The sequence below is a fragment of the Ruegeria sp. YTSA064 genome (genome assembly GCF_059610325.1).
Genome location: NZ_JBXWNK010000007.1, coordinates 1 through 56048 on the forward strand (window position 1 = coordinate 1; position 56048 = coordinate 56048).

The window sequence follows — 56048 nt, forward strand, 5'->3', positions numbered from 1 at the left end:
ATCCCCGATCACAGACCCTGCGATGCTCGCAACGACCGCTGCCACTCTGGGATTGAGCTTTGCAATTGGCAAAACGCTCGCAGCGTTCGGATTGGGTGTGTTCGGAGGGGCAGTTGCCAGCTTATTTGCCAAAGCACCTTGGTCATTGTACGCGCTTCGCAACAATGGTTTGGCACGCCAACTCAGCACAGCGCGACGTTGCAATGACCAAACCTTCGACCCATGGGTTTGGAGAACTCAAGCACGTCGGCATTCATTCAGAAAACAATTCTGGGCAACGGCACGGCTTATCTTAATCTGCCTGATTCCTGCCTTTGCGGCCGAATACGCGTTGAATGCTGCACTGACCCCAGGGGTACTTGCGGCTTATGTTGGAGAGGATCAATGGTGGGCTATACCCGCAGCGGTTTTTTTTGGTGCACCAGCCTATATCGATGGTTACGCCGCGCTCCCACTTACGCGTGGGCTAATTGACAACGGCATGTCTAAAGGTGCCGCCATGGCCTTTTTGGTTTCAGGTGGTGTGGTCAGTATCTGGGGCGCCATGGCCATCGCCCCGGTTCTCAAACTGAAGCCATTCTTGCTCTATCTTTTGCTTGCCATTTTGGGATCTCTCTCCGCGGGATACGCTTTTGGGTGGATCGCCTGACCGCGCACGAGAACTTAAGCAGGCATCAGCAAAGCACTATTCCAATCCGTAATTCGGCCATAGAACCGTTGCCGAGGAAAACGAAGGCTTTTGGCTCGTTCGGCTAAATCGAATAGAATGCACGTCACGGCCTTCCGCAGAATTTGGGCTTCAGAAACTGGTTTCCAGTTCCGCAATCTACCACAAGCGCTGACGAACATCGTCCTTCAGATAAGGGTTGAATTTTGCCGCCCAGAATGCACCTATGATTGAGAGATAGCCCTTTAAAGCTGAAGAAGGAGCGCGACAGCTGCCATCAATTGAGAGCGTTTTTCGAACCGCGCAAATTTGTGGGCAAATCGTGCAAGCTTATGCGCAAATACCGCGCAAAATTATGGGCGAACACAGCCGAATTTCCTGAATGTCTTCAATGAAGACAATGCAGCGTTATGAGAACACCTACATCTAGTGTAGGGACGCGCACAAACCTTCACGCACCCCATAAGTTTGCACGATTTGCCCATAAGTTTGCACTGTTTCACGATAATAGTGCGGAGGAGAACAAGTAAATCGCCTTATGCGGGTGCCGAAGGATAGATTTCAGTGTCTCAAGGATTGAACACCTGATCGCGATGCCAGATCAGGTTCTCCTTGTGCCCAGCAGTTAGACCAGAGATCCGCTTGGAATGTCCGGACAACGAGCTCATTGCCGGCGCGGACAGTTTACTCGAAAACCAAGGTGTCCCGTCGTCCTTGAAAGTCACCAACAGATGCCTGGCGTGTTTCTTGATCCATAGCCAGGCAGGGTGCCTGATAAACATCATATAATCAGATTTGGATAGCATCGTATTATTTGCATTCCAGATTTGATGAAATCAGTGAAAGACCATCGCGGCCAGCTATTGAGAGTAACTTTTCTTAGGTGCAGTCGTCGTCACCACTCTACCAAAGACTCATGTAAATCGTACCGATAGCTCGGTGTCCATAACGCCACCAAAACCAGCTGACCATTCTTCTCCCGGGGACACTGGCCATGCGTCTGTCAATGTGCCAGTTGTGACGAGCTCGCCTCCCTGAAGCTGGTCGGCTTCGGAGAGCAGAGACACAAGATGAGCCAGGACTTCGATTGGGCCGCCAAGCGCGTTTTCACCTTTGCCGGACTCGATGGCCTCACCGCCCTTGAACAATGCTAGTGGCACTTCAGCCAAGCCGGTCAAAACATCTTGCGTCGCCGCGATTTTGTCGCCGAGAACAAGGCAGCCGTGCAATCCTTGTGCTGCGATTGAATCTTCGACCGAGAATTTCCAGTCGGGATAAATCGATTGAACAATTTCAAACCCAGGGGCAACCCACTCTACGCAACCTGCCAACTGCTCATTGTTCATTTCAGCTGTTGGTGCATGTTTAAGGCCCACTACAATTTCTGGTTCAATCCTCGGTTCTGAATACCTTGCCAAGTTTACCGGCTGATCAGTCGAAAACAGCCCATCTGCGTAGACCTGTCCCCAAATGGGTTGATCTACACCATAAACAGGCCAAATCGTGCGGTTCGTGAAGCCGACCTTCCGGCCAACTCTCTTTTTGCCCTGAAGCTCTCGGACGCGACTTGCAATCGAATATGCTTCATCCAGCGTTAGCTGTTCGGCCTCTGAAGACAGTTTAGATATCTGCTGGGCAGAGGTCAGGGCATCAGCGATTGTCTTAGCGCTAGCTTCAATATCTCTTGTCATATTCGCATTATACCTGCCGAAGGCTGGATTGCGATGCAATAGAGGTCCATCAGGATTGGCTCAAGATTGGACCACTGGTCGCAGGGGTCGACGTAACCGATTTACTTCTGCGGATCACCTGTTCGGCTCTAGTCATGCACGCTAATCGAAACAGGATGCACAGTGTTGAACAAGGTAGGATATTCGCCTCCGGCATCGAGAATGCGCGCTTTGTTGGCCTTGAGACAGCAAACAATACGATGCCAGAGTATGATCCTGCTTGGCCTAAAGCCCTAGTGGAAATAGAGCATTTTTTGAATTCAATTTGAGCAGTGTACCCAGCTCAGAATGGGCAGCCAAATACGGAATATAGCAATTCAGAAAAATTGTGACTTCCAACCAGCGGCTACTCAATTGCAGTGCGAAATGTTGAGGTAAGTCGTTTGTTCAAACCGTGATGAGGCTCCGCAGAGGAACCGTAGTGCAACTCCGCCAAGGCAGCGATGTCATTGAAAATGACTACGGAGCCGCCCTCTTCATTCGCATAAACCAGTAGTTTTTGGCAAAAGGCATCCAAACCAATTGCCGGAAAGCCCGCCATTGCCACGCCACCGGGTGCTGGTCCGCCGAACAGCAAGAGAACCGTATCCGGCAGCGCCACCCCCTGTTGGGAAGCTTCCGTTGCAAAATCGATTTCCCCAAACCAGACAGTATCGTCCTGCCCCATTACGGCTGTACTGAGACGTTCGACTGCCTCTGGTACGCTGCGCTGAGATCGCAGTTCGATGACCCCATAGTCGGCAAACAATTCGCTGGTTGGCGCTGGTGCTGCATCCAAGCCGTTCAGAACTTCGAGCAGCTTGCTCTCAAATGTATTTAACGCTTGGGTGTCATTCAGACCATGCCGCACTTTGAGAAACTGAGAGTCTGTATAGGCGATCTGCGGGCGATCATCCTGATCGAATGAGAGAACGCGAAAAGGAAGGTCCAGACCTGCTCGTACGTTCTCTTCCAGAATGGGCGTGTTTATCTCTGGATCAGAGAAAATGAGTACACGTGATGCTGGCATTTCTACGCCTTCAGCTTTGGCCAAACGCGCGTGATCTATCGATGCGATTGGAGTAGCTCCCGCTTCGACAACGGCAGTCTCAAGCTCTAAAAAGTTTTTGTCCACCGCAGTCTGAACAGATGACGATTGTGCAAGACCGGAGGTCGAAACCGACGCGGTTGTAATCATCGAGAGAACAAAGAAAAACCTCAGCACTTTAACACTTCCTGTTTCATTGTACTTTTCTCAGGGAAACCGCCGCCAGAGCTGCAAAAGCTATCTCAGCCGCAAGAAAAAATAGAAGTACCCCGTTTGGAACTCCATCGATAAGAATGCTTAGCATGCGTCCAACTGCCAGTCCCGACATAAACAAAAAAAGAACCCAAAGCGCCGGTTGTTGTAAATCTGGTTTCGCCACAGCCGCTAACCAAAACAAAGCGTTTGCCAGATAAAGACCCATAATCGCTCGGAACACGTGGGTTTGGTTCGTCCCTTCCACAGGAAATCCCAGCAAAACTGGGATCGAACTGCCGGGCATCAGACCGTATGATAACGCAATTGGCACGAGGCCGACGGCAGCAAGCAAAAGTACCAATCTAGCACTCATGGAGGAATCCTTCTCGTAGAGGTTTCGCTCTTTTGCGAATTCCCAATCGGTTTTTTGAGGCAACCGATGATTCGAGCCGGATGCCCAAACAGCAATCAGAAAGGCATATTGTATGCCTCATTAACCTTCTGAGAGATGACACCTTCGGTTGATGTCTATTCTTCAACTTAACCTTGGTTGGAAACCAGCTTCCCACTCGGAAGAATTCCTCTAAGGTTTCTAGATGTGCCTTTACCAGACTGGCGCTACTGCTGCTTTCGTTTAACCGAGATAATGCATCCAGAGTGTTTTGGATGCCGTGCAGGGACATCTCGTGCCATAGCGTCCACGTTTCCGAGGTGCCGCAACGCTCCGTTGTTGAGCAATACGCCTCGCCCAGCATCATACCGGCGCTGTCCGAATCCGCTGGCAACACATTCCCAGTTTTCCTTGGCCGCCGCGTTGCGGAATCTCGGTAGGTCGTGCGGGTCATGCCGTCCCGGTGTCGCTGCGACGTGATCGTGTTTCTTTGAGTTGCTTTGGTGACTTAAGTAGTGGGTCACTTGTGTTGAGCCAGGTTGCTGAACAGCACCGGTTGTTGGCCTCGGCCTAGGGCGCATGATTGTCACGACACCTTGTGGATTCTTATGTCCTGGGACGGCTACGTGAGTTGCCATAGGTCTTGGTGTCAACTGTGGAACCTGGCCAGGAACCGCTATGGGAACCTGATTAGGAGTCGCGGTCGGGACGAGCGGTGGCACAGCAGTTTGACCGGAAGGCTGAGGCGGGACCTGACCAGGAACGGCGACTGGTATTTGGTTTGGTGTTGCAGTTGGCACAAGGGGCGGCACATCAGGCTGAGGCGGAACCTGGCCAGGGACAGCTATCGGAATTTGATTGGGAGTCGCAGTCGGAACTTGCGGCGGCACAGCAGTTGGCCCGGTAGCCAATGGCGGAACCTGATTGGGAACGGCTGTCGGAACCCGGTTTGGTGTCGGATTTGGCACCAAGGGTGGAGCTAGGGTTGGTGCTACGATCGGCGTTGGAACTTGACCGGGAACCGCTATTGGCGTTGCGATAGGAACCCGACCGGGAATTGCGTTCGGGACCGCGCCCGGCGCAAGGACAGGCACAACAACGGACGTGGGCGTTTGCGGCGTTCCCCTTGGTGGCAACTGATTTGCCACCGGCTGCGTTGGGCCGGTAATTTGATTGCCTACCCCTTGCCCACCGGCCTGGCCACACCCTTGGCTCGACTGGTGCGGATTCCCCACGCCACGGCACCACCCGAAATGATTTCCCTGCGCGACGACCTGCGTAGCGGCCAGTTCTGCAAACAAACAAGCTGCTGCAAGCAAAGCAATGCGGTTCCGTTTCATAACATCCTCACCAACTTGTTGTCAGAGCAAGATACGCGCCAGGATCGCCAGAGTCGGTCAAAGGGCCGTCTCTCAAAGGGACACCGACATATCCGGACAGGAATAGGTTTCGCTTAAACTCAATGTCCAAACCCAGACCTGTTGAGGCCAGTGTAGCATTATCAACTTCAAAACTCGCAGGGTCGTTGTTCGAGATGTAACCCACGTCGAAAAAGACAAATGGCGTTAAGCGATGAATGCTTTGCGAGCTCGGAAAGTAGGAGTGAGACACTTCGAAAGTCGCGGAAATCCCGGAATCACCGTCCACTTCGTCAAACCGATATCCGCGCAAAGCATAACGATCACCAAGGAAATACTCTTCGACAGATGGCAATCTGTCCGTCGTGTACTGCCCCCATATTTCTGTCCGCCACGCAGTGTTGGGCGATAAGGCTGTTAATGGGCTTTCGTATCCGACGCCGCCTCGAAGATGCCAGAACGAAGAGTCCCCGTCGTCAAAGCTTGCGTCTGTGGTGTCGTTTTCATTATCGCCAAAAGACAGCGTTAACCCTGCTTCCAGAGCTTGTCCTTTTGGATAGTTTTGCCCATAAAGATATGTAAGGCCAACGACACTCGCGTCACTAGACAATGGAACGCCGCCACTGACTGAGTCCGCTTCGGAAAGGCGATAATCCAGCAGCAGATAGCCATAGCGCGCCACATCTCGGATCACGGGGTAACCCAACGCGACGGTGAAGTTCTCGCCATCAATATCTGTTCTTGCAAAATCACCCGAGAGGTCACGTTTTGCGTTTATGTTCCCGTAGAAAATCTCACCATACAGACCATTGCTGTGCAGCGGTGTGCGATAGGTAACAGCGCCCCATAAAGAGTGTTCGTCGTCTTTGTCCCAATTGTAGTTACCTGACCCCTCAAATCGCAGCAAATCCCCGACGGTCAGCATCGAATAAAACTCTTGTACGACATAGAAGCTGAGCGCTTCTCCAAGCTCACGCGGAGGGTTGTCGAGTGTCGCGCTGCCGGCTTGTTTGCGCAGTGGCTCTCCCAATACTCTCAGCCGAGCACCAGCCTGATCCGGGTAGTCAAGTTCGGTCGACAATTCCAAGTCAGGTATGTCCTCGGCCAGCATCACTGCCCGCTCAAATCGTTTCAGCGTTATGGGATAGGAGGTGGTGAGGGGTTGAAAAATCTTCTCTAGTGTTTGGAACGTGCGAGTATCTACCCCTTCAATTTCGATGGTTTGAATGCGCCCTTCATCAACAATTATGCTCTGCCCATCGGGACCGGGCCAGGCCTCAGCCAAGAAATAACCGTCTTCTCGGTAGATCTGAGTGATCGTTGATGCGACCTCCACCGCTGTGATGCGCCCTGACCGATTAAAGGCCAACTGACCGGCAAACGTTAACAGCTCATCAGTATCATACACCGTTACGCCGCTGACAGAGTGCTGTGATGCTATGTCCCAAGTTTGTGCAATGCTGTATTTTGGCACTGAAACAATGGCCACAAAAGTGCAAATGATCGCAATTACAACCGAGTTGGTTACGGGCATTTTCTACAACCTTAGCGTGATTGAGCATGTTAAAACCCAATCCTATTACGAGGTTTGAATGTCTGAGCTTGCCGTTATTCAAATTTGATCACGACTGGTGCTTTCGAGATACACAGCGAACAAACTACAATGCGCCTTCGTCGCCCAGGAACTCGATACCAGCTGTCGCGCCATCACTGTAGGCAATGCAATTCCAAGGAGCACGATCCTCACCAACGCCTACAGTGACCTGTGTTCCCGCCTCGCTAAATGCCGATGAGAGCACCACGACTTGCGAATTGTTCGTGGTGTTGGCTACATCTCGCAAACATGCTTGCTGAGCCGGTGTGAGCTCGGCGGACGCGCTTGATGTACTCGTATCGTCACAGGCCGCAAGCATTGCGAAAAAAGTTGCGCCTGCAATCATCACCATCTTGTTGGTCATTTTCTTCTCCCTCGGGGTCCTTTGAAATTAACGAAATTGGATGCGCTTGTTTGAAGCTCTCGTGTCTGAGCACCCAACAGAACATGCTTCCATCCTGTGAATACCTTTCCCAAAACTTGCTGCGGCGGGCTTAGTCGGCGGAACAACATTTCGTTGACTATCGGGGCCGCCAACAACGTGTGAAGGCCGAATGACGACACTGGCGAAAGCTAAAGCAAACTCTGGAAAGATGGGGAGAGCGTTAGGTTCCAACATCGCGTCCTCCCAACGCTCGACCATTATTAAAGGCCTTCCGACCGCCAGCACTCACTCCAGCAGTCGGAAGGGCCCGACAAGTCGGGCGACAGCGACAACAACGGAGGTAAAATTAAAGTTGTGTCGAATTCGCATGTTTGAATCTATTTTTTCATAAATCAACATTTTTTCCGCGCGTAAAATTCTCTATGCTCTCGTATGATAAGCGTCTGCTTTCAAAAAAAAGGTAAGAGGGAGCACCCTTAGGGGCGAGTGGGTTCTCCTGAACGGCGAAGCGTTTGAGACCGCACAGAAAGTAAGAAAGGAGTGAAATATGGGATTTGGCGAAGCAGTAAAAACGTGTTTCTCAAAATACTTCCAGTTCTCCGGTCGGGCTTTACGCTCAGAATACTGGTGGTTCTTCTTGTTCGTAGTTCTCGCGAGCGCTGCTTTAGCTGTGCTGGATACGATCATATTCGGGACCAACCCCGAAACAGGGCAGGGATCTCGGGTTCTGTCCTCTGTTTTCCAACTGGCTGTTCTCATACCCATGCTGGCCGCCGGTTGGCGGAGGCTGCATGATACAGGACGACCTGGCTGGTATTTGCTGCTGCCGATGGCGCTCAGCATTACAACGCTCTTTGTTATGCTGGGTGGGGTGGCGTTCTTCTCGGTATTGGAGCAAGGAACCGAAAACCCCGATGCATTACGAGGACCCGCGGCAGTACTGGGCGTGACCGGTATTGTTGTTGTCTCAATTCTTCAATTGGTTCTGTCCATTCTGATGATCTGGTGGTTGACGCGCCCTTCGGAAGAAGGCGCAAACGAATACGGCGCACCTGTTTCCTGACCTGGTTGCCGGGGCAATTGGCCGGAATCTCTGGCTGATTGACAGTGCGAACCGTAACACCATGGAGAGAGAAAATGAGTTTCAAAACGATTTCCACTGGGACGCTGATGATGGTTATGGCGACCACAGCATCAGCGGAGTGGTCGTTCAACTCTGGGCCTAATCCCAATGCATTTATTCAGACCGGAAACATGACGCTGGAACTTCAGTGTGACCGTATCCGCTTTGCTCCGGCTGGATACGAGGACAGCCAGGACATTGTACAGAAGCAAGGGCTTTCCATTCGTTTCTTGAAGAATGGCACCACCGAAGTTGGCGCATTTCAGGTTGGCGCAGAAAACGCTGACGTGCAGGTCGTCGACAATTATCCTGTCGAGGTCAGTTTCAATAGTCAGCAGGATTATGGTTTTGTACTGGACCAGCTCGCGGCCAATGCATCCGTTAACCTGTCCATGATTGATCAAGATGTCAGCTACGGAATCTTTGACTTGAAAGGTTCCAGCGCGGCAATTCGGTCCCTTCGTTCCGCCTGCGATTCAGGTGCTAGCCAAGGGGCCTCCTACGAACCCCCAGAAGGCATCGTCTATTGTGGTGGCGGAGCGGTAGAGCGTGTCATCGAACCGGTAATTTTGGACAACCCGGACGGAGAATGGGACGCGCGAGTAACGGTCAACGGCGAGTCGATCAGAGCCATGACGGCCTATAGTTACTTCGGAAACTATGAGCCGCCGGCCGGATTTGTCGTCGCCCTGCTTGGGGAAGACAGGTCCGAGTTTCTGATTTTTAGCGAAGGCTCGTCAAACTGGCTGGAATACGGGGACTACAGGTATGATCAATGCAACTGAAGCCACCTTCCAACCGGCTTCCCAATTGGCAAACTACTTGAAACGTTTGGTATCTGCGATCCTGCTTGGTTCGGGCCTGGTTTGGACCTCACCAGTTGTCGCGGCTGACGTTTCGCAACTTCCAACCGGTTTGCGAGCAAAGGTTGATCTGGCGGCACGAGCATGCGCGGAGTTCAACAACGGTCAGTTTGGCTTAGATTGGGGCGCGGTCGAAAGGGTCGATCTCAACGGAGATCTACAACGCGACTGGGTTTTGAATGAGTCTGGTTTTGCGTGTTCGAGCGCCGCATCTCTTTACTGCGGAACTGGCGGATGCATGTCGCACTTTTGGGTTGGCGAAGAGGTGCACTCCTTGCTCAACCAAGGCTGGACGGTCGTTGATTTTGGGCGTCGACGCGTTGTCGTAGCGGATATTCATGGATCCAATTGCGACGGAATAAATCCAACGCCATGCGTCAGCGCCAGTGTTTGGGATGGCGAAGCCGACACTTGGCGCTCATCTGCTGGCGATTGGGAGTAAGCTGCATTTGGGCACCGCAGATAAGCCTGACGGCCTGTTATTCGATGAGTTCTCTTTAACATGCAATGAGGTCATTGGCCATGGATCTACCGAACCAATCTCTGCTTTGTGAGTGATCAACATCAACGCATTGGACAAAGCCAGCAGTCACTCTGTCCAGTGTTGGAAACTAGTACCGAGCGTGGGCTCTCATTTCGACGATCACGATCCTCTTCGTCTGACACTCCCGCAAAAAGACAAACAGTCCTGATCCTAAGATTAGCGTGACACCAAGCGGGATGGGGAGGTTTTGTATTTCTACCGACCGAAACTCCTTTCTCTGGTCACAATACGGACTGACCATTCCAAAAATTTCCTACCGCCACCTTGAATTTCTGGACCAATCATTCCAAATCATACGCATGAGCAAAAAAACTCTCCCAAATGGCGACATCAAATCATCCGCAGGTCCAGGTAGACCTCGTGCCTTTGACGAAGCTGAGGCGTTGGAAAAAGCCTTGTGCGTATTCTGGCACAAGGGCTACGAGACCGCGTCCGTGGATGATCTGACCAAGGCCATGGGTTTGAGTCGGTCCAGCTTCTATGGAGCGTTCGGCAACAAGCAGGCTCTGTTTCACAAAGCCCTCAGCCACTATTCAAGGCGTGGTTTGAAAGCGCTGCGTGACGTTGCTGACGCGGGAGGAGATGACCCTGCTGGTGCGATAATGGAAGCTTTGGCGAACCCGCAAGGAGGTCGTGATGGCTGCATGCTTATCAACTGCCTGACGGAACTTGCTCCTCATGATGATGAAGTGGCGGCTCTCGGGCGGCAGCATTTGGAGAATATTGACGAGATTATTGCGAGAGCGCTTGAGCCTTCGGATCCGGGACAGGCCCTCGATAAGGCACGCGCCTTTGCGTCCCTTGCAATCGGAACACTAGCCTTGCGCAAGGCGGGCGTTCCCGCTGAGCAGATATCGCAAACCCTGAAACAAGCCCGGTTGGTGATTTCGCCATAAGGCCTCCCGCCACCATAAGGAAATGAAACCTAAAACAAACTCAATCAAAAGACAGTGACCCTAATATTGGACTGATTGGTCCAATAATATCTGAACGAAGTTTACCAAAGAAGGAAGCAGCAATGGCTGATGAAAAACTGTTCTCCGGCATCAAAGCCGGTGCAATCGAGCTGAAAAACCGCATTGTCATGGCGCCATTGACCCGCAACCGGGCAAGAGCCGAGGATGACAGTGTCCATGAATTGCAGGCCAAGTACTACGCCCAGCGGGCGGGTGCAGGTCTGATCATCACGGAGGCTTCGCAAATCTCGCCCCAAGGCAAGGGCTATGCCTGGACGCCCGGCATATATTCCGAAGCGCAGATCGACGGCTGGAAAAAAGTGACTGAGGCCGTCCATGCCAAGGACGGGAAGATTGCAATCCAGCTTTGGCATGTGGGCCGGATTTCGCATTACAGCTTGCAGCAGGATGGTGGCGCCCCTGTTGCACCATCCGCAATTGGAGCCAAGGCCAAGACGTTTGATGGTGAGCAGTTTGTTGAAACATCTGAACCGCGGGCTCTGGCCATCGAAGAAATTGCTGGCATCGTTGCGGACTACCGGAGGGCTGCGGAAAACGCCAAAGAGGCCGGTTTCGACGGTGTCGAGGTCCACGCAGCCAACGGATACCTTATCGATCAATTCCTGCGGGACGAATCCAACAAGCGTGAAGACGAATACGGCGGTCCTGTCGAGAATAGAGCACGGTTCCTGAAAGAGGTCATGGACGTGGTTGTCGATGTCTGGGGCGCCGACCGCGTTGGTGTCCGCCTCAGCCCATTCTCGGACGCCAACAACATCTCCGACAGCGACCCACAGGCGACATTCACCCATGCGGTCAAATTGCTGAATGGCTATGGGCTGGCCTATCTCCATCTCGTGGAGGGACAGACCGGCGGCCCGCGCGATATTCCGGAAGGTGGCGATCTGAAGGCGCTCTATGAATTGTTTGACGGTGCGAAAATGGGCAACAACGCTTATGACCGGGAAATGGCGGTTGAAGCGGTTGAAACCGGAGCCGTCGATCTGGTGGCCTTTGGTCGGCCGTTTATTTCCAACCCGGATCTTGTCAACCGGCTGGAGAAAGACGCCGCGCTGAATGAGCTCGATCCAACCACTCTCTACGGCGGCACTGAAAAAGGGTACACCGATTACCCGGCACTGGAAGAGGAAGCGGTTGCCGCAGAGTGATACATCGCTCTTAACTCCGTAGTGACAAGCAAAACCAAGCAAAGTGAGCGCGTCGGTTTGAACGCGCTCACCTAGCAGTTACGGAAATGCCCATTCTTGAAGCGAGGATCTATCACTAGCCTGCGAATTAACTGCTTCCCTATGATCAGGGTTGAATATTTCCAATCAGAATGCACTCTTGATTGAGAGGCGCCCGGTTTTAGTTGAAGAAAATGTGCGGTGACTACTATCAATTGAGCGCGTTTCTTGAACCGCGCAAACTTATGGGCAAATCGTGCAAACTTGTGCGCAAATGCCGCGCAAAATTATGTGCGAACACAGCCGAATTTCCTGAATGAAATCAATGATACTAATGCATCGTTATGAGAACACCTACAGTTGTTGTAGGTGCGCCCAAAGCTTTGCATTTCGCCTAAAGATTTGCATCTTTGGCCCAAAACCTTGGGCGCACTAGCCACCCATTAAATTTCGAATTCAAAGCTAATTTCGCACAGCGCAAATTTTGGTTGGTCCCATGCCATGGTCGTGGCCCCCGTGAAGCTTGAGGACTGCCGCTTCCAGCGCAAAGCGGACCTTCCAATCCAAGCATGATGACTTCCGAGATGCGGACCAAACCGCTATTCGCTTTCATCCGCGCAATGCCTGCATCCGGTAGCGATATTCTCTGAGGAAAGGCTCAACTATTTGGGAAACAGAAAGGTAGCCACAAGTCTCGCGCCCCAACCGTCGGGCCCACTATCGGGGCCGTCGGCCCAATAGCGTACTCCTCCGCCTACGCTGATAAGTTGATCACCGAGTTGGGTAACTTTGGTGACAACACCGTTGATTGGCGCAGACCATTGATCGTTTTCCCAATCGTAGGTGGACTCAGTGTTTAAAGTGAACGTCCACGCGTTCGAATTTGTGTAGGAAATAAATGGCTGTAAGAACGTCTGGTTAATGTCGGTGTCACCATCAATGTCCCAAATGTGATTTGTCAGGCCACCATATGTCCAAAGACCCTGCTGTTTGAGAGCCACGCCGGTAACTCCGGCACCCCACTCTCCGAGACCTAAGCTGTTATCTGTCGACGTTGGCAGCAGAAAAACGGGTCCAGCCCCCCAAATCCAACCGCCCGCACTTGGTTTTTGGGCGAAAGGAATAAGCTTTGAACAGTATCTCCTAGCCCGGTCTCGGATTCAGAACCCGGTAGGCCACTATCTATGGAGGCAATTGGAAGAATTGTTCGGGATATGAGGTTCCAATCATCCGTAAGATCAAAGGGAACAACCGGTTGTACGTTTAATATCCAACGCGAACCATTTCCGTCGGCACCCGAATTCTGATCATAATTCAGCTGGAATGGTACACTAATGAGAGCGGCCACTGGGTTAGCAAGTTGCTTTGCTAGTTCTTCTTCCTGGGACTCTGCCCACGCAGTACCAGAAAGGGCACTAATCCCGGCAAGTATGGAGCAGCGTTGCAACCTTAGGTTCATAGGCGGTTCCCTTCAGCTGGCCGTTTTCTCATGGGTGGCTTGCACTTGAGATCGCCAGGTTGGCAATGACATCAATGGCGCACTCAAAGTCCGCCGCCGCCGAACTGTATGAAATTGTCCAGCACGGTTGACTTATAGCCAAAATACTTGGTCGAAACTGGCCTTCAGACTGTCTCCATAAGCGTGTCCGAAAGCACATCCTTGGAGAGCGCCCCCGGTGCGCCTATTGCGACAAGCCTTGTTTCGGGTTTGCGGTCCCCCCAAGCACCATCTCGTGCGATGTCCATACGTTTTCCGACCACCTGAACAAGAATGCGATGATCTGGATCCTCCTCACTAAAAACAAAACCCTTAAGACGATAAACGTCGCCGGGAAGCTTCCGAATAGCACTCCGGAGGGAAGATAGGCTTATTGGGCGTTCAGCTTTCATCATAGTTGTTGAGAAGCTGTCTGAGTGATCAGTATGATGACAACCACAATCTGGTCCATGTTCATGGTGATCAGGTATTTCCGTTTCGAGTTGTTCGGCGGCAAAGCGGCCGACAGAAAGAAGTATGTCGAGTGGGACGTCTGCGTTTACAGCTTCGACCAGGCGATATCGACGGAAGTGAGACCCGAGCCAATCATGCACCTTCTGAACTGTGGCCCTGTCGACAAGATCAACCTTTATCAGAATTACCATGTCCGAAAATGTAATTTGACGGAGCTTCAGTTCCATTTGTTCCGGCGCGGCAAATAACTGTTCCGCATCGACAAGACACATGAGGCTGTCTAAGCGGATCATGTCCCGGAACCGATGATCCGTAAACGTCATCGCGATTGATGATGGGTCCGACACGCCGCTTGCTTCAAGGACGATGTATTCCGGTTTCTCAGGCCGAGCGAGAACAGCTTCTACCGTTTCAATCAGATCATCTCGTATCGAGCAGCAAACGCACCCATTAGCCAAGCTCATCACATCATCTTCGAGGCCAACCACCAAGTCGGCGTCTACGTTTATTGATCCAAAGTCATTCACCAGGACTGCCACTCGTAATCCGTGATTACCGGTGAGGATGCGGTTCAGAAGCGTTGTCTTACCGGCTCCTAGAAAGCCGGTAAGGATCGTTACGGGGATCGCAGAAGTCGAACCAAATTCAATCATTGTTCGATCTCCTCTCAGTCTTCATCACGCGAGCCGATTACATCCGAAACTTTGATGGTAAAGTCCTGCGGCCAGTCCCCGCCGGGTGCTCGGAAAACGTCAGTTGGGTAGTATTCGCGTGGATCGATCTCCATATCACGGTACTTCTGGTCTTGCTGATCTGCTCGGGTGAGCCTCGGATTCGGTAATGTGATTTCATCCGGAAGCTCAATACGCCCGGCCTCGGCTGCCGCAGCCAGTTCACGAAATGGTGGCACAGTACCGGATTTTCCGGGCAATGCAGCTTTCCTGTACCAGATTGCATCCTTGGTCACGTTCACAACGGCTACATCGAGACCCCATTGGAACAGACCGTCGTAGTGGGCGCGAATACCAGCCAGCATTTCAGCGTTAATGTCTTCGTCCTGGGTATAGTGTGTCACCATTCCCTAACGCGGCCTTGTGTCAGCAAAGAGCTTATCCACGGCATAGTGGGAGGTGTGATGCGTATCGATAGTGTAATTAAAGAGATCCTGTGGGATACCGTATTTGTAAGTCATCAACTGACCAATATCCTGTCCCGACATTTCGGTTACAAAGACATCAACGCCTTCGCCGTATTTCGGTGAAAGCTCATCCGGGCGTCCATCGCCGGTCCATACAAAGCTCAGACCGTTCCAATCGAGCCGATAACCAACTGCGCCGTCCTTGGCATGACTGCGCGGCCAGGACCGAACAGTCACACCGTCTTGGTCATAAACGATGCCACCTTCTTGGCGGAAATCGAACTCGTTGACCTCGATCTCATAGCCGTCCCCAATCGGGAACACATCAAAGGCCTCCAGATGCCATTTGAGCATCTGTTGCATGCCTTTGACCAATCCAGCTGTGCCAAGTTCGGGCATCCGACCAGAGGGACCATGGATGCGCAATGGTGTATATCCAACATCACGATCAGACATGCCCACTCCGCGCTTATCGAAGAAAATAACTCGCGCGAACCGACTGATTTTGGTCAGAAATCGCGCATAGTCCGGGCTTTCCCAGGCAAATTCGATATGGGTTGCCCAAACTTGCGCCCATAGCAGATCAATGGGTCCGGTCCCGAAAACTTGATAAGCGATGTGAATATCGCCCGCCTTGGCATAATGTGTCCTTGGCCGTTCCATGACTTAAAATCGCGCGCCGCACCTAATGGGTCAATAGGTTGTTGGAGGCTGGCTTCTGCGAGAGAAAGTTAGTCGAAACTGGCTTCTTTTATAGCGCTGCACCGCCCCACTGGACCGGCGTGTTGAGTGTCCGGTTTGGGCTGAGGGCAGTCATTTACTTGGAGTACAGAGATGGACGGTTATGATCCCTGCGTTAAGCCAACTATCCCTCTGCTGTTTCAATTTTCCAAGCCGCTAGCAGCCTCGGAAGCACAAGATCCCAATCCATAACACCTGTCTGTTTGGCCCAGTTATTGTATTGACTAATCAGGTGTGCCTCCAATTCGGCGTTGCTCCCTCTCAAATCAGTCAACTCAGTGCGATCCGCTTCGATGTCATAGAGTTCCCAATCTTGCCCATGCTGCCTGACAAGTTTGAACTGACCCAGCCGTACTGCCGAATTTCCTTCATGTTCGAAAAAGATAGGCTCATCTCGCGCCCAATCTTTGCCGCGGAACAGGTCCATCAACGACTGCCCTTGCATAGGCTGAATCTCGTGACCACCTACCTCACTTTGATACTGGCATCCCGTTGCCTCCAAAATAGTGGGTAACACATCAACGACATGACAGGCGGCGTGCGCGTTTGCTTCTGAGGCAAACCCATTGGGCCAGTGCGCTATTAGCGGCGTCGATATACCGCCTTCATGAACGTAGTGCTTGAACAACCGAAACGGCGCATTCGAGACATTCGCCCACGGCTTGTCGTAGCTCTGGTATGTCTGGGCACCGCCCGGCATCACGTCGGGGCGGTTTCCCATTTCAATGGGGCGGCCGTCATTTGTGGTATCCGGGAAGAACTTTGCCCATCCGTCTTCCGCCATGAATTCAGCGCAGCCACCATTGTCGGACAGGAAAAAAATCAAGGTGTCTTCGAACTGCCCCAAACGCTTTAACGCAGCGATAAGTCTACCGATAGATTGATCCATCCGGTCTACCATTGCAGCATAGGTGGCCATCTTTCGTGCCTCCCAATCGGTATTCTGTTCGGCCTCCCAGGGGTGAACGGCAACATTACGTGGAGAAATTTCCCAGTTTCTATGAAACAGGTTCATGCTGTTCATGGTTTCGTGCCGTGCGGTACGGATTGTGTCCCAGCCGCCTGAATACACCCCGTCATAGCGAGCGATGTCCTCGGGATGGGCATGCAGGGGCCAATGTGGTGCAGTATGCGCGAGATAAAGAAAAAAAGGCTGGCCGTCGGGTGTTTCCTCGATCATTTCAATTGCGTTGTCCGTGATTGCATCTGTGAAATAGAAGTCATCCGGGAATGTCATGACACGGCTGTCATCTTCGAGCATGTAATGCGGCGAGAAGAAGTGGGTGACGCCATCGACGATCCCATAGAAGCGATCAAAACCACGCTGTCTCGGCGTCGGATGCTCAACATCACCAACCCGCCAGCTGTCAACTTCGCGCGCCATGAAATCTCCGGCGACATGCCATTTGCCTGACATCAATGTCCGATAGCCACCTGCACGTAGGTGTTCCGCTATGGTGGCGCTGTCATTACGTAAAAACCCCTGGTATGCGGGCGTGCCCAGGTCGGCCCCCATGTGACCCACGCCGGCGTTGTGTGGATACAACCCGGTCAAAAGAGATGCCCGCGTAGGACAACAGCGAGCGCAGTTATACATTGCTGTAAGCAGCACACCATCTCTTGCAAGGCCATCGATATTTGGGGTGCGAATTTCCGATCCGGTGGCACCCAAATCTGCAAAACCCAGATCATCAGCCAGGATCAGTATCACATTCGGTCGTTTTCTTGTCGGCATTCGGGGGCTCCATTGCTGCACTTATGAGCTTACCTCACTATCGGTGATGATCTTGTCTCCAAGCGACGCGACGATAGTGGGGAGAGGGAGGTTGCCGACCACGGCAGTCGGCACAGTGGCTTAGAGAGCGAGAATGGAAGCGGCTCCTGATACACGTCGCGGATATTTGAGCGAACCGCCGTGTCGCAAAGCGACGTGACCTATTCTTTGACCCATGGTAGTGGCCCTGTGAAAGGGCACTTCATGACAGCGGAACAAAAACTACATAACCCGACAGCTGGTATTGTGTTCGTGCTGATCGGAATATTGGCGATTTCTATCAATGATATGCTGATCAAATTCCTGTCTGGCGGTTACCCCTTGCACCAAATGGTGTTTACAAGATCGTTGATCGGGATCGGGTTCAGCTTTGCCCTTGTCCAGATGGAGGGCGGTTGGCGCATCCTGAAAACCGATCAGCCGGGACTTCACCTTTTGCGGGGCCTGCTGATTGTCATTGCCAACCTGACATTTTTTACGGCCCTGGCGGTAATGCCGCTGGCAGAAGCCACCGCTGTTTTCTTCGTAGCCCCCTTGATGATCACATTGCTGAGTATCCCATTGCTTGGCGAAAAAGTTGGGCCGATGCGGATTGGTGCCGTGCTTGTCGGATTTTTGGGCGTAGTGATCATGACCCGTCCATGGGAGGCCGGTGGAGAGCGTGAAGTTGGTTTGTTGATGTATGCCCTACCGGTTCTTGCTGCTTTCACCTATGCCCTCAACAACGTGCTAACCCGTTTCCTTGGCGCAAAGTCCAAGGCCTCAGCAATGGCTGTTTACATTCAGGCGTGCTTTATCGTTGTCAGCCTTTTGTTCTGGTCAGTGGCAGGAGATGGGCGCTTTGCGAACGAGTTCGAGAACGAAAGCTTGATCTTTTTGCTGCGGGCTTGGGTTTGGCCCGAAGGGTCTGATCGCTGGTTGTTTATCGGCTTAGGATTCAATTCTGCTATCATCGGGTATTGCCTTGGCCAGGCTTACCGCATGGCAGATGCAGCTACAGTGGCACCGTTTGAATATGTCGGACTTCCCATGGCCATTTTCTGGGGATGGGTCATCTGGGGCGAGCTCCCAAACCTGCCTGTCGCTATCGGTATCGCACTGATCTTGGGGTCAGGATTGTTTGTCTTTTTGCGTGAGCGTCAGAAAAAGAGGCATGTCATTACTGAAAAGAGAGTGCACCGTCGGTATTAGGTGCCAAATCAAATCTGGCCAAATCCCGCTCAAAAATACCTTGGGATATTGAATATCAATTGTAATTGAGCGCTGATGAATCTTGTAATTAATGAGATGAGAATTTTGATGCGATACACAGTCATTCTTGCCGCGCTATTTATTACCGCTTGCGGCAAGGAACCCGCAGAGCCAATTACCCGACTTTATCCCGGTGAGACCCCTGAGCTGCGTATGATGATCGACGAAACTGCGGACGCAAACGGAGTACCGCGCAGCCTAGTACACCGTGTGATCCAACGAGAAAGCGATTATCGTCCCAATGCTCGAAATGGCCCATACTACGGCCTGATGCAGATTCTGCCTGCGACAGCGCGCCAGATGGGATTTCGCGGGCAGCCTTCCGACCTCTTGGACGCTCAGACCAACCTGACATACGCCGTGAAATACTTGCGCGGAGCTTGGATGGTTTCAGATGGAAACGAGCCCGAAGCGGTCATGTGGTATGCTCGCGGGTACTATTACGAGGCGCGAAACAGATGCATGCTTGTGGACACCGGGTTAAGGGATACTGAGGTGCGAAAGTACTGCGGATGAAGCCATTCTCGTGGGAACTGCATAGAGCTTCAATTAACCGCAACCAAGCTCCTCCAAACAGAGTGGGCTCGCACTACGGAGCCATGTATTTGCGCGTTTTGCAGAGCTGCTGCAAAACTTGTATGTCGCCAAAGTGCTAGCTGGCTGCCTGCGAGAAGACCGACCGAGCCGCGCTACATTGAAAGTGATCTACCATAACCTCGCAATTGAGTTGTGTTGTTCAGTTTTGGATTGAATTCTTCCAAGAAGAATGCACTTTAGATTGAGTTTGGTGTGTCCAAGTTGATCGAGCCACGTTACGACAATCGACAATTGAGCGCGTATAGTGAATCGTGCAAACTTATGGGCAAATCGTGCAGGCTTACGCGCAAGTGCTATGCAAAATTATGGGCGAAGACACCCAAATTTTCTGAATAAAATCAATGATAGGAGTGCAGCGTTAAGCACGCACCTACATTGCTTCTTAGACGCGTCCGTAGTCGTTCGCGGGTGGATCTACAGCAATTCAATTAGTTGTGGCAGGCTACATGGCCTCTAACGTATGCGCGAGGCCATTTCGGATATGATCCACTAGTAGCTTCTTGGCTGTATCCGCGTCTCTGGCCAAGGCGGCATTGAACATGCCTTTATGCTCCTCGACGGCTTCTTCGCCGCGATAGGTTAGTACAAGCATTTGATAGCGCAGGTATTTATCGTAGATGATCGAGTGCAGCGTCAGAAGGTTTCTGGAGTTGCACGCCGCGATCATGGCTTGGTGAAACTCCCAATCATACCGTTTCCAGGTTTCTTTCTCAGAGTCATCTCCTTTTAGCAGCTGCTGTTCCATCAGGTGCAGCTTATGGTGCGCGGCGACAAGGTTGCCTTCCCAATCCGTGTCGCCGTTTGCAATCGACAATTCCAATGCGTGGCATTCCAACAGGGCGCGCAGCTCTGCGATCTCGGTCAGGTCTTCACGGGAAACTGGCGTAACCAGAAATCCCCTTTGCTCGGGAGCTTCGACAAACCCGTCGCTGGCAAGCCTGTTCAGCGTTTCACGAAGCGTCGAAAGGCTTGCTGAGTACCGCTCTTTCAAAGCGTCCAACTTAAGTTTCGAGCCGGGCTGCAACTCTCCGAAAATGATATCCCGTTTGATGCGCTGATAGGTGCTTGCGCCTATCGTAGACGGCTGCTTCGCCATGCATTTCACCCGATATTCTTGGTTTCCTCGTTCATCTATCATTTTTAAAGGTCATCAGCAATCCAAACTGATGTATGGTAAAAATAAAAATATCATACATTATTGCGGAATCGGGAAAACCCCAATACGGTCGTGTTCAAATTGGGCGATGCAGCCTAGTCGCAAACATCGGATCCAGAGCTTTTTTGGATCCTCCGGAAGGAACCAAAGTGTCTCAGAACTTTCGCATTGCCATCGTCGGCATTGGCCTTGTTGGACGTCGCCACGCAGATGCAATCCGTGCGTTGCGTCATGTCGATCTTGTTGCATTTGTCGACCCCAGCTACGAAGGCCGCGCGTATGCTGATGAACATGGGGTTGCGTGTTACGAGACGCTTGAAGAAATGTTCGCCAATCAGACCCCGGACGGCGCTGTGCTGGCGACCCCAACGACACTTCATGTCGAGCAGGGCCTCACTTGCATTCGGCACGGTTGCCCCATACTCGTGGAAAAGCCGATCGCCGTAGAAGCTGCCGCGGCACTAGAGCTTGTTCAAGAGGCGGAGAAGGCAGACGTACCGCTTATGGTTGGACACCATCGCCGGTACAATCCACTGATCAAATCGGCCAAGGAGGCGATTTCGGATGGGCAGATCGGTGATGTTCGTGCAATCCATGCGAATTGTTGGTTCTATAAGCCCGACGAGTATTTTGACACTGCGCCCTGGCGAAAGAAACCTGGCGCGGGACCCATCTCGGTTAATCTTGTCCATGACGTCGATCTTCTGCGGTATCTGGCCGGAGAGGTCGTAACCGTTCAGGCGCAATCGGCTGCATCGCAGCGCGGCTACGACAACGAGGATGTTGCTGGCGCGTTGCTGACGTTCGAAGGCGGGGCCATTGGCACCATAAGCGTGTCTGACAGCATCGTCGCGCCATGGAGTTGGGAGATGACGTCTCAGGAATATCCAATCTATCCATCAACCACTGAAAGCAGCTACATGATCGGTGGCTCTCATGGGTCGCTATCCGTCCCTGACCTCCGGCTCTGGAGCTATCGGGGTGAGCAAAGAGATTGGTGGACCCCCATTTCGTCCACAGCGCTCAAGAAGGGCGCCTCTGACCCGTTGGTCAATCAACTTAGGCATTTTGTTGAAGTGGCCCGGCACGAAGCCGAGCCGATCGTATCGGGATGGGAAGGTTTTAGAACGCTTCAAGTCATTGAGGCTATTCAGAATTCTTGCAGAACAGGCGAAACGATCAGGATAGAAAGGTTTCAGCAAGCACCGATCGCAAATGTTTCGGTTGTATAAAATATCAGATATTTTGTAAAAAATCTTGCAAAATGTCCAAAATAGGTCAAAACTTGGAATCGTCAAAAAAGAAGCATCAATGATGTCTCAGGGAGGAAAAAAGTGACTTTCAAACTTACACGCCGGGCTGCTGTGTCAGCCCTGGTCGCCACCGGTGTTCTGTTCAGCGCAACAAGTGCAGCGCTGGCGCAGGATAAAGTGCAACTTCGCCTCGCAACCTCGGGGTCGGAAACCGATCAGCGTTCGGTTGCCATGGCCGAAGTTTTCGCACCGATGGTCGCCGATTTCGCGAGTTATGAGCCCAGCTATAACGGCACCATCTTTGCACAAGGTACCGAGTTGGACGCGATCAGCCGCGGTAACCTGGAAATGTCGATCACCTCGGCGCAGGAACTGGCACAGTTCTTCCCCGAGTTTTCGATTTTCACCGCAGGCTATGTCCATCAGGACGCCGCGCATCAGGTTGCTGTTTTCAACGATCCCTTGATGGATGCCTTCAAGCAGAAGGCCGAAGAAGAGCTGGGCGTCAAATTGCTGTCGGTGATGTATCTGGGTCGTCGCCAGGTAAACCTGCGCCAGCCCAAAGATGAATTGACGGTTTCGACACCGGCCGACTTGGAAGGTGTGAACCTGCGGATGCCCGGCACTGATGCATGGCAGTTCCTGGGTAAGGCTCTGGGTGCGGCTCCGACACCAATGGCGTTCTCGGAGGTCTACACTGCGTTGTCGACCGGTGCTGTTGACGGTCAGGACAACCCGCTACCGACCGTTGTGGACGCAAAGTTCTACGAAGTGACCAACCAGATCGTTCTAACGTCACATCTGGTGGACCTGAACTATATTGCCATCGGCAAAGAGGTTTGGGACAGCCTGACCCCTGAACAGCAAGCTAAGGTTCAAGAAGCTGCAGATGCAGCTGCTGAATCGGGTCGCCAAAAGCAGCTTCAGAAAGAAGAGGATCTTGTAAGCTTCCTGAAAGAGCAGGGCATGGAGATCTACGAACCCGATCTCGCAGCGTTCCGCGATCAAGTGCAATCCATGTATCTGGACAGCGAATTCGCCGGTTCGTGGCCCGAAGGCGTTTTGGATAAGATCAACGCTCTGGGCAACTAAGCCTGCATTGCAAGGGAGGGAGAACCGCAATGAAAGACTTCATAAAGGGGTTCTCCCGACTTACCGAAGCGATTGCCGGCGGGATGCTGGCGGCAATCTTCCTGATCTTCCTACTGCAAATCCTGCTGCGGTACTTCTTTACCCCTGCAGGATGGACGCTTGAATTGATCGGCATCCTCTGGGTCTGGGTGATCTTTTTCAGCTGCGCTTTCATCGTGCGCGAGCGGGATCACGTAAAATTCGACATTATCTATCTGTCTGTGCCCCGACGCGTCCGTCAGATCTTTGCAATGCTGGCGGCTGCAGCAATCGTGGTTGGGATGCTCTACAGCTTTCTGCCAACTTGGGACTACATCGACTGGATGAAAATCCGCAAGACCGCGACCGTTCGCAATCCCTTCTCGGGTGAGAAGATACCTCTGCGCACCGTTTTTTCGATCTATGCCGTGTTCATGCTGGTCGTAGCTGCGCGGTATGCATGGCTGTTCTTTGACATCATGCGCAACGGCCCACCAAAAACCGAACTTGAAATGGTCGTGGGATACAACGTGGTCGACGATCACCCCCGCGTTGATGTGGAAGACGACGAGGACGCAAGCAAATGAGTTTTGAACTTCTTTCCTGCCTGCTAACCCTTTTTGTTCTGGCAGGCATCGGGACCCCTATCGGCTATTCCATCCTTTTGGCGTCACTGATGTATCTGGGGGTCGCTGGTCTGGATGTCGCGCTGGCGGGTGAAAAAATCCTGCAGGGCTTCTACAAAAGCACGATCCTGCTTGCCGTGCCTTTGTTCATAGTCGCCGCCAATATCATGAACGCGGGGTCGATCACCGACCGCTTGCTGAACTTCTGCGTCGCTGCGGTCGGGCGGTTCAAGGGCGGCCTCGGACACGTCAACGTGGTTGCGTCATTGATTTTCTCAGGCATGTCTGGCTCGGCTGTCGCGGACGCGGCAGGCATCGGCAAGATTATCATTGAGATGATGACCAAAGATGGCCGTTACAGCCGGGGCTATGCAGCCGCAATCACTGCGGCGTCGGCGACGATCGGCCCGATCATTCCGCCCTCGATCCCGATGGTTCTTTATGCGCTGGTCTCCAAGGCGTCTATCGGGTCGTTGTTCCTAGCTGGTATTCTGCCGGGCCTGATCATGGGCGTCGTTCTGATGGCGATGAACTACTATCTGGCTGGAAAGCGAAACTTTGCCCTGGAAGAACCCATTCCTCTGCGCGAGTTGCCTGCAAAAACCGCCAACGCGTTTCCTGCGCTGTTGATGCCCGCGATCCTGCTCTACGGTATCTACGGGGGTGTCACCACACCTACCGAGGCCGCCGCGGTGGCCGCATTCTATGCCCTGCTGTTGGCAGCGTTCTTCTATCGCGCCCTGTCGTTCCGTGGTCTCTATCAGGTCTTTGTTGACAGTGCCCGTTCGTCGGCAGCTGTTGGAGTTGTGATCGGTGGTGCGTTCATCCTGAATTTCATCGTCATTCAGGAGCAAATTCCACAGTCGATCTCGGCCTTGCTGGAGGGATCGGATGTCAGTCCGATTGTGTTCCTGATCCTGGTTAACCTGCTGATCCTTGCGCTGGGTTGTGTGTTGGATGCAACAACGATCATTCTGGTGATCGTGCCCCTGTTCATTCCAACCTGCGAAGCGCTTGGGATTGATCTGGTGCATTTCGGAGTGCTGGTTGTCGTGAACTCGATGATCGGTCTGATCACGCCGCCTTATGGCATTCTACTCTTTGTGATCAACGCCGTGACGGACATTCCGCTGCGCGAAATCATCTCGGAAATTTGGGCCTTCCTCGCGGTTCTCATCTTCGCTCTAGTGATAATGATGCTAATGCCGGATCTGGTCCTGTGGTTGCCGCGCATGTTTGGGTACCAGGGGTAATGTGCCTGTCGGTTTCGACAACATCCATCCCCGGCGATTTGGTTGAGAAACTGCATGCCATAGCCGGGACCGGATTTGACGGGGTTGAACTGCGTGAACCGGATTTGACTGCCTTTGACGGGTCACCATCGCAAATCCGGGACATTGCCTCAGACCTCGGATTGAAAATCTGCCTGCTGCAACCGTTCCATAACCTTGAAGGTCAATCTGGCGGCGGTAGACAGCGCGCTTTTGATCGGTTGAAACGCAAACTCGATCTGATGGGTGAGTTGGGCACAGAACTACTGCTCATTGGTTCAGCTTTTGAGGTGGAGGCCGACGCCACCGAAGATCAGGTGATCACTGACCTCGGGGAAGCGACCGAGATTGCAAAGGCGATGGGTGTACGTCTGGCCTATATGGGCTTGCCCTGGTCCGACCTCATCCACTCGGACGCGCAGGCGCTGCGCATTGTCGAGGCGATTGACAGCCCGCATTTCGGGTTGGCCTTAAACTCCTTTTTCTCGCTGGCTGACGGGTCCAAGCCCGCGCGCCTTCGAGACATTCCCGGAGAGCGCCTGTTCCATGTGCAACTGTCCGATGCACCCCGGCTTGAAATGGATATCCGCAGGCTCAAGCGGCATTTCGGGCTCTTGCCGGGGCTTGGATCGCTGAACCTAGCGGGCTTCGTACGGGTGCTGTCCCGCGCCGGATACACGGGGCCTTGGTCCATTGCACGTGTCAACGAAGCAGCGCCGCAACCCGGTGGTCAAACGCTGGCGCGTGACTGTTACAGATCGCTGGTGAACCTCCTGGATGAGGTATCCCGGACCGAGCCGGGAACCGACTACGGCATCCCGGATCTACCGGAACGCGTCTATGCGTCAGGCTTTGAGTTCGTCGAATTTACAGCGGATGAAACAAGCGGCGCGCAGCTGGCAGACATGCTGTCAGCAATGTGTTTTCGAATGGAGCGAAAACACGTCACCAAGTCCGTCGAGCTGTGGCGGCAGGGCGCGATAAACATCGTTGTGAATACCGAAAAGGAAGGTTTTGCCCATTCGGCGTTCCTGGGCCATGGTCCCTCGGTTTGTGACATGGGATTGCGCGTCAAAGACGCGGATCAGACGGTTCAGCGCGCGACCGCGCTGGGCGCTCCTGATTTCTCTCAGCCGGTGGGGACCGGAGAGTTGGATATCCCAGCCATCCGAGGTGTCGGTGGCAATGTCGTTCATTTCATCGATGAGAAATCCGATCTGCATCGGGTATGGGACATCGAGTTTGAGCCGGTTGCGAAAACCAAGGCGACCCAGCCTGCTGGTCTGCGCCGTATCGACCATCTGGCACAGACAATGCGCCATGATGAGATGCAAAGCTGGCTGCTTTACTACATTTCAACTTTTGAGATGGCAAAGTCTCCTATCGTGAACGTCGCCGACCCGTCCGGTGTCGTGCAAAGCCAGGCTATCGAAAGTCCCGAAGGCGAAGTGCGCCTGAACCTGAACGGGGCCGTTGGGCGCAGAACTCTGGCAGCGTCATTCCTTGAAGATGGATTTGGGGCCGGTGTTCAGCACATCGCCTTCCAGTCGGACGATATTTTTGAAACGTCGGATCAGCTGCGTAAATCCGGCTTTCCCAGTTTGACGATCCCAGAGAACTACTACGCCGATCTGCAAGCGACCTTCGGATTGGATGATGATCTGATCGCCCAACTGCGAGAGGGCAACATTCTCTACGACCGGGCAGCGGGTGCAGAGTATTTTCAGATCTATAGCCGCCCGATCTTTAACGGCTTCTTCTTCGAAATCGTTGAACGCCGTATGGGCTATGCTGGTTATGGCGCGCGCAACGCGCCCATTCGCCTTGCCGCGCAAAGCAAAACCCAGACGATGAAAGAGGTGCAAACATAATGACGAGCGACGAGCAAGCTGTGCGCCAATGGTGGCGCACCTCAATCATCGACATGAAGCCCGGCCAGATCGCGTTTCGTGGCCATCCCATCGAGGACCTGATCGGGAACGTTTCCTTCCCTCAGATGATCTGGCTGATGGTGCGGGGCGATCTGCCCAGCGACGCACAAGCGCGCCTGTTCGAGGCCGCTTTGGTCGCAGGCGTGGATCACGGTCCACAGGCCCCCTCGATCGCGGCGGCGCGTATGGCCGCCACCTGCGGCCTCGGTCTCAATAATGCTATGGCGACTGCGGTGAACATGCTGGGCGATGTGCATGGCGGAGCAGGCGAACAGTGCGCCGAGCTTTATTATGATATTTCAGAACGCATGGATGCTGGGGCATCGCTGAATGATGCTGTACAGGACGGTCTGGGCAGCTGGCGCGAGATGTACGGCAAGATCGTCTCGGGCTTTGGCCACCGTTTTCACAAGCCCGTCGACCCACGCGCACCACGATTGATGCAACTTGTTCGTGATGCGGCGACAGAAGGCACAGTTTCTGGCCGCTTTGCCGATATCGGAGAAGAGGTTCAGGCCGAGCTTGGCCGCCAACGCGGCGGTCGGCCGATTGCCATGAATATCGACGGCGCGACAGCCGTGATCTTCTGTGAACTTGGCTTCCCTGCGCCCTTGTCGCGAGGGTTGTTCTGCCTCTCCCGCTCGGTCGGAATACTCGCCCACGCGTGGGAACAGATGGGGCAGGGCGGTCGCAATAAAGGGCCCATGCCCCCGAAATACCTACCCCTCTACGAAGACAGGAATGATGACACGTGAGACATCGAAATCCTTCCGGGTCGGCCTTATCGGCTGTGGTCGTATCAGCGATATCTATCTAAAAACACTATCAAAATTTTCGAACGTAGAGGTTGCGGCATGTGCAAGCCTTGATCCTTCGGAAAGCCGCGCCAAGGCGGATCAATATGGCATAGCCAAGGCCTGCACGCCGGATGAGGTGTTCGCTGATCCGACGATTGACTGCGTTCTGAATCTGACAATTCCGGCGGCGCATGCGGAAATCAGTTTGCGCGCGTTGGAGGCGAGCAAACATGTCTATTCCGAAAAGCCGCTGGTCATGAATCGAACGGATGGCAAGGCGATCCTGCACATGGCCACTGAAAAGGGGCTGTTGGTCGGTTGCGCGCCCGACACCTTTCTGGGCGGTCGTTGGCAGACCGTTCGGCGTTTGATTGATGAAGGCGCCATCGGCAAACCAACAGGGGTATTTGCCCATGTCGGAACACACGGCACGGAACGTCATCACCCCAATCCGGATTTTTACTACAAGGCCGGTGGTGGCCCTTTGCTGGACCTTGGACCTTACTATCTGACCGCCATGATTTGTTGTCTAGGGCCCGTTGACCGGGTCGCCGGAATGGCCCGTCGCACCTTTGACAAGCGGATGATCGAAAACGGTCCACGCAAAGGAGAGTGGATGGATGTCGAGGTCGACACGCATTCCCTGAGCCTGCTTCAGTTCTCATCCGGCGCCATCGGGTCAATGACAATGAGTTTTGATGTCTGGGACAGCGAAACACCCCGGTTCGAGATCTATGGCGAAGACGGAACCATCAGCATCCCTGACCCTGACCCGGTTCATGGTGCCAACATCTTTCAAGGCGATGTCTGGCTGAAAACGCGGGACACCTCGCGCTGGTCTCATCAGCCTCGTCCAACCGGTCGCGAAGGCTGGCAGGTGGTCGAAAACAAACATGGGTTCAATGAAGACAGCCGTGGTCTCGGTCTGTTGGATCTTGCCCTGGCGGCACAAGAAGGACGCCAACCGCGTGCAAGTGGAGCACTTGCCTACCACGTTTTCGAGGTCATGGATGCGATTGAACAGGCACCGAAATTCGGAGCTTATCAGACAATCGCAAGCCGTTGCGAGGCACCCGAGCCTTTACCGGTTGATTTTCTGATGAATGAGAGGAAGGAGCTGGCCCATGCCGGTTGAGACACTCGACTTTGCCGAGCCATTCTTTCGCGTCCAGCACATCACCGATGAAGACGGGATATCTGTCGAGGGTCGCGCAATTGTTCTGAACCTTGGGGGACGGGACCTTTCGGTCGAGGATCAAACCGTTGCACCGCTTTCGTCCGTTATCGTGCAAGCCAGTATTTTGAACAACGTGGAGCGCGCGGTGATAATCCGCGACTTTGACGCACACGGTGATGACGACGCGCTGTTCGCAAAGGCAAAGGCTACGTGGCCTTCTGCTTTTGATATCCGCCAAGAGGAGCGTCTGCGCGGTGTCAGCCATTACATGTCGCCGAAGGTATTCGTGGGCAATGTTGGACTGACCATGTACCATTCCGGTTCGGTTCCGCTGAATGTCGGATTGCATAAGGATCATCCGTTCTGCCCTGTGCCGGGGTTCCGCGAAGTGCATACGCAGATCGTTGGCTTTGGCAAAATGCAGCAATGCCGGGAACGGGATGTCGAGACCCTTTATCTCGAAGAATTCATGGCCCCGGGGACGACGCACAAACCGATGTATGACACCGAAGGCAACTATCCCTGGCATCAATACGAGACGATTACCCCCAGCATCTTCATGGCGGTTGAAATCCTGCCCGAGGGCGCACTGGTCCCGGAAATGGAGGTTCAGAATGGCTGAGAGACTTTTACCCGAAGACCTGAACTTTGACGGCCCCTTTCCTCGCTTGTCTCGCCGTTTGCGGCTGGGCGTTGTTGGTGGAGGACGGATCTCGGTCACGCAAGCAACGGCTGCTCGGATGACCGACCGGTGGGAGGTCGCCGCAGGCGCGCTCAGTTCTGACGCTGCGCGCAGCAAGGTGCGCGGGGCCGAATGGTTCTTGCCGGCCGACCGGTGCTATGCGTCATTCGACGAGATGGCACAGGCCGAGGCGGCGCGCCCGGATGGCGTAGATGCCGTCATGATCACGACCCCAAACCACGTTCATTTCAAAGCGGCCAAAGCGTTTCTGGAGGCGGGCATTGACGTGATGTGCGACAAGCCCCTGACCAACGAAGTCGCCGAGGCCGAGGGGCTTGAGGAGATCACCGCGCGCACGGGGCAGGTCTTTGCCGTCGGATATGCGATGTCGTGCTTTCCAGTGATCCGGCAAGCCAGGCAGATCGTTGCAGAAGGCGGCATCGGCAAGATCAACCAAATCCATGTTGAGTTTATGCAAGACTGGATGACGCCCGAAGATGTGGCCGATGCGCCTCATGTAAAGTGGCGGCTGGACCCAGAGATTTCTGGCCCGACCAGTTGTGTCGGCGATATCGGCACCCATGCCGCGCATCTTGCAAGTTTTGTCTCGGGCCTGCCAATGACCGACCTGAGGGCCGAGTTTCATGTCTGCGGCGCGCCAAAGCCTTTGGAAGACACAGTTTTCATGTTCACCCGTTACCAAAATAAAGTTCCGGGAACCCTGATGGCGACGCGCCTTGCCCCCGGAAATCGGGGTGGGTTGCGGTTGCGGATATTCGGTAGCGAAGGAGGCCTCGAGTGGGACTTGGAGAATTCGGAACAGCTGAAGTTCAATCGGTTCGGTGAGCCGGATCGTATCATCAGCCGAGGTCACGGGCATGGCATCGGCCCCGGTGCGGAACGTCTGATCCGTACGGCGCGCGGCTTCCCCGAAGGGATTATCGAAGCCTGGGCAAATCTCTATACGGAATTTGCCATGGCCGTCGCCGCGCGTCGGGATCGCGTTACCGTTCCGGCCGATTGGCTCTCTTATCCCAGTGTCGATCAAGGCGCAGACGGTGTTCGATTCATTGATGCCTCTGTGCGCTCTCACCAGTCCGGAGGCGACTGGGTCACTATCTAAAGCTTTGCCAATACGAAGGTTAAGCACGCTCGGGCTAGGGCCCGGGCATTTTCATTTCCTGCTCAGTATTAAAAGTTGATATTTTAAAAAATATCAGATATTTTTTACTACGTGTGATGAATTCTAGATTCGCAGACACGTGGAGCTGTCGTTCATGGTGAAACCCGAAGAGGCTGGCGCAGGCCCCTCTCTCTATTCCTTGGCGCATCTGACGCTGATTGGCTGTACGCCGCCCGAGCTGGTCTATATCGCCGCGCGGGCCGGTTACGATGCCGTCAGTCCCCGGTTCATTCCGATGCATGTGCCCGGTGAATTCACCCAATCCCCGATCGACAAGGCGCAGGTGCAGGCCACCAAGACGGCTCTTTCGACAACCGGCCTAAAAGTCCTTGATGTTGAGATTGCGCGCATCACCGAAGACGTGGACCCGCGCAGCTTTGAGCGCTCGTTGGAAATCGGCGGGGAACTCGGCGCCAAACGCATGATCATGAGCGCGTGGACCAACACCCGCGATGATCGTGACTTTCTGATCGACGTCTATTCTGAGACCTGCGAACTGGCAGCACCCTATGGACTGACGGTGGACCTTGAGTTCCCAAGCTTTTCCCGCCTTCGTACTCTGGATGAGGCGCTGGATATTGTCCGCGCCTCTGATCAGCCGAATGGTGGTATTCTGGTCGACACGCTCTATCTGCACCTCAGCCGAGTGGATCTCGGGGAGCTTTTGCACGTCCCTTCGGACCTGTTTCACTTCCTGCACATCTCTGATTGCCTGCCCGGCATCGCTGATACGCGCGAGGGCATGATCCAACTTGCCCGCGATGCGCGGCTCTATCCTGGCGAAGGCTGGATTGACTTCACCGGCATCATCGAACGGATGCCTCCCGTCGATTATTCTATTGAACTGCCCAACCAAAGTCGCGTTGCCGAGTTGGGGTATGAAGAACACGCGCGTCGCTGTCTCAGCCACGCCAAGCGAACATTCGGCGAGGCGCGGTCACAGCGCCGTATGCCCGATGCAGCAATTCCAAAACACCAAGAGGATTATCATGGGCAAAGAGCTCACTGAAAACGACCGCAATATGGCGGCCGATATGCTGGCACGCGCCCGCGCTGCCATGGCCGAGATCGAGGATTGGGATCAGGACAGGCTGGACCGCCTGTCTCAGGCCATTGCGTGGTACGCAGGAAACGAGAAAACCTTCACGCGTCTGGCCCAGCAAGGCGTGGACGAGAGCGGTATCGGAGATCGTGCGGGACGTCCAGCAAAGCGGTTCAAGATTCACATGGTGCTGCGCGATGTTCTGCGCACGCCATCGACCGGTATCGTCGAAGTCGACGAAGAAAAGGGCCTGGTTAAATATGCCAAACCTGCCGGTGTGATCGCGTCTCTGATCCCGATGACCAATCCTGCGATGACACCACCGGTGACCGGCGTGTCCGCCGCGAACGCCAGGAATGCCGTCATCTTTAGCCCGCACCCGCGAACCGCCCATACCACCTTTGAGATGGTCGAGGTCATGCGCGCAGCCTGCCGCGCCGCCGGTGCCCCCGAAGACCTGTTCCAGTCGATCCGCAAACCGTCGATCCCGTTGACGCAGCATCTGATGGAAATTTGTGATCTAACACTGGCAACGGGTGGCAAACCCATGGTCAAAGCGGCCTACAGTTCAGGGCGTCCGGCCTATGGCGTCGGCGCGGGCAATTCGTCCATTGTCATCGATGAGACAGCCGATCTAGACATCGCCGCGCAGAACACTCGCATCTCTAAGACCTCTGACTTTGGCTCGGGTTGTTCGGCCGACGGTAACATCATTATCCAGCGATCGGTCTACGACGATATGGTCAAAGCGCTGAAGGCCGAAGGCGGGTATCTGTGTTCTGATGAAGAAAAGGCCATGCTCGAAGCCGCCATGTGGGATGAAAAGGGCAACCGCACGTTCCCGACCATCGCCTGCCCGCCGCAGCAAACGGCCAAGGTTGCCGGGTTCTCGATTCCCGAGGACCGTAAATTCCTGATGGTTGAAAACCAGGGGCAAATCGGGCCGCAACACAAGTTTTCCAAGGAAAAGCTGACCACGCTGATGGCGCTGTATCACTTCGACACATTCGATGACGCGCTTGAAACAGTCAGCCAGATTTACAACACCGGGGGCAAGGGCCATTCCTGCGGCATCTACAGCCACAATGACGATCATATCGATCGGCTCGCGCGTCTGGCTCCGGTCAGCCGAATGATGGTGCGACAGCCTCAGTCCAAAGCCAACGCAGGTGCCTGGACCAATGGCATGCCCATGACCAGCAGCCTTGGTTGCGGCATCTGGGGCGGCAACATCACCAATGAAAACGTCACAATGAAACATATGATGAACTACACCTGGGTCAGCCGCCCGATCCCCGAGGATCGCCCCTCGGAACCGGACCTGTTCGGTGAATTCTACGGACAGGAGGTCGCGTGATGGACGGAGCGAAATTGGAAGGTAAAACCGTTGCCGAACATATCGTTGACTTTCTCGAACGCCGTGAGGTCAAGCACGTTTTCGGCCTGTGCGGCCACACGAACATCGCGGTTCTGGCTGCGCTGGCGGAAAGCCCGATTGATTTCGTCACAGTACGACACGAACAAATCGCCAGCCACGCGGCGGATGCATATGCCCGCGTGACGGGCAAGGCCTCGGTGGTCTTGTCTCACCTCTCCCCAGGTTTGACAAACTGCGCCACGGGGGTCGCCAACGCGGCGCTGGATTGTATCCCCATGGTCGTGATCGCAGGTGACATTCCCACGCATTACTACGGCAAGCATCCGCATCAGGAGGTGAACCTGCACGCGGACGCCGCCCAGTGGGAGATCTATCGCCCCTTCGTGAAACGTGCATGGCGGGTGGACCGGGCAGACTTGATGGCCGAAATCCTGGAGAAAGCATTCCATCTTGCCGAAAGCGGCCAGCCCGGACCGGTGCTGGTCAACGTGCCGATGGACATCTTCTCCGAGGTGATCCCCTCGGACAGTTTCGACCGTATCCGCGACAATACACGCGCGCTCAAGAAACCGTCGATTGACGATGAATCAGCACGAGAGATTGTCGAAGCACTGGCGAAGGCCGAAAACCCGGTTGCCTATGTCGGTGGCGGTATCCTGTTGGCGCAGGCGAGCGAGGAGTTGCGCGAGTTTGTTGAACATATGGGTCTGCCCGTCGCGCATTCCCTGATGGGTAAAGGTGCGTTGCGAGACGATCATCCGCTTGTACTGGGTATGACCGGGTTTTGGGGCACCGAACTGGTCAACCAGTCCTGCCTGAATGCGGATTACATCTTTGCCGTGGGCACCCGGTTCAAAGAGGCCGATTGTTCCAGCTGGTATCCCGGCTACACGTTCAATATTCCCGGTTCCAAGGTCATTCACATTGACATCGAACCGCAAGAGATCGGCCGAAACTATCCCACCGAGATCGGTGTCGTCGCCGACGCTAAAGCCGCGCTTCGTGTGCTCAATCGGGTGGCCCGTGAGATGTATCCGGACGGTTTCAAGCGCCCTGCGCTGGAACAGAAAATCGCTGACTTCCGAACGGACTTCAAAGCGCGTAACTTGGAAATGGCGATCTCATCTGCCTTTCCGATGATGCCTGAGCGTATTCTGGCGGATACCCGCAAGGCACTGCCTGAAGATGCCATCATCACCACTGATGTTGGATGGAACAAGAACGGAGTTGGGCAACAGTTCGATATCCTGACTCCCGGCTCGATCCTAACACCGGGCGGGTTCGCTACGATGGGTTTTGGACCCCCGGGTGCGATCGGTGCGAAACTGGCGGCACCTGATCGGGTGGTGCTTAGCCTGGTCGGCGATGGTGGGTTTGGTCAAAACCCGTCAATGCTAGCAACAGCTGTCGAACTTGATCTGGGCATCATCTGGCTTGTGATGAACAACAACGCGTTCGGGACCATCGCAGGACTGCAAAAAGCGCATTACGGCCTGACCTATGGAACGACCTTCCCCGGATCAGCCGAAGCGCCCGCAAACGGGCCGGGCTATGCCGACATAGCGCGGGCCTATGGTGCAGAAGGACACAGGCTCAGCGCTGCTGACGAGTTGTTGCCCGCATTGGAGGCGGCAATCGCCAGTGGCAAGCCAACGGTTTTGGATGTCCCGATGATCAACAACCCGACGCCAACAACCGGACATTGGAACATCTTGGATATTTATTCGCCGGACAAAGACGTTTCTCACGTCGCTACATAAATAGGCTGCGCGCGGCACACTCCATCGAGGGTTCCAGTTGACCCGCTAAGAAATGGTGCGGACTTGCTGCCACCAATTGCAGATGGCGAATAGCAACGCCACTCGAATGCGTCAGCAGTGCCGTTCTGCAAGTGGTGATACCCGCTCCACCGTTGCCAGATAGCGCGGCCCCGGTATCGAGATGCAGTGACCGCCTCATTTCGGGCAATAGCACAGGCGGATGTGGGGTTCCATGGCTTGGAGTTCTTGCGTGGCGGGATGATGGCGTGGGCATTGCGGGCGACAATCGCGCCGTAGCATTTGCGCGCGTCGTATGCCTCGTCTGCGGTCACTGACCCGATGTTCTGATCTAGTGGTTTTGATCAAGCAACTCGGGAAGTAATGGCGCGTGTCCGGCGTTGCTTTTGGTAACTTCAACGGCGTGCACTTCCAGTGTTTCCTCGTAGATGCCTACGTGTATTTTACGCCAAATGTGCCGCTTAGGGTTACCATGCTTGCGGGAATTTCTTTCTCCTTCGCCTTCAGATTTGATGCCGGTGCTGTCGATCAGCAGATGCAGCGGGCCGCATCCGCCACGATACGGAAGGCTCACGTTCAACGTTCTTTTACGGCGGCACAGGGCACTGAAATCAGGCACGGCCCAGTCCACAAGCCAGTCAGCCGCAAGAGACTGCCCACGAAGCCTGCGGTTTGCCTAAGCCGCATCCCGAACAGAACAGGGTCAGACACGCTTGGATCACGGCGTCGCTGAAACTCTGGTGACGGCCGCGCCTGGCAGAAGGTGGCGGTGTCCAATCCATCTCAGGATCAAACCAGATCGAAAGCGATCCTCGTTCTTTCAATGCGGTATTGTACGAAGGCCAGTTCCCGGTCTTGTACTTCGTCCGGTTCCAACGGGTCGTGTCTCTCGGCTATCATGCTGGATTCATGAGGTGAATCCTTCAGTCCATTTGTGCAGCAAAGCCGCCGGGCACCGCAATTAGCGGCCCGTCAGTTGGGAAAGAATCACGGATCTGGCCATTCAGATTCCGTTAAGGAATCGGGCCAATTTGCGGCAAAGAACCGGCCAAACTGCCAAATCTTACAATCTTGACGTGTATTTCTCCGTGGTTTGGAGGATGCGGCGCCCTGATGGCGGGACCTAACCTTGTGGAAGGCTCCGTCCGTATGGGGGGGTTAGAACGCCGCGAATTTGGGCGGCATCCATGAGTAACTAGTGAGTTAACTAGGAGAGTAAAATGTTGAAGCTTTATGTAATGATGAAGACCATGGCACGCGACGAAAGCGGCGCGACCATCGTGGAATACGGCGTCGCCCTGACCATTGTCACGGCGATTGCAGTGGCCACTCTGACCGCTTTGGGCGCCGACGTTAACGGTCAGTTCACCAACGCGGAAACCCTGATTCCTTAATTAAGACAAAGCACGCGGTGCACCCGGCTCCGCGTGCTTATCGCCCAGGATAAATTTTTTGATCCGCTGGCAAAGTGCAACCGTTCAGATCGGTTCATTCGAAAAACGCCAGGAAATAGCTGAAGGAGCACCAGATGAGACTCTCTGCCATTTTCACTGCATTGACGGGCCTGGTCGTAGCCGGAGGGTCGGTTTACGTCGCTCGGGATTACATTCAATTTGACGCTCAGTCCGCAAATGTCGAGGCCCAGAGCGAGATGGTGAGCGTGGTCGTCGCATCGCGCGATATTTCGTTTGGTGAAGAAATCGAGCCCGGCGCGCTGACAACCATTGACTGGCCCCGTGGTGCTGTACCCGCGGGCGTCTTTACAGATTACGACGACCTGATTGCGGCGGCCAGCATGCCGACCCGTCGCGCTCGTCGCGCAATTGCTCAGGGTGAACTGATCCTGAACAGCAAGGTTTCCGACTTTGGTGAAAAGGTCACCATCGTTCAGACGCTGGGCGCAGATCATCGCGCCATGGCCATTGAGGTTGATGCCGAAACCGCCGTAGGGGGCTTTGTCACCCCCGGTGATCGGGTCGATGTAGTAATGACCACTGGCGAAAAAAGAGACATGCACGCCGTCACAATTTTGCAAAACATCAGGGTCATTGGTGTTGATCAGGAATCTGACGAACAGACCGACCAACCCGTTGTTGCACGTACGGTTACTGTTGCCGTTACCCCGGATCAGGTCCAGCGCCTTGCTCTGGCGCAACGTGCCGGTCGGCTGAGCCTCACCTTGCGGTCTATTGATGACACCGAGGACAAGACGCTGACCATGACGCGACTTAACGATCTTCTGATTGATGAGCCGGTTGTTGCGCAGGACATCAAAGAACCGGTGCGTAAAACCATAGTCCGGGTCCGCCGCGGCACCGAAGTGACAGAATCCATCATCAACTGAATCGACCAACGAAGGTTTCGACCGTGTCCCTCGCTCAATTCATACGTCAATTCCGTAGCTCCGAAGACGGCGCGATACTGGTCTTTGTTGCGGTGGCCCTGTCGGTGATGCTCGGAATGGCCGCCCTTGCATTCGACATTGGTCGGGTGACCACCACTCAGTCGGAATTGCAGAGCTTTGCGGACAATGTTGCCCTTGCGGCTGCGGGGGAACTTGATGGTCGCCCGGATTCCATCACCCGCGCCACGAATGCGGCTGCAAACATGATCCGCGATCGTCAAAGCTTTGGCATTCGCAACAAGGATCAGCTGTTGTCCGGTGCAACGGATTACCAGCTGCGGTTTTACGAAAACCCGCCGACCACTGCAACCGATCCCGCTCAACCCGCGCAATTGCTGGATTCGACCGATCCTGCCAGCGGGCCGATTGCGGCATTTGTTCGGGTGACCGTCGATACGCACGAGGTCAGTACTCCGCTCGCAGCGGCAGCGGCGGCTTTGCTGGGCAATGCGCAGCCCTTCTCCAGCGTCAATGCCGAGGCTGTGGCAGGGTTCACCCTGATGGCTTGCGACATCACCCCCATGTTCATCTGCCTGCCGCAACCCAGCCTCGATCTAACCGAAGGGCAGTTGATCAGAATGGTAAGTCAGGGCGGCAATGGCCATTGGGGTCCCGGAAACTTTGGTTTTTTGTCTTCTAATCAGAATCTGGCCATCGACGCGTCTGGTGCCTGCGAACCTGCACCAAACGGTCAGGAAGATTCATGTGCTCTGGCCGCATCGCGCGCGGTATCCATGTGCTTCAGCCAAAGAGCCGTTGAAACCAGACCGGGTCTGAGCGTGGGCAACATGGTGGCTGGCTTTAACACACGTTTCGACCGATTTGAATCCAGCGCCAGGCAGTTCAGCAACGGCTCGCGCTACGACGTCGACAATTTCGCTTCTTCTCCACATGTCCTGGACGGTTGGATCACTGCGAGTAACGGAAACAACTGCACCAGCCAGCTGTCGCCCACTTATGATGCGAACGGGATCCCTGATCCGGCCGCGACCGTTGGGCTGCCACTTGATGATTGTTTTGCCAGCGGCACTTGCCCGACACCTCGCATAGGCAATGGCGTGTTCGCTGGCGGCCTTACCGAGTATCTGACCATCAACTACGGCGCTGATTTCAGCGGTCCTCTTCCAACCGGTATTCCATCTTGGTTCCCGACCGGTGGCACCCGCTATGACATCTACAATGCAGAGGTTACCAACCAGGCCGCTCTGGAAGCTATCCTGACCGCCGGTGGTAAAGCTGAAAGCAGCATGCCTTCGTGCCAACCCCCTTCAGCCGGTCGTGCCGATCCTACGCGCCGTGTCATCACTGTCGCCGGTATCGATTGCGCGACTTTTCAGGATGAGCTGAACGGCGGGTCGGGCGCCATTCCGGTGACAAGTTTCATCGAGATGTTTCTGATCCGCCCCTCGGAGTCCGGCAGCACCGGTGCCAACGCGGTCATCTATGGTGAGGTCATTCAGACCGTATCGGATGGCATCGGCGGCGCCGGAGTTGGCGGCATCGTTCACGATCTAGTTCAGCTTTACGAGTAATGATCATGTTTGGTGCCTCCCATCATATCAGCAATACCCTTAGCCGGTTCCGCAACGATCAGTCCGGCGCGGCGTTGGTCGAGTTTGCGATCCTTTTGCCAATCCTGTTAGTGACATTTGCCCTGATCGTCGAAGGGGGGCGGATTTTCTGGTCCTATCAAAATGCGATCACAGGGGTTCGGGACACTGCCCGTTATGTTGGCCGGATCGCCCCGTCGGACTTGTGCACTGCCTCGCCAAGCGCTGCTATCGGCGATTTTCAAACCGCTGTCTCAAATACACTGACATCGCTTTCAACCACTGACATTGCTGTTGGTCTGGACTCTCTGTCCCTCGAATGCGTTGGCAACGCAGGTGAATACCGCGTTTCGCCCACACCAGTGGCCGTCCTGACCGCGTCACTGACAATTTCAAATCTGCCATTCACGCCCCTGTTCCAACTAGTAGGAGGTTCGGCGACGGCGCAAATCCAAACCACGATCACAGATCGCAGCCGGGTGTTTGGACCATGACCCGCCGCATTCACAAGATAACCCGCGAAATGTCGCGACTTGGCCGTCACGAAGATGGGTCGACGGTCACTGAGCTTGCCTTTGTCCTGCCGTTGTTCCTTTTGATTTTCCTGGGCCTGATAGATTTCGGCAGATTGGCCTTCCACTATGTGGCTGCTGAAAAAACAGCACAGGTCGCCGCTCGGATGGCTGCAGTGATGCCACCCGCATGTGGCGGTGTTCCGACAACCAACAGCCGCGGCACCTATACCGATATCACCGGCCCGCGATTCGGAACCAATTGCAGTTTCGCCGCTGGCGTCTGTGTCGAACCTGCCACCACAATATGCACCGGTGCGGCACCCGTGAATGCAGCGGCCCAGACCACCGTGACCGACATCTGGAACATGCTTCAGTTTGCCGTTCCCAACGATCCCACCGCAACTTTTGACGAAAGCAACATCACGTTCACTTACGACTTCGACCCGGAAATGAATTTCCTGGGTGGCCCTTATGTACCGATGGTCACAGTGACAATCGAAGAACTTCCGTTCCGGTTCGTCTCTCCGTTGGGTTCGATCGCAGCGCTGGTTTTGGGCGGCTCAACGCCAGAAACCGATGCACTGACCACCGCGACAACGGGCTTCAAAATTTTTTCCGACTTTAGCGCAACCCTTCCTGGCGAAGACCTCGCCAGCGGAGTCAACGGTTGAATTTCTAATCATGGGAGCTGAAAAATGACTCAAAAATCATTAGCCCTAATCTCTGATAATGAGGCGATTAAGGATTCAGTCGCCCAGGCCGTCGACCGGTTCGACGATCTTTCGCTAGAGACACATTCCGGGACCTTGTCTTCGGTAAACGGTCGCGCCTGTGATCTGATGGGTGAAAATGACCTGCTGGTGTTCAGCTTTTCAGGCGAATTGAATCTGGAAACTGTCAGCGATCTTCGTCGTAGCGCCGGTTCGCGCGGCACCTTGCTGGCACTTAGCGACCGTGACATCTCATTGACCGAAGCGCGTGCGCTGAACAAATCGGGCGTGGACGAGATTCTGCCCTATCCCATCGGGCAGGACGAACTGGCCGAACAGATTCAGCGTCTGATGGTCGACAAATCCTTGCTGCCGACAATTTATGCGCCGCAACCGCAGCGACTGGGGCAGATTATCAGCGTATGCCCGGCCCGTGGAGGCATCGGCGCGTCGACACTGTCCATCAACCTGGCGGACCAATTGCAGGGTTATTCCGGCATCTTCCGGAAAAGGACGCGAAACAAGGTCGCTATCGTAGATCTGGATTTGCAATTTGGCACGGTCGCGACGTCCTTAGATTTGCAGTCTTCCTCGGGGCTTTTGAGAATGGCCCAGGATGGTGTCACGCCGGACCGGACTTTCCTTCAGCAATCTTTGGTGCAACATGCATCCGGTTTGGAAGTCCTGAGCGCGCCCGAAGAATTCATTCCTCTGGATGTTCTGACACGCGAACAGGTCAGCGCGCTGATCGAGACTTTGCGTCTGGAATTCGACTTTGTTGTTATCGATCTGCCACGTGCGCTGGTCGATTGGCTTGGCGCAGTAGTTACCGCGTCAGACAGGATGCTGATGGTGGGTGACAGCTCAGTCTCTTCGGTGCGCCAAGCCTGCCGTTTGATCGAATTCTTCACAAAAGAGCGGCTCGAACCTCCGGTTGAGATCGTCATCAGCCAGGAAACGAAACCGACATTCCGGTCAAGCCAACATGTCGAAGCCCAAAAGGCGCTGGAACGCGAATTGCGCTTCTGGCTGCCAAGCGACGCGCGCCACGCAAAACAGGCGCTGGATCGGGGTCAATTGCTATCGCAAGCCTCAGGCAGCTGTGCCTTGTCCAAGGCGATCCGCACGATGGGTCGGAAAATCATGAATGAAACAATGGTCGGCAAAACCGGCCTGAGAAACAACGCAGCCTAATTGGAGTCTAAGGGATGTTTGAAAAGTTTACACGCGCCGGGCGAACCAATGAGGCCGAAGTAATCCAGCTTAACCAGCATGCAGAGCAACTGGCCCAAGAAATTCAGCCTGAGACCACAACAGAAGATACCGAACTGGCCGACTGGCTTGAGCTCAAAAGCACTTTGCACGAGGCTTTGCTGGAACGGTTGAACCTTTCGGTGATCGAAAAGGTTGAAAAAGACGTGCTGCGGCGCGAAGTCGCCGGGGTTGTTGGCGGTGCGTTGTCCCAAACCGGCAGGCCGCTGAATACCGAAGACTTCAACCGCATCGTTGAGGAACTTCTGGACGAAATTCTGGGTTTTGGCCCATTGGAGCCATTGCTGGCCGATCCGACTATCAACGACATTCTGGTTAACGGTTATCAGACGGTCTATGTCGAACGCTCTGGCCTGCTGGAGCGCGTGCCGGTGCGGTTCCGCGATGAAAAGCACCTGCTGCGGGTTATCGACAAGATCGTCAGCAAGATCGGGCGTCGTGTCGATGAACGGCAGCCTTGGGTGGACGCCCGGCTGGAAGATGGCAGCCGTGTCAACGCAATCATCCGCCCCTGTTCGATTGATGGCCCAAGTGTTTCAATCCGTAAATTCGCGCAGTCAAAACTGACGATGGAAAAGCTGGTCGCAAATGGCGCTCTGAACGATGCCGCCGCGCGGTTCCTGCAATCGCTGGTATACGCGCGCCTGAACGTTCTGATCGCCGGCGGGACGGGATCGGGTAAGACAACGATGTTGAACGCCTTGTCTTCGTATATCGACCATGGCGAGCGTGTCGTCACCATTGAAGACGCAGCAGAACTGCAACTCCAGCAGGAGCATGTTGTGCGCTTGGAAACACGCCCGCCATCCCCGTCCGGCGACGGCCAGGTCATTCAGCGTGATCTGGTGCGCAACGCGCTGCGTATGCGCCCCGACAGGATCATTGTCGGTGAGGTTCGCGGAGCGGAGACTTTCGACATGCTTCAGGCCATGAATACGGGTCATGATGGCTCGATGACGACTGTACATGCGAACTCGGCGCGCGATTCATTGGGCCGCCTGGAGCAGATGGTCACGATGACGGGTATCGAATTTCCCGCCGCAGCCATTCGATCCCAGATCGCATCGGGGCTGCACTTTATTGTGCATCTGTCGCGGTTGGCGGATGGGTCGCGCCGCGTCACCAGCATCTCGGAAATAACCGGGATGGAAGGTGAGATCATCACCATGCAAGACATCTTCGTGTTCCAGAAGAAAGGCCGCGCAGAAAGCGGCGAGGTGCTTGGTCAGTTTGTTCCCACCGGAATTCGCCCGAAATGCTATGACATGCTCACAGCTGCTGGCGTAGATCTCGAACCCGAGACTTTCCGAGTATCAGGAGGCTGAGGCATGATCAGTATTAACACAGCCGAACTTCTTAACTATCTGACGCTGGCTTGCGTCTTCGTCGGAATTTTCATGCTGATTACCGGTGTGTTCCACTTTGCCCGTCGCGGTGAAAACCACGCCGAGGCTCGCAACCGCCGAATGCGCATGGTCCGGCAAGGCGTTACTGATGAAGATCGGCTCGCCTTGCTGCTTCCCGAGACTCAGACAGGGTTTTTTGCAAAGATCCCGTTTTTTGGGAACTTGCCGGACACGCTAGTTCAGGCGGGACTGCATGTTTCAGCGAAGAATTTTGTGCTGCTTTGCCTGTTCGGCACCTTGGCGATCGCAATCGCCGGTATGATGTTTCTGCCGCCCTGGCAGGCAGCCCCGATCGCACTCATCCTGGGTGTGCTTATGCCTGCTTTGGTGGTGAAATCGCGGCAGGCTGAACGCCAAAAAGCTTTGACCAGTCAGTTGCCCGATGCGCTAGAGCTGATGGCGCGTGGCCTGAAAATTGGCCACCCGGTCAACACCTCGATCAAAGCCGTTGCGGACGAGATGCAAGATCCTATCGGGTCCGAGTTCGGCATCATTTTCGACCAGATCAGTTTTGGCGACGAATTGCCCGACGCGGTTCAGGATTTTGCAGACCGGGTCGGCTCGGAAGATGCGCAGTACCTGGCGGCAAGTATGGCGATCCAGCATGGCACCGGTGGCGATCTGGAGCGGATCGTGTCCGTTCTGGCCACCGTGGTCAGACGGCGCATTGCATTGCGTGCGCGGATCAAAGCCATTTCCGCAGAAGGGCGCCTGTCCGGGTTTCTTCTGTCGATCATTCCTCTGGTGATCATGGGGTTAATGACGATCAACGCGCCTGGATATTACACCGACGTCAGTGACGATCCCGCATTCATCAAACTTGCAGTGTTGGTTGTCGTTCTGATGGTCTCGAACGTCATCATCCTGCACAAACTTGTCAATTTCCGTATCTGAGGGCAGTTTCATGGAAAATATTCTGGAAATTATGTCGCTTCGTTTCGGGCTGCCAGCCGAAACAATTCTGCTGACCGTGTTTGGTCTTGGCGTTTTGCTGGTGTTCGTCGCTGTAACCTCGGCGTTAAGCCGTCGCCATCCAGCGGCTGTCCGTATCGCCAATCTGCGCGCCCAAAGGTATGAGGCCCGCAATGACCGCGGACTGTTGCGCGAAACTCTCGTCACCCCTAAAGGTCTTTTTAAGGCCGCACTGCCCAGTAGGGAAGCTGAGCGGCGCAAGATCGAGGATCAGCTGATTCAAGCCGGGCTGACCGGTCGAAATGCCCTGCGGATCTACACACTGACTCGGGTTTGGCTTGGGATTTTCGTGCCGATGATTGTGGGTCTGCTCATCGTTGCCTCAAGAACGCCTGGCATCCCCGTTCCCAGCGCGATTACGGGCATTTTTGAATCCATCAGCAAAGCCAACGCTATTCAGCTTATCGGTTTGCTGACGGCCGTCGGATATTTTGTTCCCGCGGCCTGGCTGAAGCATCGCCGCAAAGAACGTCAGCAGCGTATCCGCGATGCATTCCCAAATGCTCTCGACCTGCTGCAGATCTCGCTTCATGCTGGGCTGGGCTTTGATGCCGCTATGACACGGGTCGGGAACGAACTGGCGCTGGCCTCCCCTGACCTAGCGTTTGAGTTTCTGAACACTCAGCACGAGATTCAGGCCGGACGACCCCGCGCAACTGCGCTGTCTGACATGGCGCGGCGTACAGGGGTTGATGAAATCCAGTCCTTTGCCACGGTTGTCCAGCAATCCATACGCTACGGGACCAGTATGTCCGAAGCTCTGACTACCTATGCGTCTGAAATGCGGGACTCACGCGAAACACGGGCACAGGAACTGGCAAACCAGCTACCGGTAAAGATGTCCGCTGTTCTGGCCGCGCTGATGCTGCCGACGCTGATCATCATTACCGCCGCACCTTCGATGATTCGATACTTCCGGGGCTTTGGGGCGTAGAATTCCCGCCCGTATCCGCCGTAATTGCGTGTTCGGGCGGGTCATGTTTCCAAAACGAGGACAAACGGGTGTCTAGTTTCGGCAGATTTTGCCCAGTTTAGAGAGAAAAGAGTAGGCTTTTAGGTAGTTAAGTGGAGTCCGGCCACACAAAAAATCGCGACGCAATCGACGGGTGGGGGTGTCTGTCGAAAGGGTTGATCGGGTTTCGGTCAATGTTAAACGGTATGAATAGTTTGTTTTCGGCGCATCGTTTCGCGCCCGGTGCAGGGGCACCAACGTCAGAACTTCTAAAAGTCGTAGCTGTCCTTTGCCAGGCGACTCAGGGGAAAGTCCCACTGCTAAATGCACTGCGCGAAACAGCTCGCGCAATTGATGCGGAAGTCGTTTCAATCAGCCGGGTGGACCTGCACGGCAATCAGAATTCGGCAAAAGTGCTGAGCTACGACGCCAATCACAAGACGCGCGACAGTTTCAGTGGTTTCGATATCTGCATCGCGCCTGCCATTTGCGGAAACAACATGAGCGGGGCCAAACTGGGGTCGGCTTGGTTCGGTGGACAGGATGACCTGTCCGAATACGAACATCTGTCAGAGTTCTATGCTTTCCGCAGGTTTTCCGAGTCAGTTTCCATTCTGCTGGAACGACAAAATGGTGTCGCCGACTTTCTGGAATTGCATTTCAGCCACCCCATCTCTTCGGCCGCGGTAGATATTCTGAGCGTTCTGGGCCCTGTTCTGTCGGATTGCTGGAAGAAAAGATCTCTTGGTCGGTTTTCCGAAGCGAAGCTGAAAAACACGCGCCGAAAGCTTATCAAGAAAGAACCAAAAAGCATTTTGTCTATGGACAACCCTTGTCGGCTGAGTCGCTCGGAATATCGGGTTTGCCTGTTATTGGCGCGCGGATTGAACAACAACGCCTTGTTGTCCGAGTTATCGATTTCAATTTCGACACTGCGTACGCATCTTCGCAATATCTACGTCAAAACAGAAACGTCATCTCAACCCGAATTGATCCATGATTTGCTGACCCCGATGGTCAAGCGCCAATCGCTGAATGCGGGTAGCGAATATGTCGCCTGAAGTCGCGCAGTTCGTCCCTTTGATCGTCATTACTCCGCTTTTGGCTGCAATGGCATGGAATGACCTGAAGAACCTCAGGATATCCAATAAGCTGGTGCTGATAATGCTCGCCGCTTTTGTCCTCTCCGCGCCCGTGTTTCTATCCTTCCACGAGACGGTATACCGCGCGGTATTCGGCGTCGGCGTATTTGTCGTTGGTTTTCTTGGTTTCACGCTGCGCCTGTGGGGTGGAGGCGACGTAAAGGCAATCGCCGCGCTGACATTGTTTGTGCCCAGCTACTTTCTGTTGCTGTTCTTTTACACTTTCACCATGTCCATGGTCGTGGGCATGCTGTTTGTGATCACTAGCCGCTCGATAATTGGATTTCCGGAATGTCGCTGGCTCGCATTGCGACCAAAAGCCAGCTATCCGATGGGTGTATCGATAGCCATGTCGGGTGTATTATTGCCCTTGGTTGCGATGGGTTTGGGGTAGTACTTCCAGGGTAGTCTTAGGCCTTGCCCGATACTTCTATGTGCTTTGTTATTGTGTCGCCGCACACTGCAAGACGCCGTGCAAGAGTACCAGCCTCTTTAGGGCATCTAGTACGCAACGACACCCGGAGAGACCTACGTTTGGTGTTTGCTCTAGTGTGGGGTTTTGGTCTTGTGTCGGGCAGTGGCCAACGGAAGTAATAGATGCCGTGTCGGGACAGTGAGAGGTACGCATGCAGCTTCATTTTGTGTCACACCTGTGTGTCACACCGCTCTAATGCTTGCTATCTAGTTGTATTGTTAGGTTTTGGTGGAGCCTAGGGGAGTCGAACCCCTGACCTCTTGCATGCCATGCAAGCGCTCTCCCAACTGAGCTAAGGCCCCATACAGGTACCGCCAAAGCGGTGGACGGACGTTTATGAGACGTCGCCGTAGAGTGCAAGTCCAAAAATCGGATTCGGTGAAAAAGTGCGAACCAATCCGGTGGACTGGGATGAGGCAGCCGGGCTGCCTCGAAACCCATCAGTTTTCGTCTTCTGACGACATGTCCTTGATATCGTCCAGCGAAACGTTGTCGCTGTCGTCATCATCGTCCAGCAGATCGTCATCCAGTTCGACATCGACGTTGTCGTCATCATCCAACACGATATCTTCGTCCGACGAAGCTTCACGTGCTTTAACCGAAGCCGCATCTTCGGCATCTGCCGCGATCATCCGGCTTTTGCCGGTTTCCAGTTCAACGATCTCGCCGGTATAGGGGCTGACGATCGGGTCCTTGTTCAGGTCGTAAAAGCGTTTACCAGTGGTCGGGCAAACACGCTTTACGCCCCATTCTTCCTTGGGCATATCAAATCCCCTTGATATCAGGTGAATCTCATCAATGATTCTGGTCACCTGCCATAAGCGGCAGGCACTGTCAAAGCCTTTGCGCGAAGGAGATCGGCCCATGGGGCGACATGCATTGCCTGGAACCCCTCCGGTGCCGCTGACATTGCGCAAATCTGCGCAGGCAAGACGGATCAGTTTAAGGATTTCCCAATTGGATGGGCGGGTTACGCTGACCTACCCGAAAGGTGTCGCCGAAGCCGAGGCTTTGGATTTCGCGCATCAGAAAGAGGATTGGATTCGCGGTCATCTTCAGGACGGGCCAGACCAGGAAACCGTTGAGTTCGGTCAATCCATATCAATAGAGGGAAAAGCACGGCGAATCGTTCAAATCTCAGGTCGGCGGGTGCTTCTGAAAGGTGACGAGATCGGTGTTCCTGCCGGGGCGGAGGCGCGGAGACTCGCCCGGTTTCTCAAAGAACTTGCCCGCGATCGTTTGACCGGAGCGTGTGATGACTATGCCGCGATGTTGGGTCGTTCGTTTCGTAGCATTACGCTGCGTGATACGCGTTCGCGTTGGGGATCCTGCAGTTCTGCTGGTGCGTTGATGTTTTCATGGCGACTGATCCTCGCACCGCCTGAGGTGCTGCACTATGTGGCCGCTCATGAAGTGGCGCATCTGATCGAAATGAACCATTCTCCCGCCTTCTGGGCGCAGGTCGAGCGGATATTTGGCCCGTACAAAGAGGCCCGCCGCTGGTTGCGCGACAATGGGGCTGAACTTCACCGCTATCGCTTCGAACCCGCCGCTTGACGCCGGGAAAGTTTGTGATCACATAAGCTCATGCTGACCACACGCCCCGCCGAGTCCCACACCGCGACCCATGATCGAGTGTATCGATCACTCAGGTCTCGTATCATGCATGGTGAGATGGCTCCGGGGCAGGCGTTGACATTGCGCGGTATAGGCAAGGAATTCGGTGTGTCGATGACGCCTGCGCGCGAAGCAGTGCGGAGGCTTGCAGCGGAAGGCGCGCTGTCACTGTCCACCTCGGGCCGCGTGTCGACCCCTGAACTGACACGGGATCGGATCGAGGAGTTGGCCGCATTGCGTGCGCTGCTTGAGGTTGAATTGGCCAGTCGTGCCCTGCCGCGCGCGCACATGGCACTGATTGACCGGCTGCAAAGCATCAACATGGCCGTCGCCGAGATGGTCACTAAACGCGACGCGGTTGGCTATATCCGTTCCAATCTGGAATTCCACCGGACGCTTTACCTGCGCGCACAGGCCCCCGCGATGCTTGCAATGGCCGAGACCGTTTGGCTGCAGCTTGGTCCCACGATGCGGGCACTTTATGGCCGGCTGCGACGAACTGAGCCGCCGCATTACCACCGTTTGATCATCGCAGCGCTCAAGGCTGGGGATGAACCAGGTCTTAGATTGGCGGTGCGCTCGGACGTGACGCAAGGATTGCGCCTGCTCGTAACCTGAGCGGCTTGTTGCCCATCTCATTGACAGGTTGGTTTCAGATGCTGCTCTGCTGGTCTGAACGGGCGGGCTGCGTTATCCTGAAAGCAAATCACAACAAGAGCAGATTTCAATCATGATCAATCGAAGAACTTTTTCTATCGGGCTTGGGGCGACGCTGTTGGCAGCCTGTTCAACTGGCAGTGCACCAACCAGTGCTCCAGCGTCGCGAATGCGCGCTGTCCCGAACGCTGGATGGGATGCGTGGGTTGCTGGTTTCAAAGGCCGGGCAGCGTCGCAGGGCATCTCTCAATCTACGCTAAATCGCGCCTTTCAGGGGGCGGGATATTTGCCCGATGTGATCGAGCGCGACCGCAATCAGGTCGAGTTCAAGCGCTCGCTTGAGGATTATCTGGCCATTGCCGCGTCGGACGAGCGGATCAGCACCGGCAAACAGATGCTCGTGCGGCACGCAGGGACTCTGTCGCAGATCGAAGCGCAATATGGTGTCGACAAGGAAATTGTTGTCGCAGTGTGGGGACTAGAAAGCCGCTACGGCGCACGGCGCGGTGATGTGCCGGTGATCTCGGCGACCTCGACGCTGGCCTATGATGGGCGGCGCGGGGCGTTCTTTGAAAAGCAACTGGTGGCGGCGCTGAAGATCATTCAAGAGGGCGATACAACCCCGGCCAACATGACCGGCAGCTGGGCCGGAGCGATGGGACACACCCAGTTTATCCCTACCTCTTATCTAGCCTATGCCGTTGATTTCACCGGTGATGGACGCCGCGATATTTGGTCCGAAGATCCGGCAGATTCGTTGGCCTCAACCGCCGCGTATCTGTCGCGCGCCGGTTGGGTGCAGGGTCAGCCTTGGGGTGGGGAAGTCGGTACAGTCTCGGGCTCTCCGGTGGCAGTGTTACAACCGCAGACGCCCGGACCACGCATTGCGGTGTTCCGCAATTTTCAAGTGATCAAGCGCTATAACAACTCGGACAGTTACGCGATTGGTGTGGGCCATCTTGCGGATCGGATCGCGGGCGGGGCACCGTTCCAGGCCTCATTCGGGCCGGATGCAACCGGGTTGACGCTTGACGATCGTAAAGAACTACAGCGCCGCCTGACATCTGCGGGTTATGACACGCAAGGCGCAGACGGAGTGATCGGAAAAAACACTGAGGCTGCAATCAGCGCTTATCAACGCGCCAACGGGCTGTCCGTAACCGGTCAGCCTTCAGTGGCGTTGTTGCAGAGTTTGGGAGGTTGACGGGTTAAGCCGCCAGCCCTTTTGAGCCGATATCCAGGAATTTCTGACGGCGGTCCTTGATCAGGGCCGCCGCATCTTTTCCGTCGAGCTCTTTCAGCATCGAAGCAATTGCAGACCGCACGGATTCAACCGCTGCAGGGCGGTCGCGATGCGCCCCGCCTTTGGGTTCTGGAATGATGTGGTCACAGATACCCAGTTTGTGCAGGTCCTGAGCCGTCAGACGGAGCGCCTCGGCGGCTTCACGCATCTTCTCGGCATCCTTCCACAGGATCGAGGCGCAGCCCTCGGGCGAAATCACCGAGTAGACCGAATGCTCCAGCATCGCCACGCGGTTCGCTGTTGCAAACGCAACGGCTCCACCCGATCCGCCTTCGCCGATGATGACAGAAACCAGTGGTACGCCGATCTTCAGGCACATCTCGGTTGAGCGTGCGATGGCCTCGGACTGGCCGCGCTCTTCCGCGCCTTTGCCGGGATAGGCGCCTGCTGTATCGATCAAAGTGATCACCGGCAGACCAAAGCGGCCCGCCATTTCCATCAGTCGAACGGCTTTGCGATAGCCTTCGGGGCGGGCCATGCCGAAATTGCGCTCGATCCGCGATTTGGTGTCGCTGCCTTTTTCATGGCCAATCACCATCACCGGTTGATCGTTGAACCGCGCCAGACCGCCAATGACCGCCAGGTCATCGGCAAAGTTCCGGTCGCCGGCCAGAGGTGTGAATTCGGTGAACAACGCATCTACGTAATCGTTGCAATGAGGCCGTTCAGGGTGCCGCGCGACCTGGCATTTCCTCCACGGCGTGAGGTCTCCATAAAGCTCGTCCAGCAGTTTGGCGGCCTTGGCATCCAGTGCGGCGGCTTCTTCGGCCACGTCCATCTCTTCATTTGCGCGGGCCAGCGCGCGCAGCTCTTCAGCTTTGCCTTCGATCTCGGCCAGCGGTTTTTCGAAATCCAGATACTGGGTCATGACGCCTCACTCGCGTGAATTTTCCTAGCTATATGCCGTTGGCTGTCTTCAGATGCAACAACAAGGGGCATTTGAGATGCTGAGCATGCTAAAAGTAATTGATCATGCGGTTAAATTCATCGAGGCGGCGTTTCGCGGGGCTGTGTTTTTGTTGTTGCTTTCCCTGACAGTCGTCGCTTTCGGGGTGGTCTGGTTCGTCGCTCATGTTTCTTGGGGGATTTATCAATCCAAAAAAGAAGAAGCTGAGCGGATTGCGGCATGTCATTTTGTGTCTGAATTGGTAGTCCAGATCGGAAATCAGTTGCTGACCTTGAAAGCAAGTTCTTCCCTGCAGGTGAACCCTAAAGAAGGCCCTCGAATTGTTGGCGAACTGATTTTGCTTGGTGGCGAGACAACGCAGGTATTCTGCATGTCGGATACCAATGCAGACGTTCTTCCGGCATTTGGGTTTCTTCGCCTTAACGCCGAGGGTTACAATAATTTTCTGCTTCGCAATGGGTTTGATACAACGAAACTGAGAAATTTCAGTGTTTACTCATTCGATCAAAACTTGGCCATCAAACGACCATTCAATTTGCCATTTGAAACCGATGGCCGGGTAGTTATGAGCGTAACAGATATCCGCGGCGACTTGCTAATAACGAAGGTCCTACAGACCAATGCCATCAACGAAGATGGTTTCTGGTTCACCTCTGATTGTAGCAAATTGGATGATCGAAGCTATTGGATCTGCAGGATTTGGGTCGAAGATCACGATCTTGAATTCGGTTACAAACTTGGCACTTTGGTGGTTGAAGGCGAGCAAGGCTTCTGGATTGACGCTGATCGAACTTACGAAGCGATCTCCAAGTAGGCGCTGAAAATAAGAGCAATTGTCTCTGAAATGATTGTACCAAAAAGCTGAGCGTCTCTTCCATCGAACTCAGCAAGATTTGTGGTCGTGGAATATGTCACGACAGATGGGCAATGAGAAGGAAGGATACCGATGGTCGCCAGCTATGAAGATCGCGTGTTGCGCGTGTTGGCTTATATCCACGATCACCCCGCTGGGGATTTGTCGCTGGATGCTTTGGCCGATGTCGCGGCGATGTCACGATTTCATTGGCATCGCGTGTTTCGTGCCATCACCGGTGAAACCTGCGCGCAGGCTGCGCGCCGGATCAGATTGCATCGTGCCGCCTGTTGGTTGGTGCAGTCGGACAGGCCTGTTGCGCAGATAGCGACCGATATTGGTTATCCGAACCTGAAATCTTTTGCACGAGCCTTTTCCGAGGCCTACGGCAGCAGTCCCACCGCGTTTCGCAAGGCGGGGCAGATTCTGCCGGCTCATCCAAAATTCAAAACCGGAGAATACCCCATGCATCCTGTGACAACCCGCACAGAACCGTCCCGCCGTGTCGTAGCACTTCCGCATAAAGGGGCTTATGCCGAGATTGGCCGCAGTTTTGAGGCCTTTGGTGCCCTATGCGAATCCCGAAAACTGTGGCCGCAGGTCGGCCCGATGATCGGGCTCTATCTCGACAGCCCCGAAGACGTTCAGGAAGATGAATTGCGCAGCTTTGCGGGGGCTCAATTCTGCGGCAAAGATACACCGGAGGGGATGGAAGACCTCAGCATCCCAGGCGGCAAAACGGCAGTTCTGACCTACAAAGGCCCGTATTCCGGCATATACGCCGCCTATCAGACGCTGTTCGGAAATTGGTTGCCCGATTCTGGCGAGGAGCCTGCGGATCAGCCTTGCTATGAAATCTATCTGAATGATCCGCGTGAAACTGCACCCGAGGACCTGCTGACCGAAATCTGTCTACCGCTCAAATGACTTATTGCGGCCAAAGAACAGGGTAGAGCGATGCAACCAGTAGCACAGCCATCGTCCAGTTAAATATCAGCAAGCGGCGCGGGTTGGTCAGGACCCGTGCCATTTGTTGGCCCAGAACCGTCCACGCGCTGACCGATGGCAGATTGATCGCTCCGAACACCAGCGCAACCAGTATGATGGCTTCGAGCGTTTGTCCCGGCGCATATGCTGCAGTCGCCGTAAGCGCCATGGCCCAGGCCTTTGGATTGACCCACTGAAAGCTGGCAGCCTGAAGGAACGTCATCGGCGTACCGCTTGCTGCTTGCCCCTTCACAGGCGCTGCATGTGCGATCTTCCAAGCCAGATACAGCAGGTAAATGACGGATGCGATCTTAAGCACCGTATAACTAACCGGGAAACGGTCGAAAACCTGAACCAGCCCTGCGCCCACCAATAATACCATGAAGGTAAAGCCTAACCCGATACCCAACATATGTGGTATCGTTCGCCGGAAGCCAAAATTCGCGCCTGACGCCATGAGCATGAGGTTGTTTGGCCCCGGAGTTATCGAGGACACAAAGGCGAACACGATCAGGGCCATCAAAATCTCGTATGTCATGACCGCATTTTCTCGCCGATCTCGGCGAATGAAATTGCTTTTTTGTGCGGTTATTGAATATTGTTAACAACAAATGGCGAAGATTGATCGAATAAATCAACATATATTGCGCGAAGTGTCGCAAGATGGTCGTATCAGCAACCTCGATCTTGCCGACCGCGTTGGCCTGTCGCCGTCTGCCTGTCTGCGTCGGGTGCAAGAGTTGGAGCGCGCGGGTGTAATATCGGGCTATCGCGCAGTTCTGAACCCGGCTGCCTTGGGCATAGGCTTTGTTGCCTATATCGGCGTCGGGCTGGGTGAGCATACCAAGGCCGCCCAAGAAGGATTTGAAGAAGCACTGCAGCAAGCGCCCGAGGTGGTCGAATGTCACAATATCACAGGCACGATCGAGTACCTTTTGCGGGTCGAATGTGCAGACCTCGCATCCTACAAAACCTTCCATACTGAGGTATTGGGAACGCTTCCGCATGTGACCTCGATTACCTCATACGTGGTAATGGGGTCGCCCAAGGATATGCGCGCGTAAAGGCCAAAAAAGTGAATTCTAACCACCTTGCAGGTCAAAAATTCACAGCCTAAGGTCTTTGCAACAGTGTCGTCGGCAGGGATTGATCCCCAAGCGGGCGCGAATTCAGGGAGAAGACCATGAAATTTTTCCGGACCGGAGCGCTTGTTGCAGTCATAGCAATTCTTGCGGGTGCGGCGGCGGCTGCACCTTTGAAGTTAACGCCGGCAAATCCTCAACCCAGTCCAAAAGCGGGGTTGAATGCAAAGTATAGCTGGGAAGGTAATCCGCCTCGCAAAATCCAAAACCTCGCCAAAGTTAAACAACTTTTGAGGAAGGCCAAGCCGGGCGCGCCACTTAGAGGGCTGGACTACCGTGATACGAATGAGGGCGATCCTGTCCTGACTTTCAACGAAGCCTTCAATGTTGCCGCGGAAATCACGGGTTATATTCGTTTTGATTCACCCGGGATATACGAGCTTGAAACCTGGTCAAATGACGGGATCGATGCGTGGGTCGGTGGCCAGCAAATTGGATATGTTAATGGTCGCCAAGGCTGTGAGGCTAACCAACGGACCGAAGTCGAAGTGCCGAAAGCTGGTTGGTATCCTCTCAACATCAAGTACTTTCAGAAATACGGTACGTCTTGCTTGATGATGAAATGGGGTAAACAGGGTCAGAGAATTACCTGGACACCCAACGACGTTTTCGGCCGCTGATTACATAAAGTGAAAGGCGCTCGATCGAGCGCCTTTTCTATTTGTGCGCTAGCCGCCTGCCGCGATCAGTTCGGACTGCGCTACGATGACTTCGGCCTGCTTAATCGAGGCGATATCCACCAAACGTCCTTTGTAGACGGTTGCGCCTTCACCGTTAGCCTTTGCCTGTTCCATTGCGGCTAGAATTTCGCGCGCTTCGGACACCGCCTCATCTGACGGGGTGAAAACCTGATTAGCCAATGCAATCTGCTTGGGGTGGATGGCCCATTTGCCGACCATTCCCAGAGTGGCCGAGCGTTTGGCTTGCGCGATATATCCCTCATCATCAGAAAAATCGCCGAACGGGCCATCGACCGGCAGCACGCCATGGGTGCGGCAGGCGGCGACGATGGCGGCCTGCGCCCAATGCCACGGGTCGGACCAGTGCTTTTCGCCTTCGCGCAGCATATAGTAGTTTTCCTGTGTGCCACCGATGCCGGTTGTCTGCATGCCCATCGAGGCTGCAAAATCCGCGGCGCCAAGGCTCATGGCTTGCATACGCGGAGATGATGCTGCGATCTCTTCGACATGCGCCAAGCCAGCGGCAGACTCGATGATCACCTCGAAAGAGATGGGCTTGGTTCGGCCCTTGGCCCGCTCGATGGCAGTAACCAGCGCGTCCACCGCATAAACATCTGCCGCACACCCGACCTTGGGGATCATGATCTGATCCAGCCGATCGCCTGCCTGTTCCAGCACATCGACCACGTCGCGGTACCAATAGGGCGTATCCAGCCCGTTGATCCGGACCGACATATATTTGTTGCCCCAATCGACCGTATTGAGCGCTTCGATGACATTGGCGCGCGCGGTATCCTTGTCGGACGGGGCCACCGAGTCTTCCAGATCCAGGTTAATGACATCCGCTGCCGACGCGGCCATCTTGGGAAACAGCTTGGTGTTCGAGCCTGGGCCAAACAGTTGGCAGCGATTGGGTCGGGCCGGAGCGGCGGGTTGAATGCGGAAGCTCATCTGGACCTCTTGTGAGTAAGGAAGTTGCGTTCTTTGCTGGTGATGGGATATTAAATTGCGCAGCGCAGCGCAAGCGTGATTGTGCAGCTGCGGCAATGCGCGTGCAGAATGAACAAAATTTGAAACACAAAAGGATGCTTAAACTTTGATCAGTTTGAAAACTTCGAAGATTTTTGCGCATATTTGCTTCAGGGCACGAAATTATCCTGCCGATAGGTGGCTTGGAAGGAGAAATCGAGAAACCCTCGTCAATTCGGTTCTCTAGCTTAGGCCAGAATCAAAGGAGTGCAGCGCGATGATCGAGACACCGTACCTATTGTTTTTGGGCGATGCGCCCGACCTGTTGGCGGCCAAAGTGGCTATTGGCATCCGGGACTGGCGTCCTGAGAATGCTGTTGGTCAAATCAGGCTGGAGGGTTGCAAGGCCGACTTGGGCCTGACGGAAATGTCACTGGCCGAAGGTAAAGCCGCTGGCGCCAAGACACTTGTCATTGGTGTCGCAAACCGAGGTGGGATCATCAGCGAAGCTTGGAAAGAAGTTCTGATTGAAGCGTTGGAAATGGGCTATGATCTGGCATCTGGCCTGCACAACCTGCTGCGTGACGAAGGTGATTTGGTTGCGGCTGCGCAGACCCATGGATGCACCTTGCACGACGTCCGTGTGCCGACTGTTGGTTACCCGATTGCAAACGGCCGC

General features: G+C 54.5%; 57 protein-coding genes, 1 tRNA gene and 1 pseudogene (1 of these 59 running past the window's edge). 40 read left to right on the forward strand and 19 right to left on the reverse strand.

The features are described 5' to 3' along the window. Positions 1-649, forward strand: a 649-nt coding sequence (locus AC2FI7_RS11485) for a permease (protein ID WP_496833399.1), incomplete at its 5' end; no start/stop codon positions are given. A 932-nt stretch (positions 650-1581) separates the two neighbouring features. On the opposite strand, the gene AC2FI7_RS11490 is transcribed toward AC2FI7_RS11485, so the two are convergent. The 3 genes from AC2FI7_RS11490 to AC2FI7_RS11500 all read right to left on the reverse strand — a co-directional run bounded on the left by AC2FI7_RS11490 (position 1582) and on the right by AC2FI7_RS11500 (position 3992). Next, complete coding sequence (locus tag AC2FI7_RS11490) at positions 1582-2358, reverse strand: 2-keto-4-pentenoate hydratase (RefSeq protein ID WP_496816057.1); 777 nt, start codon at positions 2356-2358, stop codon at positions 1582-1584. Positions 2359-2743: 385 nt separating this feature from the next. Further along, the gene (locus AC2FI7_RS11495; protein ID WP_238528855.1) at positions 2744-3511 is read right to left on the reverse strand and encodes a DUF302 domain-containing protein; all 768 of its coding nucleotides are present in this window, start codon (positions 3509-3511) and stop codon (positions 2744-2746) included. 106 nt (positions 3512-3617) lie between these two features. Next, positions 3618-3992 carry a DUF4345 domain-containing protein gene (locus AC2FI7_RS11500; protein WP_010443491.1) on the reverse strand — a complete coding sequence of 125 codons (375 nt, stop codon included), beginning with the start codon at positions 3990-3992 and terminating at the stop codon, positions 3618-3620. Positions 3993-4725: 733 nt separating this feature from the next. On the opposite strand from AC2FI7_RS11500, the gene AC2FI7_RS11505 reads away from it, so the two are divergent. Further along, positions 4726-4917 (forward strand): hypothetical protein, encoded by a 192-nt coding sequence (locus tag AC2FI7_RS11505; RefSeq protein WP_010443492.1) that lies wholly within the window; start codon positions 4726-4728, stop codon positions 4915-4917. A gap of 440 nt (positions 4918-5357) precedes the next feature. Here the strand turns inward: AC2FI7_RS11505 and AC2FI7_RS11510 are convergent, their stop codons facing one another. Beyond that, the gene (locus tag AC2FI7_RS11510; RefSeq protein ID WP_010443493.1) at positions 5358-6902 is read right to left on the reverse strand and encodes a ShlB/FhaC/HecB family hemolysin secretion/activation protein; all 1545 of its coding nucleotides are present in this window, start codon (positions 6900-6902) and stop codon (positions 5358-5360) included. A 124-nt stretch (positions 6903-7026) separates the two neighbouring features. Further along, the gene (locus AC2FI7_RS11515) at positions 7027-7326 is read right to left on the reverse strand and encodes a hypothetical protein (RefSeq protein ID WP_010443494.1); all 300 of its coding nucleotides are present in this window, start codon (positions 7324-7326) and stop codon (positions 7027-7029) included. A gap of 568 nt (positions 7327-7894) precedes the next feature. On the opposite strand from AC2FI7_RS11515, the gene AC2FI7_RS11520 reads away from it, so the two are divergent. From AC2FI7_RS11520 to AC2FI7_RS11540, 5 genes are all read left to right on the forward strand, one after another. Then, complete coding sequence (locus AC2FI7_RS11520; RefSeq protein ID WP_010443495.1) at positions 7895-8410, forward strand: DUF805 domain-containing protein; 516 nt, start codon at positions 7895-7897, stop codon at positions 8408-8410. A 74-nt stretch (positions 8411-8484) separates the two neighbouring features. Further along, positions 8485-9255 (forward strand): periplasmic substrate-binding domain-containing protein, encoded by a 771-nt coding sequence (locus tag AC2FI7_RS11525; protein WP_010443496.1) that lies wholly within the window; start codon positions 8485-8487, stop codon positions 9253-9255. A gap of 37 nt (positions 9256-9292) precedes the next feature. Further along, the gene (locus AC2FI7_RS11530) at positions 9293-9775 is read left to right on the forward strand and encodes a hypothetical protein (protein ID WP_139056635.1); all 483 of its coding nucleotides are present in this window, start codon (positions 9293-9295) and stop codon (positions 9773-9775) included. Positions 9776-10176: 401 nt separating this feature from the next. Further along, positions 10177-10773, forward strand: a complete 597-nt coding sequence (locus AC2FI7_RS11535; protein WP_010443499.1) for a TetR/AcrR family transcriptional regulator — start codon at positions 10177-10179, stop codon at positions 10771-10773. A gap of 122 nt (positions 10774-10895) precedes the next feature. Then, on the forward strand, positions 10896-12002 hold the full coding sequence (locus tag AC2FI7_RS11540; RefSeq protein ID WP_010443500.1) for an alkene reductase: 1107 nt from the start codon (positions 10896-10898) through the stop codon (positions 12000-12002). 680 nt (positions 12003-12682) lie between these two features. Here the strand turns inward: AC2FI7_RS11540 and AC2FI7_RS11545 are convergent. The 5 genes from AC2FI7_RS11545 to AC2FI7_RS11565 form a co-directional block, all read right to left on the reverse strand. Continuing rightward, a complete protein-coding gene (locus AC2FI7_RS11545) occupies positions 12683-13021 on the reverse strand; it encodes a hypothetical protein (protein ID WP_010443501.1) in 339 nt (112 codons plus the stop codon). A 622-nt stretch (positions 13022-13643) separates the two neighbouring features. Continuing rightward, positions 13644-14624: a CobW family GTP-binding protein gene (locus AC2FI7_RS11550; protein ID WP_010443502.1), complete on the reverse strand. Its 981-nt coding sequence runs from the start codon at positions 14622-14624 to the stop codon at positions 13644-13646. Positions 14625-14638: 14 nt separating this feature from the next. After that, a complete protein-coding gene (locus tag AC2FI7_RS11555; protein WP_139056636.1) occupies positions 14639-15046 on the reverse strand; it encodes a hypothetical protein in 408 nt (135 codons plus the stop codon). 6 nt (positions 15047-15052) lie between these two features. Beyond that, positions 15053-15772 (reverse strand): MBL fold metallo-hydrolase, encoded by a 720-nt coding sequence (locus AC2FI7_RS11560; RefSeq protein ID WP_010443504.1) that lies wholly within the window; start codon positions 15770-15772, stop codon positions 15053-15055. A 202-nt stretch (positions 15773-15974) separates the two neighbouring features. Continuing rightward, positions 15975-17585 carry an arylsulfatase gene (locus AC2FI7_RS11565; protein WP_010443505.1) on the reverse strand — a complete coding sequence of 537 codons (1611 nt, stop codon included), beginning with the start codon at positions 17583-17585 and terminating at the stop codon, positions 15975-15977. 243 nt (positions 17586-17828) lie between these two features. On the opposite strand from AC2FI7_RS11565, the gene AC2FI7_RS11570 reads away from it, so the two are divergent. Together AC2FI7_RS11570 and AC2FI7_RS11575 are read left to right on the forward strand one after the other, a co-directional pair. Then, positions 17829-18815 (forward strand): DMT family transporter, encoded by a 987-nt coding sequence (locus tag AC2FI7_RS11570; RefSeq protein WP_010443506.1) that lies wholly within the window; start codon positions 17829-17831, stop codon positions 18813-18815. 108 nt (positions 18816-18923) lie between these two features. After that, positions 18924-19391, forward strand: coding sequence for a lytic transglycosylase domain-containing protein (locus AC2FI7_RS11575; RefSeq protein WP_037322138.1), 468 nt, complete (start codon positions 18924-18926; stop codon positions 19389-19391). Between the two features lie 523 nt (positions 19392-19914). On the opposite strand, the gene AC2FI7_RS11580 is transcribed toward AC2FI7_RS11575, so the two are convergent. Further along, entirely contained in the window at positions 19915-20568 is a 654-nt protein-coding gene (locus AC2FI7_RS11580; protein ID WP_010443508.1) for a GntR family transcriptional regulator, read from the reverse strand. A gap of 209 nt (positions 20569-20777) precedes the next feature. Between AC2FI7_RS11580 and AC2FI7_RS11585 the strand changes: the two genes are divergently transcribed. From AC2FI7_RS11585 to AC2FI7_RS11640, 12 genes are all read left to right on the forward strand, one after another. After that, entirely contained in the window at positions 20778-21860 is a 1083-nt protein-coding gene (locus tag AC2FI7_RS11585) for a Gfo/Idh/MocA family protein (protein WP_496833402.1), read from the forward strand. Positions 21861-21962: 102 nt separating this feature from the next. Next, positions 21963-22973 (forward strand): sialic acid TRAP transporter substrate-binding protein SiaP, encoded by a 1011-nt coding sequence (locus AC2FI7_RS11590; RefSeq protein WP_010443510.1) that lies wholly within the window; start codon positions 21963-21965, stop codon positions 22971-22973. A 29-nt stretch (positions 22974-23002) separates the two neighbouring features. Further along, a complete protein-coding gene (locus tag AC2FI7_RS11595) occupies positions 23003-23578 on the forward strand; it encodes a TRAP transporter small permease (RefSeq protein ID WP_010443511.1) in 576 nt (191 codons plus the stop codon). Further along, positions 23575-24870: a TRAP transporter large permease gene (locus tag AC2FI7_RS11600; protein ID WP_010443512.1), complete on the forward strand. Its 1296-nt coding sequence runs from the start codon at positions 23575-23577 to the stop codon at positions 24868-24870. The genes AC2FI7_RS11595 and AC2FI7_RS11600 overlap by 4 nt, the downstream gene beginning before the upstream one ends. Then, positions 24870-26759 (forward strand): bifunctional sugar phosphate isomerase/epimerase/4-hydroxyphenylpyruvate dioxygenase family protein, encoded by a 1890-nt coding sequence (locus AC2FI7_RS11605; RefSeq protein WP_496816059.1) that lies wholly within the window; start codon positions 24870-24872, stop codon positions 26757-26759. Before AC2FI7_RS11600 ends, AC2FI7_RS11605 begins: the two co-directional genes overlap by 1 nt. After that, the gene (locus tag AC2FI7_RS11610) at positions 26759-27574 is read left to right on the forward strand and encodes a citryl-CoA lyase (protein WP_010443514.1); all 816 of its coding nucleotides are present in this window, start codon (positions 26759-26761) and stop codon (positions 27572-27574) included. Before AC2FI7_RS11605 ends, AC2FI7_RS11610 begins: the two co-directional genes overlap by 1 nt. Next, positions 27564-28751 (forward strand): Gfo/Idh/MocA family protein, encoded by a 1188-nt coding sequence (locus AC2FI7_RS11615; RefSeq protein WP_120981263.1) that lies wholly within the window; start codon positions 27564-27566, stop codon positions 28749-28751. Before AC2FI7_RS11610 ends, AC2FI7_RS11615 begins: the two co-directional genes overlap by 11 nt. Further along, a complete protein-coding gene (locus AC2FI7_RS11620; RefSeq protein ID WP_010443516.1) occupies positions 28741-29415 on the forward strand; it encodes a hypothetical protein in 675 nt (224 codons plus the stop codon). The genes AC2FI7_RS11615 and AC2FI7_RS11620 overlap by 11 nt, the downstream gene beginning before the upstream one ends. Further along, positions 29408-30598, forward strand: a complete 1191-nt coding sequence (locus AC2FI7_RS11625) for a Gfo/Idh/MocA family protein (RefSeq protein WP_010443517.1) — start codon at positions 29408-29410, stop codon at positions 30596-30598. The genes AC2FI7_RS11620 and AC2FI7_RS11625 overlap by 8 nt, the downstream gene beginning before the upstream one ends. Before the next feature lie 154 nt (positions 30599-30752). Then, positions 30753-31667: a sugar phosphate isomerase/epimerase family protein gene (locus AC2FI7_RS11630; protein WP_319546031.1), complete on the forward strand. Its 915-nt coding sequence runs from the start codon at positions 30753-30755 to the stop codon at positions 31665-31667. After that, positions 31648-33057: an aldehyde dehydrogenase family protein gene (locus AC2FI7_RS11635; protein WP_496816060.1), complete on the forward strand. Its 1410-nt coding sequence runs from the start codon at positions 31648-31650 to the stop codon at positions 33055-33057. The genes AC2FI7_RS11630 and AC2FI7_RS11635 overlap by 20 nt, the downstream gene beginning before the upstream one ends. After that, entirely contained in the window at positions 33057-34838 is a 1782-nt protein-coding gene (locus AC2FI7_RS11640; protein ID WP_496816061.1) for a thiamine pyrophosphate-binding protein, read from the forward strand. The genes AC2FI7_RS11635 and AC2FI7_RS11640 overlap by 1 nt, the downstream gene beginning before the upstream one ends. Here AC2FI7_RS11640 and AC2FI7_RS11645 read toward each other — a convergent pair. Both AC2FI7_RS11645 and AC2FI7_RS11650 read right to left on the reverse strand, forming a co-directional pair. Beyond that, positions 34831-35037, reverse strand: a complete 207-nt coding sequence (locus AC2FI7_RS11645) for a hypothetical protein (RefSeq protein ID WP_496833421.1) — start codon at positions 35035-35037, stop codon at positions 34831-34833. The genes AC2FI7_RS11640 and AC2FI7_RS11645 overlap by 8 nt on opposite strands. After that, positions 34973-35680: pseudogene (locus AC2FI7_RS11650) on the reverse strand (IS5 family transposase); the annotation flags it as partial. The gene AC2FI7_RS11645 and the pseudogene AC2FI7_RS11650, both read right to left, overlap by 65 nt. 396 nt (positions 35681-36076) lie before the next feature. On the opposite strand from AC2FI7_RS11650, the gene AC2FI7_RS11655 reads away from it, so the two are divergent. From AC2FI7_RS11655 to AC2FI7_RS11705, 11 genes are all read left to right on the forward strand, one after another. Then, the gene (locus AC2FI7_RS11655) at positions 36077-36250 is read left to right on the forward strand and encodes a Flp family type IVb pilin (protein WP_170772191.1); all 174 of its coding nucleotides are present in this window, start codon (positions 36077-36079) and stop codon (positions 36248-36250) included. Between the two features lie 134 nt (positions 36251-36384). Then, on the forward strand, positions 36385-37200 hold the full coding sequence (cpaB, locus tag AC2FI7_RS11660; RefSeq protein ID WP_480652607.1) for a Flp pilus assembly protein CpaB: 816 nt from the start codon (positions 36385-36387) through the stop codon (positions 37198-37200). A 23-nt stretch (positions 37201-37223) separates the two neighbouring features. Continuing rightward, the gene (locus AC2FI7_RS11665) at positions 37224-38792 is read left to right on the forward strand and encodes a pilus assembly protein TadG-related protein (protein WP_496816062.1); all 1569 of its coding nucleotides are present in this window, start codon (positions 37224-37226) and stop codon (positions 38790-38792) included. 5 nt (positions 38793-38797) lie between these two features. Then, positions 38798-39304: a TadE/TadG family type IV pilus assembly protein gene (locus tag AC2FI7_RS11670; protein ID WP_158005286.1), complete on the forward strand. Its 507-nt coding sequence runs from the start codon at positions 38798-38800 to the stop codon at positions 39302-39304. After that, positions 39301-39996 carry a TadE/TadG family type IV pilus assembly protein gene (locus tag AC2FI7_RS11675; RefSeq protein ID WP_010443525.1) on the forward strand — a complete coding sequence of 232 codons (696 nt, stop codon included), beginning with the start codon at positions 39301-39303 and terminating at the stop codon, positions 39994-39996. The genes AC2FI7_RS11670 and AC2FI7_RS11675 overlap by 4 nt, the downstream gene beginning before the upstream one ends. 24 nt (positions 39997-40020) lie before the next feature. Continuing rightward, complete coding sequence (locus AC2FI7_RS11680) at positions 40021-41229, forward strand: CpaE/TadZ family protein (protein WP_496816063.1); 1209 nt, start codon at positions 40021-40023, stop codon at positions 41227-41229. A 14-nt stretch (positions 41230-41243) separates the two neighbouring features. Continuing rightward, on the forward strand, positions 41244-42632 hold the full coding sequence (locus tag AC2FI7_RS11685; RefSeq protein ID WP_496816064.1) for a TadA family conjugal transfer-associated ATPase: 1389 nt from the start codon (positions 41244-41246) through the stop codon (positions 42630-42632). A gap of 3 nt (positions 42633-42635) precedes the next feature. Next, positions 42636-43607 carry a type II secretion system F family protein gene (locus tag AC2FI7_RS11690; protein WP_480610199.1) on the forward strand — a complete coding sequence of 324 codons (972 nt, stop codon included), beginning with the start codon at positions 42636-42638 and terminating at the stop codon, positions 43605-43607. 10 nt (positions 43608-43617) lie between these two features. Then, positions 43618-44619 (forward strand): type II secretion system F family protein, encoded by a 1002-nt coding sequence (locus AC2FI7_RS11695; protein ID WP_010443529.1) that lies wholly within the window; start codon positions 43618-43620, stop codon positions 44617-44619. Between the two features lie 224 nt (positions 44620-44843). Next, positions 44844-45698 carry a helix-turn-helix transcriptional regulator gene (locus AC2FI7_RS11700; RefSeq protein WP_496816065.1) on the forward strand — a complete coding sequence of 285 codons (855 nt, stop codon included), beginning with the start codon at positions 44844-44846 and terminating at the stop codon, positions 45696-45698. Then, positions 45688-46173, forward strand: a complete 486-nt coding sequence (locus tag AC2FI7_RS11705) for a prepilin peptidase (protein WP_480876641.1) — start codon at positions 45688-45690, stop codon at positions 46171-46173. The genes AC2FI7_RS11700 and AC2FI7_RS11705 overlap by 11 nt, the downstream gene beginning before the upstream one ends. Before the next feature lie 16 nt (positions 46174-46189). Here the strand turns inward: AC2FI7_RS11705 and AC2FI7_RS11710 are convergent, their stop codons facing one another. The 3 genes from AC2FI7_RS11710 to AC2FI7_RS11720 form a co-directional block, all read right to left on the reverse strand. After that, on the reverse strand, positions 46190-46417 hold the full coding sequence (locus AC2FI7_RS11710; RefSeq protein WP_496816066.1) for a DUF6538 domain-containing protein: 228 nt from the start codon (positions 46415-46417) through the stop codon (positions 46190-46192). A gap of 63 nt (positions 46418-46480) precedes the next feature. Then, positions 46481-46556, reverse strand: a tRNA-Ala gene (locus AC2FI7_RS11715). Between the two features lie 138 nt (positions 46557-46694). Then, entirely contained in the window at positions 46695-47018 is a 324-nt protein-coding gene (locus tag AC2FI7_RS11720) for a TIGR02300 family protein (RefSeq protein WP_010443532.1), read from the reverse strand. Positions 47019-47118: 100 nt separating this feature from the next. Between AC2FI7_RS11720 and AC2FI7_RS11725 the strand changes: the two genes are divergently transcribed. The 3 genes from AC2FI7_RS11725 to AC2FI7_RS11735 all read left to right on the forward strand — a co-directional run bounded on the left by AC2FI7_RS11725 (position 47119) and on the right by AC2FI7_RS11735 (position 49732). After that, on the forward strand, positions 47119-47811 hold the full coding sequence (locus tag AC2FI7_RS11725) for a M48 family metallopeptidase (RefSeq protein WP_496816067.1): 693 nt from the start codon (positions 47119-47121) through the stop codon (positions 47809-47811). A gap of 30 nt (positions 47812-47841) precedes the next feature. Next, on the forward strand, positions 47842-48489 hold the full coding sequence (locus tag AC2FI7_RS11730; RefSeq protein WP_029622256.1) for a GntR family transcriptional regulator: 648 nt from the start codon (positions 47842-47844) through the stop codon (positions 48487-48489). 112 nt (positions 48490-48601) lie between these two features. Next, positions 48602-49732 (forward strand): lytic murein transglycosylase, encoded by a 1131-nt coding sequence (locus AC2FI7_RS11735; protein ID WP_010443535.1) that lies wholly within the window; start codon positions 48602-48604, stop codon positions 49730-49732. A gap of 4 nt (positions 49733-49736) precedes the next feature. Here AC2FI7_RS11735 and AC2FI7_RS11740 read toward each other — a convergent pair whose 3' ends face one another. Further along, positions 49737-50699: an acetyl-CoA carboxylase carboxyltransferase subunit alpha gene (locus tag AC2FI7_RS11740; protein WP_010443536.1), complete on the reverse strand. Its 963-nt coding sequence runs from the start codon at positions 50697-50699 to the stop codon at positions 49737-49739. Between the two features lie 52 nt (positions 50700-50751). Between AC2FI7_RS11740 and AC2FI7_RS11745 the strand changes: the two genes are divergently transcribed. Further along, a complete protein-coding gene (locus AC2FI7_RS11745; protein ID WP_496816068.1) occupies positions 50752-51552 on the forward strand; it encodes a hypothetical protein in 801 nt (266 codons plus the stop codon). 132 nt (positions 51553-51684) lie between these two features. Then, positions 51685-52518 carry an AraC family transcriptional regulator gene (locus AC2FI7_RS11750; RefSeq protein WP_010443538.1) on the forward strand — a complete coding sequence of 278 codons (834 nt, stop codon included), beginning with the start codon at positions 51685-51687 and terminating at the stop codon, positions 52516-52518. A gap of 1 nt (position 52519) precedes the next feature. On the opposite strand, the gene AC2FI7_RS11755 is transcribed toward AC2FI7_RS11750, so the two are convergent. Next, positions 52520-53116, reverse strand: coding sequence for a LysE family translocator (locus AC2FI7_RS11755; RefSeq protein ID WP_010443539.1), 597 nt, complete (start codon positions 53114-53116; stop codon positions 52520-52522). Positions 53117-53189: 73 nt separating this feature from the next. Here AC2FI7_RS11755 and AC2FI7_RS11760 point away from each other — a divergent pair, with 73 nt between their 5' ends. Both AC2FI7_RS11760 and AC2FI7_RS11765 read left to right on the forward strand, forming a co-directional pair. Then, entirely contained in the window at positions 53190-53642 is a 453-nt protein-coding gene (locus AC2FI7_RS11760) for an Lrp/AsnC family transcriptional regulator (RefSeq protein WP_010443540.1), read from the forward strand. 119 nt (positions 53643-53761) lie between these two features. After that, a complete protein-coding gene (locus AC2FI7_RS11765) occupies positions 53762-54340 on the forward strand; it encodes a PA14 domain-containing protein (protein WP_010443541.1) in 579 nt (192 codons plus the stop codon). A gap of 48 nt (positions 54341-54388) precedes the next feature. On the opposite strand, the gene AC2FI7_RS11770 is transcribed toward AC2FI7_RS11765, so the two are convergent. Then, complete coding sequence (locus AC2FI7_RS11770; RefSeq protein WP_010443542.1) at positions 54389-55351, reverse strand: L-malyl-CoA/beta-methylmalyl-CoA lyase; 963 nt, start codon at positions 55349-55351, stop codon at positions 54389-54391. 295 nt (positions 55352-55646) lie between these two features. Between AC2FI7_RS11770 and dgcN the strand changes: the two genes are divergently transcribed. Then, positions 55647-56048 carry the 5' end (the start) of an N-acetyltransferase DgcN gene (gene dgcN, locus AC2FI7_RS11775; RefSeq protein WP_010443543.1) on the forward strand. 600 nt of this gene lie beyond the right edge of the window, so the window shows 402 of its 1002 coding nt (coding positions 1-402); its start codon is at positions 55647-55649; its stop codon lies off the right edge, out of view.

What these genes read in the sequence shown, in the direction of transcription:
- AC2FI7_RS11490 (WP_496816057.1), bottom strand. Translation starts at nt 2,358, where the DNA reads ATGACAAGAGATATTGAAGCTAGCGCTAAGACAATCGCTGATGCCCTG.
- AC2FI7_RS11500 (WP_010443491.1), bottom strand. Translation starts at nt 3,992, where the DNA reads ATGAGTGCTAGATTGGTACTTTTGCTTGCTGCCGTCGGCCTCGTGCCA.
- AC2FI7_RS11510 (WP_010443493.1), bottom strand. Translation starts at nt 6,902, where the DNA reads ATGCCCGTAACCAACTCGGTTGTAATTGCGATCATTTGCACTTTTGTG.
- AC2FI7_RS11515 (WP_010443494.1), bottom strand. Translation starts at nt 7,326, where the DNA reads ATGACCAACAAGATGGTGATGATTGCAGGCGCAACTTTTTTCGCAATG.
- AC2FI7_RS11520 (WP_010443495.1), top strand. Translation starts at nt 7,895, where the DNA reads ATGGGATTTGGCGAAGCAGTAAAAACGTGTTTCTCAAAATACTTCCAG.
- AC2FI7_RS11525 (WP_010443496.1), top strand. Translation starts at nt 8,485, where the DNA reads ATGAGTTTCAAAACGATTTCCACTGGGACGCTGATGATGGTTATGGCG.
- AC2FI7_RS11535 (WP_010443499.1), top strand. Translation starts at nt 10,177, where the DNA reads ATGAGCAAAAAAACTCTCCCAAATGGCGACATCAAATCATCCGCAGGT.
- AC2FI7_RS11540 (WP_010443500.1), top strand. Translation starts at nt 10,896, where the DNA reads ATGGCTGATGAAAAACTGTTCTCCGGCATCAAAGCCGGTGCAATCGAG.
- AC2FI7_RS11550 (WP_010443502.1), bottom strand. Translation starts at nt 14,624, where the DNA reads ATGATTGAATTTGGTTCGACTTCTGCGATCCCCGTAACGATCCTTACC.
- AC2FI7_RS11560 (WP_010443504.1), bottom strand. Translation starts at nt 15,772, where the DNA reads ATGGAACGGCCAAGGACACATTATGCCAAGGCGGGCGATATTCACATC.
- AC2FI7_RS11565 (WP_010443505.1), bottom strand. Translation starts at nt 17,585, where the DNA reads ATGCCGACAAGAAAACGACCGAATGTGATACTGATCCTGGCTGATGAT.
- AC2FI7_RS11570 (WP_010443506.1), top strand. Translation starts at nt 17,829, where the DNA reads ATGACAGCGGAACAAAAACTACATAACCCGACAGCTGGTATTGTGTTC.
- AC2FI7_RS11575 (WP_037322138.1), top strand. Translation starts at nt 18,924, where the DNA reads ATGCGATACACAGTCATTCTTGCCGCGCTATTTATTACCGCTTGCGGC.
- AC2FI7_RS11580 (WP_010443508.1), bottom strand. Translation starts at nt 20,568, where the DNA reads ATGGCGAAGCAGCCGTCTACGATAGGCGCAAGCACCTATCAGCGCATC.
- AC2FI7_RS11595 (WP_010443511.1), top strand. Translation starts at nt 23,003, where the DNA reads ATGAAAGACTTCATAAAGGGGTTCTCCCGACTTACCGAAGCGATTGCC.
- AC2FI7_RS11600 (WP_010443512.1), top strand. Translation starts at nt 23,575, where the DNA reads ATGAGTTTTGAACTTCTTTCCTGCCTGCTAACCCTTTTTGTTCTGGCA.
- AC2FI7_RS11605 (WP_496816059.1), top strand. Translation starts at nt 24,870, where the DNA reads ATGTGCCTGTCGGTTTCGACAACATCCATCCCCGGCGATTTGGTTGAG.
- AC2FI7_RS11610 (WP_010443514.1), top strand. Translation starts at nt 26,759, where the DNA reads ATGACGAGCGACGAGCAAGCTGTGCGCCAATGGTGGCGCACCTCAATC.
- AC2FI7_RS11615 (WP_120981263.1), top strand. Translation starts at nt 27,564, where the DNA reads ATGACACGTGAGACATCGAAATCCTTCCGGGTCGGCCTTATCGGCTGT.
- AC2FI7_RS11620 (WP_010443516.1), top strand. Translation starts at nt 28,741, where the DNA reads ATGCCGGTTGAGACACTCGACTTTGCCGAGCCATTCTTTCGCGTCCAG.
- AC2FI7_RS11625 (WP_010443517.1), top strand. Translation starts at nt 29,408, where the DNA reads ATGGCTGAGAGACTTTTACCCGAAGACCTGAACTTTGACGGCCCCTTT.
- AC2FI7_RS11630 (WP_319546031.1), top strand. Translation starts at nt 30,753, where the DNA reads ATGGTGAAACCCGAAGAGGCTGGCGCAGGCCCCTCTCTCTATTCCTTG.
- AC2FI7_RS11635 (WP_496816060.1), top strand. Translation starts at nt 31,648, where the DNA reads ATGGGCAAAGAGCTCACTGAAAACGACCGCAATATGGCGGCCGATATG.
- AC2FI7_RS11640 (WP_496816061.1), top strand. Translation starts at nt 33,057, where the DNA reads ATGGACGGAGCGAAATTGGAAGGTAAAACCGTTGCCGAACATATCGTT.
- AC2FI7_RS11645 (WP_496833421.1), bottom strand. Translation starts at nt 35,037, where the DNA reads ATGAGGCGGTCACTGCATCTCGATACCGGGGCCGCGCTATCTGGCAAC.
- AC2FI7_RS11655 (WP_170772191.1), top strand. Translation starts at nt 36,077, where the DNA reads ATGTTGAAGCTTTATGTAATGATGAAGACCATGGCACGCGACGAAAGC.
- cpaB (WP_480652607.1), top strand. Translation starts at nt 36,385, where the DNA reads ATGAGACTCTCTGCCATTTTCACTGCATTGACGGGCCTGGTCGTAGCC.
- AC2FI7_RS11670 (WP_158005286.1), top strand. Translation starts at nt 38,798, where the DNA reads ATGTTTGGTGCCTCCCATCATATCAGCAATACCCTTAGCCGGTTCCGC.
- AC2FI7_RS11675 (WP_010443525.1), top strand. Translation starts at nt 39,301, where the DNA reads ATGACCCGCCGCATTCACAAGATAACCCGCGAAATGTCGCGACTTGGC.
- AC2FI7_RS11680 (WP_496816063.1), top strand. Translation starts at nt 40,021, where the DNA reads ATGACTCAAAAATCATTAGCCCTAATCTCTGATAATGAGGCGATTAAG.
- AC2FI7_RS11685 (WP_496816064.1), top strand. Translation starts at nt 41,244, where the DNA reads ATGTTTGAAAAGTTTACACGCGCCGGGCGAACCAATGAGGCCGAAGTA.
- AC2FI7_RS11690 (WP_480610199.1), top strand. Translation starts at nt 42,636, where the DNA reads ATGATCAGTATTAACACAGCCGAACTTCTTAACTATCTGACGCTGGCT.
- AC2FI7_RS11695 (WP_010443529.1), top strand. Translation starts at nt 43,618, where the DNA reads ATGGAAAATATTCTGGAAATTATGTCGCTTCGTTTCGGGCTGCCAGCC.
- AC2FI7_RS11700 (WP_496816065.1), top strand. Translation starts at nt 44,844, where the DNA reads ATGAATAGTTTGTTTTCGGCGCATCGTTTCGCGCCCGGTGCAGGGGCA.
- AC2FI7_RS11705 (WP_480876641.1), top strand. Translation starts at nt 45,688, where the DNA reads ATGTCGCCTGAAGTCGCGCAGTTCGTCCCTTTGATCGTCATTACTCCG.
- AC2FI7_RS11710 (WP_496816066.1), bottom strand. Translation starts at nt 46,417, where the DNA reads ATGAAGCTGCATGCGTACCTCTCACTGTCCCGACACGGCATCTATTAC.
- AC2FI7_RS11720 (WP_010443532.1), bottom strand. Translation starts at nt 47,018, where the DNA reads ATGCCCAAGGAAGAATGGGGCGTAAAGCGTGTTTGCCCGACCACTGGT.
- AC2FI7_RS11725 (WP_496816067.1), top strand. Translation starts at nt 47,119, where the DNA reads ATGGGGCGACATGCATTGCCTGGAACCCCTCCGGTGCCGCTGACATTG.
- AC2FI7_RS11730 (WP_029622256.1), top strand. Translation starts at nt 47,842, where the DNA reads ATGCTGACCACACGCCCCGCCGAGTCCCACACCGCGACCCATGATCGA.
- AC2FI7_RS11735 (WP_010443535.1), top strand. Translation starts at nt 48,602, where the DNA reads ATGATCAATCGAAGAACTTTTTCTATCGGGCTTGGGGCGACGCTGTTG.
- AC2FI7_RS11740 (WP_010443536.1), bottom strand. Translation starts at nt 50,699, where the DNA reads ATGACCCAGTATCTGGATTTCGAAAAACCGCTGGCCGAGATCGAAGGC.
- AC2FI7_RS11745 (WP_496816068.1), top strand. Translation starts at nt 50,752, where the DNA reads ATGCAACAACAAGGGGCATTTGAGATGCTGAGCATGCTAAAAGTAATT.
- AC2FI7_RS11750 (WP_010443538.1), top strand. Translation starts at nt 51,685, where the DNA reads ATGGTCGCCAGCTATGAAGATCGCGTGTTGCGCGTGTTGGCTTATATC.
- AC2FI7_RS11755 (WP_010443539.1), bottom strand. Translation starts at nt 53,116, where the DNA reads ATGACATACGAGATTTTGATGGCCCTGATCGTGTTCGCCTTTGTGTCC.
- AC2FI7_RS11760 (WP_010443540.1), top strand. Translation starts at nt 53,190, where the DNA reads ATGGCGAAGATTGATCGAATAAATCAACATATATTGCGCGAAGTGTCG.
- AC2FI7_RS11765 (WP_010443541.1), top strand. Translation starts at nt 53,762, where the DNA reads ATGAAATTTTTCCGGACCGGAGCGCTTGTTGCAGTCATAGCAATTCTT.
- AC2FI7_RS11770 (WP_010443542.1), bottom strand. Translation starts at nt 55,351, where the DNA reads ATGAGCTTCCGCATTCAACCCGCCGCTCCGGCCCGACCCAATCGCTGC.